At 38.9% G+C, this 57,671-nt stretch carries 48 protein-coding genes, 2 tRNA genes and 1 pseudogene (1 of these 51 running past the window's edge); 26 read left to right on the top strand and 25 right to left on the bottom strand.

The features are described from left to right. The 5 genes from BM130_RS12080 to BM130_RS15695 all read right to left on the bottom strand — a co-directional run. Positions 1-678 carry the start of an ATP-binding cassette domain-containing protein gene (locus BM130_RS12080; protein ID WP_010526580.1) on the bottom strand. 810 nt of this gene lie to the left of the window's left edge, so only the first 678 of its 1,488 coding nucleotides appear in the window; its start codon is at positions 676-678; the stop codon falls past the left edge of the window. A gap of 81 nt (positions 679-759) precedes the next feature. Further along, positions 760-1,521 (bottom strand): phosphatase PAP2 family protein, encoded by a 762-nt coding sequence (locus BM130_RS12075; protein ID WP_074964389.1) that lies wholly within the window; start codon positions 1,519-1,521, stop codon positions 760-762. 354 nt (positions 1,522-1,875) lie between these two features. Then, a complete protein-coding gene (locus BM130_RS15475; protein ID WP_157998095.1) occupies positions 1,876-2,019 on the bottom strand; it encodes a hypothetical protein in 144 nt (47 codons plus the stop codon). A gap of 126 nt (positions 2,020-2,145) precedes the next feature. Then, complete coding sequence (locus BM130_RS15700) at positions 2,146-2,316, bottom strand: GIY-YIG nuclease family protein (protein ID WP_254771985.1); 171 nt, start codon at positions 2,314-2,316, stop codon at positions 2,146-2,148. Beyond that, the gene (locus BM130_RS15695; protein WP_237706084.1) at positions 2,306-2,443 is read right to left on the bottom strand and encodes a GIY-YIG nuclease family protein; all 138 of its coding nucleotides are present in this window, start codon (positions 2,441-2,443) and stop codon (positions 2,306-2,308) included. The genes BM130_RS15700 and BM130_RS15695 overlap by 11 nt, the downstream gene beginning before the upstream one ends. A gap of 257 nt (positions 2,444-2,700) precedes the next feature. Between BM130_RS15695 and BM130_RS12065 the strand changes: the two genes are divergently transcribed. Continuing rightward, positions 2,701-3,447 (top strand): DUF434 domain-containing protein, encoded by a 747-nt coding sequence (locus tag BM130_RS12065; RefSeq protein WP_010526578.1) that lies wholly within the window; start codon positions 2,701-2,703, stop codon positions 3,445-3,447. Positions 3,448-3,564: 117 nt separating this feature from the next. Here BM130_RS12065 and BM130_RS12060 read toward each other — a convergent pair whose 3' ends face one another. From BM130_RS12060 to bcp, 3 genes are all read right to left on the bottom strand, one after another. Further along, entirely contained in the window at positions 3,565-6,501 is a 2,937-nt protein-coding gene (locus BM130_RS12060) for an FAD-binding and (Fe-S)-binding domain-containing protein (protein WP_010526577.1), read from the bottom strand. Between the two features lie 94 nt (positions 6,502-6,595). Then, entirely contained in the window at positions 6,596-7,651 is a 1,056-nt protein-coding gene (recA, locus tag BM130_RS12055) for a recombinase RecA (RefSeq protein WP_010526576.1), read from the bottom strand. A 454-nt stretch (positions 7,652-8,105) separates the two neighbouring features. Next, on the bottom strand, positions 8,106-8,570 hold the full coding sequence (gene bcp / locus BM130_RS12050; protein WP_010526575.1) for a thioredoxin-dependent thiol peroxidase: 465 nt from the start codon (positions 8,568-8,570) through the stop codon (positions 8,106-8,108). A gap of 337 nt (positions 8,571-8,907) precedes the next feature. Here bcp and BM130_RS12045 point away from each other — a divergent pair, with 337 nt between their 5' ends. The 17 genes from BM130_RS12045 (at position 8,908) to BM130_RS11965 (ending at position 28,777) form a co-directional block, all read left to right on the top strand. Beyond that, positions 8,908-11,484, top strand: a complete 2,577-nt coding sequence (locus BM130_RS12045; protein WP_010526574.1) for a tetratricopeptide repeat protein — start codon at positions 8,908-8,910, stop codon at positions 11,482-11,484. A gap of 183 nt (positions 11,485-11,667) precedes the next feature. Beyond that, complete coding sequence (locus BM130_RS12040) at positions 11,668-11,958, top strand: ATP-dependent Clp protease adaptor ClpS (protein WP_010526573.1); 291 nt, start codon at positions 11,668-11,670, stop codon at positions 11,956-11,958. 362 nt (positions 11,959-12,320) lie between these two features. Continuing rightward, on the top strand, positions 12,321-12,779 hold the full coding sequence (locus BM130_RS12035; protein WP_010526572.1) for an NfeD family protein: 459 nt from the start codon (positions 12,321-12,323) through the stop codon (positions 12,777-12,779). 5 nt (positions 12,780-12,784) lie between these two features. Then, a complete protein-coding gene (gene floA / locus BM130_RS12030; RefSeq protein ID WP_010526571.1) occupies positions 12,785-13,798 on the top strand; it encodes a flotillin-like protein FloA in 1,014 nt (337 codons plus the stop codon). 189 nt (positions 13,799-13,987) lie between these two features. Next, positions 13,988-15,922 carry a sialate O-acetylesterase gene (locus tag BM130_RS12025; RefSeq protein WP_237706083.1) on the top strand — a complete coding sequence of 645 codons (1,935 nt, stop codon included), beginning with the start codon at positions 13,988-13,990 and terminating at the stop codon, positions 15,920-15,922. Between the two features lie 159 nt (positions 15,923-16,081). Then, positions 16,082-16,170 (top strand) — tRNA-Ser (locus BM130_RS12020). Positions 16,171-16,188: 18 nt separating this feature from the next. Next, positions 16,189-16,263 (top strand) — tRNA-Pro (locus tag BM130_RS12015). 880 nt (positions 16,264-17,143) lie between these two features. Next, the gene (locus BM130_RS12010; protein ID WP_010526569.1) at positions 17,144-19,432 is read left to right on the top strand and encodes a TonB-dependent receptor domain-containing protein; all 2,289 of its coding nucleotides are present in this window, start codon (positions 17,144-17,146) and stop codon (positions 19,430-19,432) included. Positions 19,433-19,443: 11 nt separating this feature from the next. Beyond that, positions 19,444-19,953: a hypothetical protein gene (locus tag BM130_RS12005; protein ID WP_010526568.1), complete on the top strand. Its 510-nt coding sequence runs from the start codon at positions 19,444-19,446 to the stop codon at positions 19,951-19,953. A 379-nt stretch (positions 19,954-20,332) separates the two neighbouring features. Beyond that, a complete protein-coding gene (locus BM130_RS12000) occupies positions 20,333-22,681 on the top strand; it encodes a GH92 family glycosyl hydrolase (RefSeq protein WP_010526567.1) in 2,349 nt (782 codons plus the stop codon). A gap of 136 nt (positions 22,682-22,817) precedes the next feature. After that, on the top strand, positions 22,818-23,540 hold the full coding sequence (locus BM130_RS11995) for an HU family DNA-binding protein (protein WP_010526566.1): 723 nt from the start codon (positions 22,818-22,820) through the stop codon (positions 23,538-23,540). Positions 23,541-23,988: 448 nt separating this feature from the next. Next, positions 23,989-24,201 carry a 4Fe-4S dicluster domain-containing protein gene (locus BM130_RS11990; protein WP_010526565.1) on the top strand — a complete coding sequence of 71 codons (213 nt, stop codon included), beginning with the start codon at positions 23,989-23,991 and terminating at the stop codon, positions 24,199-24,201. A 5-nt stretch (positions 24,202-24,206) separates the two neighbouring features. Next, the gene (locus tag BM130_RS11985; RefSeq protein WP_157998093.1) at positions 24,207-24,869 is read left to right on the top strand and encodes a ferric reductase-like transmembrane domain-containing protein; all 663 of its coding nucleotides are present in this window, start codon (positions 24,207-24,209) and stop codon (positions 24,867-24,869) included. 77 nt (positions 24,870-24,946) lie between these two features. Continuing rightward, positions 24,947-25,462: an FAD-dependent oxidoreductase gene (locus BM130_RS11980; RefSeq protein ID WP_010526563.1), complete on the top strand. Its 516-nt coding sequence runs from the start codon at positions 24,947-24,949 to the stop codon at positions 25,460-25,462. An 11-nt stretch (positions 25,463-25,473) separates the two neighbouring features. Then, the gene (locus BM130_RS11975; RefSeq protein WP_010526562.1) at positions 25,474-26,490 is read left to right on the top strand and encodes a CotH kinase family protein; all 1,017 of its coding nucleotides are present in this window, start codon (positions 25,474-25,476) and stop codon (positions 26,488-26,490) included. A 476-nt stretch (positions 26,491-26,966) separates the two neighbouring features. Continuing rightward, on the top strand, positions 26,967-28,064 hold the full coding sequence (locus tag BM130_RS11970; RefSeq protein WP_010526561.1) for a sensor histidine kinase: 1,098 nt from the start codon (positions 26,967-26,969) through the stop codon (positions 28,062-28,064). Then, entirely contained in the window at positions 28,061-28,777 is a 717-nt protein-coding gene (locus BM130_RS11965) for a LytR/AlgR family response regulator transcription factor (protein WP_010526560.1), read from the top strand. The genes BM130_RS11970 and BM130_RS11965 overlap by 4 nt, the downstream gene beginning before the upstream one ends. A gap of 175 nt (positions 28,778-28,952) precedes the next feature. Here BM130_RS11965 and BM130_RS11960 read toward each other — a convergent pair whose 3' ends face one another. Further along, positions 28,953-29,552, bottom strand: coding sequence for a thioredoxin family protein (locus BM130_RS11960; protein WP_029626479.1), 600 nt, complete (start codon positions 29,550-29,552; stop codon positions 28,953-28,955). A gap of 2 nt (positions 29,553-29,554) precedes the next feature. Beyond that, positions 29,555-30,028: a TlpA family protein disulfide reductase gene (locus BM130_RS11955; protein WP_010526558.1), complete on the bottom strand. Its 474-nt coding sequence runs from the start codon at positions 30,026-30,028 to the stop codon at positions 29,555-29,557. Positions 30,029-30,392: 364 nt separating this feature from the next. On the opposite strand from BM130_RS11955, the gene nhaC reads away from it, so the two are divergent. Together nhaC and BM130_RS11945 are read left to right on the top strand one after the other, a co-directional pair. Further along, complete coding sequence (nhaC, locus tag BM130_RS11950; RefSeq protein WP_010526557.1) at positions 30,393-31,853, top strand: Na+/H+ antiporter NhaC; 1,461 nt, start codon at positions 30,393-30,395, stop codon at positions 31,851-31,853. A 4-nt stretch (positions 31,854-31,857) separates the two neighbouring features. Next, positions 31,858-32,787: an SMP-30/gluconolactonase/LRE family protein gene (locus tag BM130_RS11945; RefSeq protein WP_010526556.1), complete on the top strand. Its 930-nt coding sequence runs from the start codon at positions 31,858-31,860 to the stop codon at positions 32,785-32,787. A gap of 209 nt (positions 32,788-32,996) precedes the next feature. On the opposite strand, the gene BM130_RS11940 is transcribed toward BM130_RS11945, so the two are convergent. Both BM130_RS11940 and BM130_RS11935 read right to left on the bottom strand, forming a co-directional pair. Next, on the bottom strand, positions 32,997-33,941 hold the full coding sequence (locus BM130_RS11940; protein ID WP_010526555.1) for an aldo/keto reductase: 945 nt from the start codon (positions 33,939-33,941) through the stop codon (positions 32,997-32,999). Positions 33,942-34,277: 336 nt separating this feature from the next. Further along, a complete protein-coding gene (locus BM130_RS11935) occupies positions 34,278-35,273 on the bottom strand; it encodes a YhdH/YhfP family quinone oxidoreductase (RefSeq protein ID WP_010526554.1) in 996 nt (331 codons plus the stop codon). A gap of 232 nt (positions 35,274-35,505) precedes the next feature. Here BM130_RS11935 and BM130_RS11930 point away from each other — a divergent pair, with 232 nt between their 5' ends. Further along, positions 35,506-38,001 carry a TonB-dependent receptor gene (locus tag BM130_RS11930; protein WP_010526553.1) on the top strand — a complete coding sequence of 832 codons (2,496 nt, stop codon included), beginning with the start codon at positions 35,506-35,508 and terminating at the stop codon, positions 37,999-38,001. Between the two features lie 100 nt (positions 38,002-38,101). On the opposite strand, the gene BM130_RS15470 is transcribed toward BM130_RS11930, so the two are convergent. Then, complete coding sequence (locus BM130_RS15470; RefSeq protein ID WP_010526552.1) at positions 38,102-38,275, bottom strand: hypothetical protein; 174 nt, start codon at positions 38,273-38,275, stop codon at positions 38,102-38,104. 299 nt (positions 38,276-38,574) lie between these two features. On the opposite strand from BM130_RS15470, the gene BM130_RS11925 reads away from it, so the two are divergent. After that, on the top strand, positions 38,575-39,528 hold the full coding sequence (locus BM130_RS11925) for an NAD(P)-dependent alcohol dehydrogenase (RefSeq protein WP_010526551.1): 954 nt from the start codon (positions 38,575-38,577) through the stop codon (positions 39,526-39,528). A 141-nt stretch (positions 39,529-39,669) separates the two neighbouring features. On the opposite strand, the gene trxB is transcribed toward BM130_RS11925, so the two are convergent. Continuing rightward, positions 39,670-40,593, bottom strand: a complete 924-nt coding sequence (gene trxB / locus BM130_RS11920; RefSeq protein ID WP_010526550.1) for a thioredoxin-disulfide reductase — start codon at positions 40,591-40,593, stop codon at positions 39,670-39,672. A gap of 155 nt (positions 40,594-40,748) precedes the next feature. After that, complete coding sequence (locus tag BM130_RS11915; protein ID WP_081474935.1) at positions 40,749-41,096, bottom strand: thioredoxin domain-containing protein; 348 nt, start codon at positions 41,094-41,096, stop codon at positions 40,749-40,751. Positions 41,097-41,340: 244 nt separating this feature from the next. Here BM130_RS11915 and BM130_RS11910 point away from each other — a divergent pair, with 244 nt between their 5' ends. Further along, positions 41,341-42,030, top strand: coding sequence for a Crp/Fnr family transcriptional regulator (locus tag BM130_RS11910; protein ID WP_010526548.1), 690 nt, complete (start codon positions 41,341-41,343; stop codon positions 42,028-42,030). A gap of 286 nt (positions 42,031-42,316) precedes the next feature. Here the strand turns inward: BM130_RS11910 and BM130_RS11905 are convergent, their stop codons facing one another. The 7 genes from BM130_RS11905 to BM130_RS11875 form a co-directional block, all read right to left on the bottom strand. After that, the gene (locus BM130_RS11905) at positions 42,317-43,819 is read right to left on the bottom strand and encodes a Gfo/Idh/MocA family protein (protein ID WP_010526547.1); all 1,503 of its coding nucleotides are present in this window, start codon (positions 43,817-43,819) and stop codon (positions 42,317-42,319) included. A gap of 25 nt (positions 43,820-43,844) precedes the next feature. Then, a complete protein-coding gene (locus tag BM130_RS11900) occupies positions 43,845-44,321 on the bottom strand; it encodes a DoxX family protein (protein WP_010526546.1) in 477 nt (158 codons plus the stop codon). A 360-nt stretch (positions 44,322-44,681) separates the two neighbouring features. After that, positions 44,682-45,386 carry a 3-keto-disaccharide hydrolase gene (locus BM130_RS11895; protein WP_237706082.1) on the bottom strand — a complete coding sequence of 235 codons (705 nt, stop codon included), beginning with the start codon at positions 45,384-45,386 and terminating at the stop codon, positions 44,682-44,684. Between the two features lie 194 nt (positions 45,387-45,580). Next, the gene (locus tag BM130_RS11890; protein ID WP_010526544.1) at positions 45,581-47,053 is read right to left on the bottom strand and encodes a glycoside 3-dehydrogenase; all 1,473 of its coding nucleotides are present in this window, start codon (positions 47,051-47,053) and stop codon (positions 45,581-45,583) included. Between the two features lie 46 nt (positions 47,054-47,099). Further along, a complete protein-coding gene (locus BM130_RS11885; protein ID WP_010526543.1) occupies positions 47,100-48,650 on the bottom strand; it encodes a RagB/SusD family nutrient uptake outer membrane protein in 1,551 nt (516 codons plus the stop codon). Positions 48,651-48,794: 144 nt separating this feature from the next. Next, on the bottom strand, positions 48,795-52,100 hold the full coding sequence (locus tag BM130_RS11880; protein WP_010526542.1) for a TonB-dependent receptor: 3,306 nt from the start codon (positions 52,098-52,100) through the stop codon (positions 48,795-48,797). A gap of 87 nt (positions 52,101-52,187) precedes the next feature. After that, positions 52,188-53,171 carry a FecR family protein gene (locus tag BM130_RS11875; protein WP_010526541.1) on the bottom strand — a complete coding sequence of 328 codons (984 nt, stop codon included), beginning with the start codon at positions 53,169-53,171 and terminating at the stop codon, positions 52,188-52,190. A 191-nt stretch (positions 53,172-53,362) separates the two neighbouring features. On the opposite strand from BM130_RS11875, the gene BM130_RS11870 reads away from it, so the two are divergent. Continuing rightward, positions 53,363-53,950 (top strand): RNA polymerase sigma factor, encoded by a 588-nt coding sequence (locus BM130_RS11870; RefSeq protein ID WP_010526540.1) that lies wholly within the window; start codon positions 53,363-53,365, stop codon positions 53,948-53,950. Positions 53,951-53,990: 40 nt separating this feature from the next. On the opposite strand, the pseudogene BM130_RS11865 reads toward BM130_RS11870, so the two are convergent. The 3 genes and pseudogenes from BM130_RS11865 to BM130_RS11855 all read right to left on the bottom strand — a co-directional run. After that, a pseudogene (locus BM130_RS11865) lies at positions 53,991-54,404 on the bottom strand (DDE-type integrase/transposase/recombinase); the annotation flags it as partial. 82 nt (positions 54,405-54,486) lie between these two features. Beyond that, positions 54,487-54,879 carry a hypothetical protein gene (locus BM130_RS11860; protein ID WP_139217724.1) on the bottom strand — a complete coding sequence of 131 codons (393 nt, stop codon included), beginning with the start codon at positions 54,877-54,879 and terminating at the stop codon, positions 54,487-54,489. Between the two features lie 22 nt (positions 54,880-54,901). Beyond that, positions 54,902-55,243 carry a transposase gene (locus BM130_RS11855; RefSeq protein WP_175560426.1) on the bottom strand — a complete coding sequence of 114 codons (342 nt, stop codon included), beginning with the start codon at positions 55,241-55,243 and terminating at the stop codon, positions 54,902-54,904. 293 nt (positions 55,244-55,536) lie between these two features. Here BM130_RS11855 and BM130_RS11850 point away from each other — a divergent pair, with 293 nt between their 5' ends. Next, on the top strand, positions 55,537-57,279 hold the full coding sequence (locus BM130_RS11850; RefSeq protein ID WP_010526535.1) for a hypothetical protein: 1,743 nt from the start codon (positions 55,537-55,539) through the stop codon (positions 57,277-57,279). Between the two features lie 9 nt (positions 57,280-57,288). After that, positions 57,289-57,519: a pectinesterase family protein gene (locus BM130_RS15835; protein ID WP_083399210.1), complete on the top strand. Its 231-nt coding sequence runs from the start codon at positions 57,289-57,291 to the stop codon at positions 57,517-57,519. The last annotated feature ends 152 nt before the right edge of the window (positions 57,520-57,671 follow it).

The raw sequence follows: 57,671 nt of genomic DNA, 5'->3' as shown, positions 1-57,671 counted from the left end.
AGTCACCACCTTGGGAATATGACGAGGCGAGGTGACCATAACAAGCGTAATTCCGCTTTGGGCCATTTTTTTAAACAACTCATCAAATTTACGGCGGCTTACCCTATCGAGACCTATAAGGGGATTATCGAGCAGTAGCAATCGCGGATTCTTCAGTAGCGCTGCCGCCAGGCACAACCGTTTGGTTTCACCGTTCGAAAGCATGATCAGTCGCTTTCGCAGTAGTGGCTCCAGGTCAAACTCTCCGATTACACGTTCCAGATTCCAGGGACTCTGTACCATGGCCTTCTGAAACTGCTCAGTAAGATATTCTTCCACGGTAGGTGCCTCTTCGGCATAGGTGGCATTGAAACGTTGCTGATAGAAAAAATCGCGGGTGTGACTAAGATTGGTAAAATCATGCCTTACATCCAAATATCCTATCAGGTGCCGAGGCGAGAACAAAGGATCGGAAATCTGATGTTCCGCCCGATATCGTTGATAATAATGATGCTCTATCTTTCCGTCAGCCACAAAAAAATCACCGGCAATGGTTTTGAGCAAGGCCGTTTTACCGGCACCGGCTGGTCCAACAAGAGCCCAGTGCTCTCCATGCCGGATGCTGAAATTGAGGTTTTCAAAAAGTATCCAACTCCTGAATTTGATACAGGAATTATGTATGGTGAGGATTTCGTTCATATCAGATTATACATTAATGTAAGAAATACGCCAATGGTCAAACCACTAAAACACCACCTATCCAATCAGATAAAGTTTATTTTAAAATCTTAATGCGAAACACACACACCATTGCTCACCATTATAATATGGGTAGAGAATCGATGCAGATTGCTTATTTCTATTTGGAAAGAGTTTTTTACTAATATATGGATTTACCCAATACGCAATTTTAGTGCTTAGGATTCCGATACCTGCCCCCGTCGTAACGTCCGTTAACCAATGTCTGTCGTTATACATTCTAAAAAAACCCGTTCCTGTCGCAATGACATAACCTGTAATTCCATACCAAGCAGAAACATCTTTATATTCTTGCCATAGAAATTCTGCTCCCATAAATGCCGTGGAAGTATGACCTGATGGGAACGAGTTATTAGAACTACCATCCGGTCTGGTTATATTAGTTGTTAATTTCAGGCTGGAGACAGTTGCTGTCATAATGAGAAATGATGTCGCTAAAATTGTTGTCCTTTTTCTAAAGTTATTTTTCCCTTTTATTCCCAATGAATTCAGCGCATAAACAGTCAAAGTTGGTGCGTATTGAGAAAAATCATCAATGGTTAGTTTTTCATCAATATTTTCGTTTAATTCTTCTTTTATTTCTGCATTCAAATTCTTCAGTCCATCACTTTCAATTCCAACCGTTCCATATCCAATTAATACAGTTGGGATAATTAACAATGAGTATTTAAATTCCAACTTTTTATCCGATGAAATAGTATCAGAGGAAAATTCTTGTCCAAAAATTTTAAATGAAAATGGTAATGACACCAAAATCATTATCAAAACTTTTCTGCCTGTCATAAAATAAACTATTATAATTTTGCTTTAAATGTTATGACTGTAGCTTTGAGCACTTCAGACCGATTCTCTGCCATGCCGCTTCAATTTTTATCCGCACCTTGAGAGTTAACCCTACTTGCCCCATAGTTAATGCTCTTTGTTTGAATCCTGCATTAGCAACAATACATCAACTCCCGAAATTTCAGATAGCAGCTAAAAATACAAAACTTTTTCAAGTACCACGGAATTTGGATGAAATTTTATTAGAAGGTGCTAATTCTATCAAGCTCAAGAATGACGCCTTCATCCAAGGCTAATCGGGTTTACTTTGACAAACATTACAAAGTAACCTAGCAGTAAGCTATTTCACCACAATTATACAACACGTTTTATAAACTTTTTTATCTGCTTTTCCCTGTTCGACATATACCATGATTGCAAAGCAAACCTGAGAATAATTTGCCCGGTATATTGAGTTAAACCGGTTTTGTAACCGCGAATGATTGCGTCCTTCAACATACTCAGGCATAAGATTTAAAAAAGTTCAGGCAACAATCATTGGGCAGGTTCTGAAAACTTTTTTCATCCACTCCACACTATTTCTACACATTAGTTGAGCCCAATGAAACCACCGTTCCACTACTCTTATCGTCGTGGATATTGGGTATAGTTTCTAAATAGGTCAGGCAGTTTTTCGTGAAAACCATCTATTAATGCCTCTTTCTTTTTTCTGCTCCTCCCCTGTACTTGTTTTTCTCTGTAAAAGGCCTCATCTATTCGCTGAAATTCTTCAAAATAAACCAGCTTAAAGGGCAATCTTTTTTTTTGTAAAGTTGGCACCTTTCCCTGCCTGATGTTGCGCCAAACGCCTTACCAGATTTCTGGTACTGCCGATATAATAGCTGCCATCAACACATTTTAAAATGTACTTGTAGGGTTTCATTAGTATAAAATTTATATTTGACAAACACCAAATAATTATTAATTAACAACATCATGTGATTAAAATTAACGACACCATGTAATAGGTTAATACACACACATTGTAGTAGGTTAGTATATATATACTAATTGCTGATTAAATTGAAAAATGCGATACAGTCGAAAGATGCCCAAACTCCCATCGGGGATGTATGAAACTTTTAAAACAATTCACTATCTTCAGGAATCGCAATATAACAACCACAAAGTACACAAGAAATGTCACCCGACAACCGAAAACATCGGGGACCAGGTCCCCGGGATCATCTTCTTTTTACAGAGGAACAAATAGAAATTATGTCCAAGGCAGCCAAGGATTATTGCTGGCTACTGGACAAGCACTATGCAGCCAAAGCAGCCTTGAAACTGGTGGGCGACCATTATAAACTGAGAGAACGACAACGCACGGCTTTGGATAAAGCCTGCCAACCCCGGGAACTGGTTGAGCGCGTTGCTGCCGGAGAGTTGACCTCGCCTGATATGCTAAAAAACCAACCTGTCATTATTGACGGATTCAATCTGCTAATTATTATGGAAGCAATTCTAAGTGGTGCTCCGGTATTCAAAGGAAGAGACGGACTAATACGCGACATTTCAGGACTTCACGGCTCCTACCGAAAAATTAGTGAAACCCCTGTTGCCATTGCATTAATTGCTCAATTTTTCAGGCAATACAATGCTCACTCCGTGTTATGGGTATTCGACAAGCCTGTGAGTAATTCCGGGCGTCTGGCCAAATTGGTGGAAGAGGTGGGATGTCAAAATAACATACAATGGCAAACAAGGCTGGCTGACCAAACCGATAATAAAGTTGCCGAAGCCAACAAAATTGTCATATCCTCCGACTCTCAGATACTGGCTCGGTGCAATCAATGGTTCAATCTCATCTCTTTCTTCCTCGAGAATCGTGTTATCAAAGTCCCTTGGCTAATCGATATTTGGAATCATGACAGAGCCGAACGTTAGCATTCTTTATAAAAGAAAAATCTCTGACATCCCCAATTTTCCCACACCCTTTCACTATCTTTCAATTAGAATATCTACATTTTCTCTATTCAGAACCCCATGCACCAAAGTCTCGGCCTATTTTTCTCTCAACGCATCGTACAATATTTCTACCGGATGATATGCCCTCTCCCCTGTTCCATCTTTAATCTGATGCCGACAGCTGGTTCCGGGGGCAGCCACCAAGGTCTCGGCCTCTTTTTTCCTAATGGTGGGAAATAACACCAATTCACCTATTTTCATGGATACTTCATAGTGCTCTTTTTCATAGCCGAAAGAACCGGCCATTCCGCAACATCCTGAGGGAATAACTTCCACTTTATAATTTTCCGGCAAACTAAGCATCTTAACAGTAGGCTCTACTGATGCCAGCGATTTCTGATGACAATGGCCATGCAGCAATATCTTTCGATGTTCTTTAACAAAGAGTTCGGACGAAACATTTCCTTTTTTTACTTCTCGCAATAAAAATTCCTCAAAAAGAAGAGCGTTTCGGGCTATATTGCGAGCCAATGGCTTCATCTCATCCGGCACCAAATCGATATATTCATCACGAAAGGTCAGCAATGCTGATGGTTCCAGACCTACCAACGGAACCTCTTCCGATACCCATTGACTAAGTTGGTTTATATTTTCGATGGCTATGTTACGAGCTTTTTTCAACAAGCCTTTTGATAAACAGGCACGTCCACTTTCCACATGAGGCGGAATAATCACTTCATACCCAAGCTTGTTGAGCAATAAAACAGCCTTCCGCCCTATCTCCGCATCATTGTAGTTGGTAAACTCATCATTAAAGAACAATACTTTCCCTTTTGATGAAGAAGGCCTCGCCAGCATCCTTTTTTCCTTCCGGTACCATCGACTAAGGGTGGTACTGTTTAGCAACGGCAACGAACGCTTAGACGCAAAGCCTGCCAAATGCTTCAATACTTTCGTTGTAAAAGAATTGGTCACTACAAAATTATAAAGCGCCGGGGCTAACGATGCCAAAGCATTCAAACGCGAAATATTGGCAATTAACCGGGTACGAAAAGGAACACCATTGGCTTCATAATAATGTTGCAGAAACTCTGCTTTTAGCTTGGTAACATCCACCCCTGAAGGACACTCCGACTTACAGGCCTTACAGGAAAGACATAGGTCCATAACCCGGTATATCTCATAATGATTGAAGCGGTTTTTCACATATGGCTTCCTGAGATACTCCCGCAAAATATTGGCCCGTGCCCTGGTGGTGTGCATTTCGTCACGCGTAGCCATGTAGCTGGGACACATTGTTCCACCCGACAAATGTGTCTTGCGGCAGTCGCCCGAACCATTGCAAAATTCGGCAGCACGGATATAACCTCTTTCGCGAGAAAAGTCAAAGATGGTCTCTATCTCAGGGGTCTCCGTTGAGGCATTGTAACGAAGCGAGGTATCCATAGGCGGGGTTTCCACTATTTTCCCGGGATTGAAAATATGATTAGGGTCCCATGTTCTTTTAAGTTCTTTGAAGAATGAATAGATTTCATCCCCTACCATATATCGGATAAATTCTCCTCTGAGCCTTCCGTCACCATGCTCGCCGCTCAGTGAGCCCCGGTATTTTTTCACCAGTTTGGCAGTATCTTCCGCTATTTTTCTGAAAAGCTTATGTCCCTCCCCGGTTTTCAAATTGATTAACGGGCGCAGGTGCAGTTCGCCTGTGCCGGCATGACCATAAAAAACACAAGTGGTATTTAGCGACTGTAGCATTTTCTTTATATCGGTCACATAATTCGGCAAATCCTCCGCCGCCACCGATGTATCCTCAATAACAGCAACGGGTTTGGCATCACCGGGGGTAGTAAAAAGAACGCCCAGTGCAGCTTTGCGTAACGACCACACCCGTTTAATATCGGTGCCTGTCACAAGTGGATAATGATAACCCAAACCTGCCTTTTTTAACTCATCGGTCAATAAATGAGCGGCCGCTTCAATTTCTTCTTTTGTGGGTTTGGTAAATTCAACCACCAATAAAGCCTTCGGGTCTCCGTCAATGAAAAAACGATTTTTGTTTTGTTCAGGATTGTTTTTTGTACAGTTGAGGATAAAATCATCCATCAGCTCACTGGCTGTAGGACGATGACGCAGTGCTGCCAAATTGGCTTTTAAAGCCTCCTCTACCGAATGAAAGTGAATACAAAGTACCCCTTTCTCTTTAGGTGGCAATGAGTGACATTTAAGCTTAATTTCGGTAATGAACATCAAGGTTCCTTCCGAACCGGCAATCAATTGGGCAAGATTTATATTGGGGCCGCCAGACTTGAACGGAGCCGAACGCGCAAGAACATCTAAAGCATAACCTGTATTTCGACGATGAACAGAAGATTTTGGGAAGGATTGTTCAATTTTTTTTTGATTCACCGGATTACTTAACATCCCATTAATTTGCCGATAGATGGCGGCTTCCAACGAATCATCGGAAGAAAGGGATTTTTCGGCAAACTCATCAACGGTCAGTTCTTTAAAAACAACTTTAGACCCATCACTCAAGAAACCTGTCACCTCAAGAATATTATCACGAGTACTGCCATAAACCAAAGAATTAGCTCCACAAGAATTGTTCCCTACCATTCCACCAATCATGGCACGATTAGAAGTAGAAGTCTCCGGACCAAAGAAAAGTCCATATTCTGCCAGGTAAAGATTTAACTCATCCCGCACCACGCCGGGTTGTACCCTTACCCACGATTCAGCGGTATTTACCTCAAGAATTCGGGTAAAGGTACGGGAAACATCCACCACAATGCCGTTCCCAACAACTTGGCCAGCCAGTGAGGTTCCCGCCGTTCGAGGAATCAATGCCACTTTGTTTTCTCGGGCAAAGAGGATTAATTGCCGGATGTCCTCTTCGTCTTGCGGGAACACAACAGCCAGAGGCATCTCCCGATATACCGAGGCATCGGTGGCATATAAGGCACGAATCAACTCATCGGTGAATACCTTGCCTTTAATACGAAGGGAAAGAATATCTGCTAATGGTTTCATTAATTCCCCATCTTAAAAGGAAGGGCAACCCATTCAGAGCTGCCCTTTACATGAATTTCATATGAGTGCTTAATTGCACGCTTCGAGTTCAAATTTAATTATTTTTTTCCGCATCTAAAGCTTCAATAATTTTTTTCTCCAATTCATCGGCCAGTTCCGGATTATCACGTATCACCTCTTTCACCGCTTCACGTCCTTGGCCTAACTTGGTTTCTCCGTAACTAAACCATGAACCGCTCTTCTTAATGATACCATGTTCAACACCCAAATCAATGATTTCTCCTACTTTGGATATCCCCTCACCATACATGATATCAAATTCGGCTTTACGGAATGGCGGCGCCACTTTGTTTTTAACCACCTTGACGCGAGTATGGCTACCAATCACTTCCTCACCGTTTTTTATTTGACTAACCCTTCGAATATCGAGGCGCACAGATGCATAAAACTTAAGAGCGTTACCACCGGTGGTGGTTTCAGGGTTACCAAACATCACACCAATTTTTTCCCGCAACTGATTGATAAAAATACAACAGGTATTGGTCTTACTGATATTGGAAGTCAGTTTTCGTAAGGCCTGAGACATAAGCCGCGCCTGCAAGCCCATCTTATTATCGCCCATCTCACCTTCAATTTCAGCCTTCGGGGTTAACGCTGCCACAGAGTCAACCACCACCAAGTCGATGGCCGAAGAACGAATCAATTGGTCAGCAATTTCCAGGGCTTGCTCCCCGTTATCAGGCTGAGAAATGAGTAAGTTTTCCACATCCACCCCGAGCTTTTCGGCGTAAAAGCGGTCAAAAGCATGTTCCGCATCAATGATGGCGGCTATACCACCCAACTTCTGCACTTCGGCCATGGCATGAATGGCCAGTGTTGTCTTTCCTGATGACTCAGGTCCGTATATTTCAATAACCCGCCCACGGGGATATCCGCCTACTCCTAAGGCTCTATCAAGAGCAATAGAACCCGACGAAAAAGAGGGTACATTCTCAGCTACCGACTCCCCCATCCGCATAATGGCACCCTTACCATAGGTTTTATCTATTTTGTCTATGGTCAGCTGAAGGGCTTTTAATTTCTCCGCACTAATTTTTTTTGCTTCTTGTTCTTTTTTTTGATCTTTCTTTTCTTGTTGTTTTTCGGCCATAATGAATTTATAAAAATATGTTATTTCCTGAGAACTATGTTTTTATATATACATAAACCCTAAAAACGAATGAAAATTTACTTATTTTATTGAAATATTGGCTCTTAAAAGTAGTCATTAGTGGTTAGTCGTTAGTCATTTGTACATTAACACCAATGACTATTTACTAATGACTGTTGACTAATGACTATTCACTAATGACTATTGCCTTCTTCTGCCTTCTGCCTGTGCACTTCTGCCTTTGTCGTTTATACATGTCCTTTTGTGGCAAAAGCCGCCATGCTCGTTTCATCCATTTAAAGGTTATCCATAAAAATATAAAATTTGCTTTTACGAAGATAAAACAATCTCGTCAAACGAGCTCTTAAAACAAACAATATTTTGAGGCCGATCCGATAATTCCCTGACCGAAAATTAAAAACTCATCCAATGATTATTCAATCTCCATCATTAATTACAGCTTCAATTCCTGAAAGATCTGCTCAGAATGCTCTTTCGTTTTAACTTTATCAAAAATTTTTATAATCACTCCATTTTCATCAATAATAAAAGTTGTACGGACAACCCCCATATAAGTCCTTCCATACATTTTTTTCTCAGCCCATACACCGTATTTCTGAAGAATTTCTTTTTCAGTATCTGCAATAAGGTCAAATTTTAGTCCATATTTTTCCCGAAACTTCCGGTGAGATGCCTCACTATCAGGACTTACACCTATAATCTTAAAACCCTTTTCGGCAAACTGTTCCAGATTGTCATTCAAATTACAGGCTTCAGCAGTACAACCCGAGGTATTATCTTTGGGATAAAAATATAATACCACTTTTTGACCTTTAAAGTCGTCAAGGGAAATCTCTTTCCCGTCTTGATTTTTTCCGCTAAATGCGGGGGCCTTTTGCCCTACTTCCAATTTATTCATAATTGCATCTTTTTAGGTTCTCTTAGAAAACAGAAATAGGATTATTTGGTTTAAAATATAATATAAATAGTTGTTGTTAAATCACATCTTAAAACTCTATCCCAACAATAAAACACATTAATAATTTATGGACCTCAAATTTCTTATCTAATTATCAAATTTCAGTTAAAATAAAACAATATAATCTAGGCAAAATAGAATAAAACAACTTTTACAAGAACTTTTGCATTATGTCAGGTAGTTTTTTTTCGTCCTGAATGATTAAATTTGATGCGCCTAACAACAAACAAACATACCAATTATTGAGATGAAGCAACCAAAAAAATATTGCATACATATGAAATCAATTGTTGTGACCTTGTTTATTATTTTCCTTATCAATTTTCCAATTATTGGTCAGGAAAAACCAATTTCACCTGACCCTGACCTTGCATTGGCTCTTTTTGAACAAGGAAATTATCGGGAAGCTCTACCTCTTTACCAAATACTTTTTGAACGCTATGAGCGTGATGCAAAAATCAACTATTATCTGGGTGTTTGTTTGGTAGAACAACAACAAAATTTTGATGAGGCTATTAACCATTTAAAGTATGCCTTAACCAAACGAGTCAACAAAGATGCAAATTATTATTTGGGACGAGCATATCAACATACATATCAATATGATATGGCGATAAAATCTTATGAAAATTTTTTAAGATATGCTGCCAACAACGATCCGAGACGAGAACTTACCAAAAGAGCCATCCAAGACTGTGAATCAGGCAAACAATTAATTAACAAATATTTCACCATTAAAGTTCTTCGAAAAGATACCGTTGATGAAGCTCAATTTATTGAAGCCTATCAATTTCCTCAAGAATGTGGAACCCTCGCCCGTAATGAATCATTCTTCAAAACGGGTGTGCCCCCTAAAGAAATTTTGTATCGTACCGAAAAAGGCAATGAGGTTTATTTTGTGCTGGAAGAATCAGGAGATTCCATACATGACATTTATAAAATGGAAAAACTCCTGGACCAATGGAGTAGCAGTAAAAATTTAGGTATACCGGTCAATTCTGATTTTGATGACAAGTATCCTTTTCTGATGGTTGACGGTACTACATTCTTTTTTTCATCTGATCGCCCCGGCGGAATGGGAGGTCTTGATATCTATCGCTCTATATATGATCCGGAAAGCAACACATTTTCTGAACCCGAAAATGTAGGTCCTCCGTTCAATTCTCCGGCCGATGATTATCTTTTTGCGGCAGATCCGTTTGGGAAACAAGCCTGGTTTACCACCAACCGGGGTGTTGAACCCGGCAAAGCCGTTGTCGTAAAAATTGTGTGGGACCATCAGGTAATAAAAAATCTTGCTGAAAGTGCCGGTCAAATTCGGGAATTGGCAAGTCTCCCTCTGGCATCCGGAAATTTGTGGACAAAAAAACAAACCCAACAGCCTATTCGCCTTGATGAAAAGGTTTCTTCGGTAAAAGAGTTCGTTTTTCATATCAATGATACCATTGTTTACACCAATTATCAACAATTTCGCAGTGACGTTGCCAGGGCAGAATTTAAACGGGGGCAACAAGCAGAACTGGAAAAAGACAGTTTAACACAGCTTCTTCGCATCAAAAGAAAACAATATGCAGAAAGCTATAACCAGGAGGAATTGACTCGACTAATGGATGAAATTCTTAATCTGGAACAAAAAGTATATGGACAAGATGACCGTGCTAAACGCCATCTTATTAGGGCTCGGCAATTAGAGATTGAAAAAATTTCTCAGCTAATTAAGGATGGAAAATATATTCCGCCAATAAAGAAGGATAACGACCACTCAACCAGCTCGAGAATTAAGTTTCAACCTAAGGAAATGACTTTTTATTCGGACGAGGAATTCATTCAAAGGAAGAAAAAAATGACCCCGGTCTATAATAAACTGTTCTCGCCAGCACAAATTAAAATTTTACAAAATACCGATAGCATTTATACCTGGGCCAATATTTTGAAGCTTGAAGCTGCCAAGCTTATGGAAAAGTCAGTGAATAACCAAGAAGATGAGCCCAAATCCAATTCATTTTTTGAGAAAATTAAGAAAACGGATACCCAGGATAATGACCAATCTTCTATCGACACTGAGCAATTAATAAAAAAGGCCAAAGAGTTACAAAAAACATCTCTGGATCTCTACCACGAAGCTCTTGATAAAAAATATAGCATTTATCGACCTAAACTGGAATTATTGTCCCAAAATCCTGATTATCCTCAGTTTCAAACAACTTTCAGAAAAGCCCATAGTTATTTCGAAGATGCCAATAATCAATTGACTCAAATGGCCATCTGGAATCCCGAAAAATACGAATATCTTGCTGCCATGAAAAGGGAAGCAGTTGAAATGATCGAAGATGAATTTTTAGACTATACCTCTAAACACGGTTTTCACCTTCCAGATAAAACTAATACAGCCGTGAATAACGGCCCTAAATCAACACATATTCAACCTAACTACCAAACTATTCAAAACAGTCGTAGCGTTGTTACCGACAATTCTAAAGATATTAAAACAAACAATGCCGAGGAGATTATTAAGTCAGCCTTTTCCAAAGCCAGCACTACAGATGAAAAAAATAACCCCGCAACCGAAAATAGTGAAAAAAATGAAAGACCTATTTTTAAAATCCAAATAGGTGTTTTCAGAAATAATCCGGATCCGAATTTATTGGCCGAGCTACCTGATGTCTCTTCTGAACCAATTGCCGGGAAAAACCTCACAAAATATTTTGCAGGTAATTATTCGACCTACGAAGAGGCTTTTAAGCAAATAAATACCATACAACAAAAGGGATTCACAGGTGCTTTCATAGTAGCATTTTTCAACGGCAAACAAATTCCTGTCAGTGAAGCACAACAAAAGATAAAATCAAATTAATGATATAATAAATAAATCTGATTGACTAAAAAACATTTAATCATAAAAACATGGATGTGAATAAGATTGTCAAAATATAACGAAGGTCCATTTTCGGGAAAAGTAAAATTTGCCTGGGCAAAATATCCATAGCTCTTGTACCAATGGAATTATTTTCATAATTTACAGCAAATTTTACGATTTATGGCATCTTATGATAAAAAAGACAAAAAGCGTCGTCAAGATAGCGAAAACGGGCATGACCATGTTCTTATTCTTCACAACGACGATGTAAATACCTTTGACAATGTTATCGACGCTTTAGTAACCTTTTGTGACCACGACAATATACAGGCTGAACAATGTGCTACCCTTGCTCATTATCTTGGTTCTTGTGAAATAAAACGAGGAACATTACCTGACCTGTTGGAAATTCATAAAATGCTAACAGCGCAATCACTTAAAGTAAGTATTCATCAGTTAATTGGGCCTTAATCCCCTAAATTCAACACAAAATTCATGATAAAAAAATTATTGAAACGAGCATGGCGGCTTTCGTCACAAAAGTACATGTATAAAAACTTAGAGGCAGAAGTGCACAGGCAGAAGGCAGAAGAAGTCAATAGTCATTAGTGTTTAGTCAATAGTCAACAGTCATTAGTGACTAGTGTTGATAAACTTATTACTAATGACTAATCACTAACCACTAATGACTATTTTTAAGGAACAATATATCAACGAAGTAAGTAAAATTTATACGAATGAAGAGGATATCGATTTTATTTGGCCACAGATAATATATTGTTTTATAAAACCGTTGAAAAATAAACATTGTTAAGGAACAAATAATATTAAGTATGGGAATTATCATATTGCTAATCCTTACCGGTCTATTGTTGCTTATTCTCGAGTTTTTTGTGGTTCCAGGCATCACAATAGCAGGCTTAGGCGGCTTTGGCATGATAGTAATGGCCATAATTATGGCTTATGATATTAACGCCTCAACCGGGAATATTACCTTAGGAGTAACGCTTTTGGCCACTATCACAATATTATTTTTTGTTTTAAGGACTAAAACATGGAAAAAATTCATGCTCCAATCCTCCATCGACAGTCGAGTCGATGTGGTCGAACAAAGTACAATAAAACCTGGCGATAGAGGAATTACCACCACCCGACTAAATCCGATTGGGAAAGCACGAATAAACGACCAAGAGATAGAAGCCCGGTGTCCGGGGCAATTCCTTGATCCCAAAACCGAAATTGAAGTTATTGAAGTACATCAAACATACATCATTGTTAAACCTGTAAATTAACTATTATGGAAATTTTCGGGACATTTGGCCTAATAGCGGTCCTTATTGTTTTATTTTTTATTATTCTCTACTATGTGCCGGTAATACTCTGGTTTTCAGCTCTTGTTTCCGGCGTAAGAATATCACTTTTACAATTAGCGCTTATGCGCATCCGTAAAGTGCCGCCTACTATTATCGTTAGAGCTATGATAGAAGCACATAAGGCGGGACTGCAAAACATCAAACGTGATGAATTAGAGGCCCATTACCTGGCCGGTGGAAATGTCAATAATGTTGTACATGCTCTCGTTTCGGCCTCAAAAGCCAACATTGATCTCTCCTTCCAGATGGGTACCGCCATCGATTTGGCAGGACGGGATGTTTTCGAAGCAGTACAAATGTCAGTCAACCCTAAAGTTATCGACACACCACCGGTGGCTGCCGTTGCTAAAGATGGCATACAGTTGATTACTAAGGCTCGTGTAACGGTTCGTGCCAACATCAAACAATTGGTTGGAGGTGCCGGCGAAGAAACAGTTTTAGCCCGTGTTGGTGAGGGTATCGTTTCATCCATCGGTTCTTCCAGCTCTCATAAAGCTGTATTGGAAAATCCCGATTCTATATCCAAAGTAGTATTGAGTAAAGGGCTGGATGCCGGTACTGCCTTCGAAATTCTTTCCATCGACATCGCCGATATTGATATAGGCAAAAACATAGGTGCCGAACTTCAAATGGACCAGGCTGAAGCAGATAAAAATATTGCCCAGGCTAAAGCAGAAGAACGTCGGGCCATGGCTGTAGCCCTCGAACAAGAAATGAAGGCCAAAGCGCAAGAAGCACGGGCCCACGTTATTGAAGCTGAAGCTGAAGTTCCCAAAGCAATTGCCGAAGCCTTCCGTTCAGGAAACCTCGGTGTAATGGATTATATGCGCTATAAAAACATAGATGCCGATACACAAATGAGGGATGCCATAGCAAAACCTCAACAAAGCAGACCATCTAAATCCAGTGACGATAAAAACAAGAATGACAAATCGTAAACATTAAGTTCCACTTAACTTAAAGACCGACATGATTATTCATGGTCGGTCTTTTTTCAAAAAATCAAAGCACTCATGAAAACATTACATTTTATCAAATTTACATGTTTCTTTGTATTTTTATCTCTACTTTACAGCTGTCAGCCCACGAAATCCAATTTAGAACTGCCTGCCCTATTTTCCGAAAATATGGTAATTCAACAAAACACGGATGCTATAATTTGGGGTAAAGCAACACCTGGAACCATTATTAATATTTCTGCTGATTGGGGAAGTAGCACCACTGCCAAAGCCATGGAAGACAGCACCTGGCAAGCAACACTTAAAACTATTGAAGCTGGTGGTCCTTACTCACTTACAATAGAGGCACCCGATACGACCATAAGCATCCGAAATGTTTTATTGGGTGAGGTATGGCTCGCATCCGGTCAATCTAATATGGAAATGCCGGTAGCAGGTTGGCCGCCCAGAGACACCATCCTTCATTCAGCCCAGGTTATAGCCAATTCGGAAAATCCGCAGATCAGAATGTTAACGGTGGAAAGAACAACTTCCATAACTCCTCTTACTGATGTGACAGGCTCATGGGAAATCTCTAATCCCCAAAACACAGGACATTTCAGTGCTACTGCTTATTTCTTTGCAGTCAAATTAAACAAGGAGCTGGGAGTCCCCATAGGGATTATTCACAGTAGCTGGGGTGGAACCCCAATTGAAGCCTGGATAAGTAATGAAAAATTATCAACCCATGAAGATTTTCAAACCATCGCTAATAAGCTAAAGCAAATTATCCCTCAGGAAAAAGCCTACCACCAATGGCTTCATTCCATGAACTGGATTTCGGTCGAAAAAACAGATATAAACCAGGAACCTTACAAAAATCTGGATATTTTTGACCATTATTGCAGTAACCCCGAAACCAATACAGATAACTGGAATAGCATACAACTACCGGGAGAAATTGAAAATTCTGAAGCAGGAGATTTAGACGGTGTCTTTTGGTACAGAAAGACTTTTGAAATACCCGACAAATGGGAAGGAAAAAACTTGGTTATTTCTCTAGGCCCCATTGATGACATGGATGTAACCTATCTCAATGGGGAAAGAATAGGAGGCTATGAAACGGAAGGTAATTGGCTGGTCGAAAGAACCTATACTGTTCCTGCAGAAAAGATTAAAACAGGAAAAGCCGTTTTGGCAATTAAAGTAATAGATATTATGGGCGCCGGAGGCATTAACGGAAAACCAGAACTTTTAACCGTGTATCCGCAAAACAACCCTCATGATGCCATATCCCTTGCCGGAGAATGGAAATATAAGGTAGTGGCGCAGCTTTTTGAGAAAAAATTGTATCTGTTTGATCCTGCTACCGATACCTTCGAGAAACGACCAAAAAGACCAATAGTTCTTAATTCTCACACGCCTACCACGCTTTATAACGGAATGATTGCTCCCCTAACACCATATTCAATAAAAGGCACTATTTGGTACCAGGGTGAAGCCAATGTTGGAAGAGCAAAACAATATCTTGAGCTAATGGGATTACTAATAAATGACTGGCGTGATAAATTCGAGAACGAGAAAATGCCTTTCTACTATGTACAACTGGCTCCCTGGCACTATAATGATGTAAAAGGCACTTCTTCTGCTTCGTTAAGAGAGGCCCAGAGAAGAGCACTTAACATTCCGAATACGGGAATGGCTGTTACATTGGATATTGGCGACATTAACACCATTCACCCTGCCAATAAAGCCGATGTAGGCGAAAGGCTTGCCCTATGGGCTCTTGCCAACGATTACGGGAAAAACATGGATTATTCGGGTCCTCTTCCATCAAAGATTGAAAGGCAAAGCAACAAAATTGTAATATACTTCAAACATGCCACAGAAGGATTAATAATTCGAAAGGATGTAGTTAACCAATTCGAAATTGCTGGTAAAGATGGGAAGTTTGTACCTGCACAGGTTAAGGTATTGGAAGATAAAATTGAAGTATTCGCTCCAGGAATATCCTCACCTGCCGAAGTGCGCTATGCGTTCCATAATGGCGCTGAGGCATCGCTATTTAACGGTGCAGGATTACCCGCACCCTCATTCACCACAGAAGAGAATTTCGAAAAATAGTTATTTTTTTCACATAAAGTAAAGGGGAAAATTTGGGAGTTTAGAGACGAATTAATACATTTGCAACCGCAATCAGAAACGACATAAGATGTGAAAAAGTTTAACATCATTGATTGCAATAACGATGATTAATTCCATATAAGTTTTCTCTATTCCCCTGGAGAGATGGGTGAGTGGCTGAAACCACCGGTTTGCTAAACCGGCGTACGGGTAATACCGTACCGGGGGTTCGAATCCCCCTCTCTCCGCATATATTAAAAAATATTCGGGGTATAGCACAGCCCGGTTAGTGTGCCTGCTTTGGGAGCAGGAGGTCGCAGGTTCGAATCCTGCTACCCCGACAATTTAAAAAGCTGCTTGATAACAGGCAGCTTTTTAAGTTTAATTCCATATTTATAACTTCCTTTTCATTCGTATAAAATTTACTTATATAATTAGTTTAAAGTCCATTTTGGCCATCCCTCACCCCTTAATCCCCTAAAGGGGAAATTTCCCAACCCGCAATCATAAAATCGATAAATCTCACTTCTGCCTTCTGCCTGTGCACTTCTGCCTATATCATTTTATACATGCTCTTTTGTGGCAAAAGTCGCCATGCTCGTTTCATCCGCATAAAATTTATTTATTTAATTGAACTATTGGTGCTTAAAATTAGTCATTAGTGGTTTGTCGTTAGTCACTAGTCCATTAACACTAATGACTGTTCAATTAATGACTATTGACTTCTTCTGCCTTCTGCCTGTGCACTTCTGCCTCTAAGTTTTTATACATGTTCTTTTGTGACGAAAGCCGCCATGCTCGTTTCATTCTTATAAATTTCATCAGTATTAAAATTTATTTAAGCTATCGGGGTGATGGAACTCGCATTTATATAATTAATTCAAACCTCTGAACACTAACAATCTTATTCCCTTTATTATTTTTTATAATTCAAATTAAATTATTTTTGCAAACTATAAACAGCGGAATTACATATTCTAGAGGGTTTTATTTTAATACCAATTTATTATAAACAATGAAACGAGCATGACCAGGAACGCTTGTCACAACAAGAACATGTATAAACTTAAGGTCATGCGAGTTCCATCCAACCAATAACTTAAGTAAAATTTATACGGATGAAACGAGCATGACAATGAGAGATTTTCACAAAAGAGAATGTATAAAATTCTTTGTCATGCGAGTTCCATTCGGCCAATGAGTTAAATAAATTATATACGAATGAAAGATATCATCGAAATGCTAAAAACAGGTAAATACACCTGTGTCATAAAAAACAACAATCAAATCAGAACGTTTACTCAACGAGGGGTTAGAGATTTATATGAATTATTGAACAATGATCCGGATTTTTTAAAAGGAGCTTTTGTAGCCGATAAAGTGGTGGGAAAAGCATCGGCTGCATTGATGATTGCCGGAGGGGTTAAAAAATTTTACACCCACATGATTAGCAAACAGGCATTAAATTTACTGAAAGATAAAGATATTGAAGTGGAATATGAAAAAGAGGTGCCGGTAATCATCAACAGAGACCAAACAGACTGGTGCCCTATGGAAAAAATGTGTCAAAAGGAAAACTCTATTGAAAACATTCTGAAATTGGTCCGGGATTTTTTAAACCAATCAAAACTAAAGACACTTGCACTATTCATCCTTGGCATGACCCTTTCACTTGGTTCAAAAGGACAAGAAAAAACAGACTCCCTGAAAAATAAAAAAACAATATCTCTTGATGAAGTCACAGTCACCGGAACACGATTTGAAACTGACATTCGTCATTTGCCTTTAAGCATCTCCATTATAACTACTGACCAAATCAAAAACAGTCAACAACCATCCCTGTTACCCATTCTGAACGAACAGGTACCCGGCCTTTTCATCACCAGTCGCGGCATTATGGGTTATGGTGTGGCCAACGGTGCCGCCGGTACTATGAATCTTCGGGGCATTGGAGGACAACCTACCACGGGCTTGCTGGTACTCATCGACGGCGAACCACAATATATGGGGTTAATGGGTCATCCAATGGCCGACGCCTATCAAACTATGCTGGCCGAAAGAGTAGAAGTGATACGTGGACCGGCATCTGTACTCTATGGTTCCAATGCCATGGGCGGAGTTATCAATATTGTCACTCCGCAAATTAAACAGGACACGGTAACCTACCACGCCAGAGTGGGCTATGGCTCCTATAACACTTTGCAGTCCTCGGTTTCCAACACTTTCCGTAAAAAAGGGTTCAGCAGAAAATTGGCGTTTTCATACAACCGTACCGACGGTCACCGCCCCAACATGGAGTTCGACCAGTGGAATGGCTTTACCAAATTGGCTTATGAGATAGCCAACCAATGGAATATCTCTTTTGATCTCAACCTATCACATTTCAACTCATCCAATCCGGGAACGGAAAATGAACCCATTATCGATAACGATGCCCAAATTACCAGAGGAATGACTTCGTTGGCGTTAGAAAATAAATTTCATCAAACTTCCGGAGCTATTAAATTCTATTATAACTGGGGACAACACAAAATAAACGATGGCTATCCCATTGATGGGGAGCCGCTGGATTATCGTTTTCGCTCTAACGATAAAATGACAGGTATATCGTGGTATCAGTCTGCCTCCTTGTTCCCTAACAATCGGTTAACCGTAGGTGTCGATTATCAATATTTTGGAGGTGAAGCCCGGAACCAATTTATAGATAATGCTGAAAATGTTACATTGGCCGACACCTCTTTAAACGAGACTGCAGCGTATGTAAGCATCCGCCAATACCTGGGAAATCGCCTAACCTTCGATGCCGGATTGCGTTACGACAAACATTCAAAAACCGGAACACAATGGATTCCACAGGCTGGCATTGCTTTACATTTACCAAATACATTGGTCGTTAAAGCCAATGCCGCAAAAGGATTTCGCAATCCAACCATCCGTGAACTTTTTATGTTCCCCCCTCAAAACCCTGATTTGAATCCGGAAAGCGTTATGAATTATGAAGTTTCCGTTTCCCAACAACTCTTTAGTAACAGCTTTCAATATAATTTAAACCTCTTTTATCTGGAAGGAGACAACATAATTCAAACCGTATTTAGCGATGGACGACCTTTAAATATTAATACCGGCAAGATAAAAAATCATGGCATAGAAGCTTCCATTACCTATAAAATAAATCAGTGGTGGACCACTCATGCCAACTACAGCTGGCTGAATATGAAATATCCTGTGGTAGCAACACCACAACATAAGGCATTTACAGATGTCACCTTTTCTAAAAAAAAGTTTAGAATATCCTCAGGATTTCAATATATTAACGGTCTTTTTACATCGGTGGAAGACGACGAACAAGAAAATTTCCTGTTATGGAATGTAAAAGCCAATTATCGATTAAACCCTTTGATAAGATTTTTTGTCAATGGAGAGAATCTTTTGGCTCAAAAATATGAAATCAATGAAGGATATCCCATGCCAAAAGCTACCTTTATGACCGGAATAAATTTCAACTTTTAATCATATCGACTATGGAAGCTACAACAGTCAAACTTTACTCTCTGGAGTATAAAGATGCCAAAACCTATTGGGTAACTTCTCTTTTTGTTGCCGGGAATATAATTTTCCCCCAGGTTTGCCACCTGGTTAATCTGGGCCCGGTCCTTTTACCCATTTATTTTTTCACCCTCATTGGCGCCTATAAATACGGCTGGAAAGCAGGAGTATTAACTGCCCTTTTATCGCCGGCCATTAACTCGCTATTGTTTGGAATGCCACTGACAGCCGCACTGCCGGCCATCATGATGAAATCAGTACTTTTGGCCATTTCTGCCGGATTTGCAGCCTATTACTTTAAAAAAGTTTCGGTTCCGATATTGTTGGGTGTCGTATTCATATCACAAATGATTGGGACATTGTTTGAATGGGCTATGATAAAAGACTTTTTCCTGGCGATTCAGGATTTCCGACTAGGTATTCCTGGGATGGCTTTTCAAATATTTGGTGGATTCTTGATGATTCGGTTCATCCTCCAAAAATAAGGTTTAGGAGACTACAGAGATTATAAATTAACGTTTCGAGCGATAAGTAGAAACAAACTTTCTTGGTCATGCTCGTTTCATTCGTATATAATTTATTTAACTCATTGGCCGAATGGAACTCGCATGGCTTAACTAAATTTATACATGTCCTTTTGTGGCAAAAGTCGCCATGCTCGTTTCATCCGTATAAAATTTTTCTAATTTCTTGGCCGGTGGAACTTGCATGGCTTTTTATGTGCATTTACTTATTATGAAAAGGCATCTTGCCACCCTAGTATCATTAGTATAAAGGTTTTCCGATATATTGAGCCATAAAACGGTTTTCCAAATAGAACAATTCATTCCTTAGTGAACAACCACACTAATTGCCACTTATTTTATGAAAATAAGCAAAACGAAAATTTTCATTGTTTTTATAATTATCCTAGTACTTCAAGACTGCCAAAGTAAAAACGATCAGTATCACTCCCCTCTGAAATTCACCCACAACGTATATCCCCTATTGGATACCGAAAATTCAAGATGGTTTTACTTTACGTCTGCTTCCCGACCTTTTGGAATGGTAAATCTGAGTCCCGACACAGAAGTACATGGAACCTGGGGAAGCGGTTACCGATACAAAATCGATACAGTAAAAGGTTTTAGTCATATACATGCCTGGCAATTATCAGGGCCATCGGTTATGCCTGTCACATTGCAGTCAACAAATAACTCAATTTTTAAAGATTATTATTCCAAGTTCAACCATAAAACTGAAATCATTACCCCGGGCTATCATCAATTATTTCTTGACAGGTATCAAATAAAAGCGGAATTGACATCAACCAAAAGAGTTGGATTTCATCGGTACTACTTTAACAAAAAATCTTCATCCCCTGCCATATTATTTAACTTAAATGGTCAGCTCGGACCCAGTAAAATGGCGAAAGGTTACATTCAACTTTCAGATAATCCAGCTAAAATTCTAGGTAAAGTCACGAATTTACCTACCCGCAGAAGACCCAAGAGTTGCACCGTATTTTTCTCTGCTCATTTTAACGCACCCATCAAGGATGTCGTAAAAGATTCAATAACGGGAAATTACCTTATAATATTTAAAGATATTCCAAATGATGAGCTTCTCCTTAAGTTGGCGGTTTCATATACATCTGAAAACAATGCAGAAATAAATCTACAACATGAGTTGCCACACTGGAATTTCGACAAGATAGTAACGGAAGCTCAAGAAGAGTGGAATCAATTACTCGGACGCATAGAAGTGGAAGGCGGAACAGCGGAACAACAAAGAAGATTTTACACCGATCTTTGGCATTCACTCCAAGGTCGAAGAATTATTAATGACATTAACGGCGCCTATCCCGATAATACGGGCGATGAATTTAAAATAGGTCAACTACCGCTTGACAAAAACGGTGTTCCGTTGTTCAACCATTACAATTCAGACTCTTTTTGGGGTGCGCAATGGACACTTAATACGCTGTGGGGATTGGTTTATCCGGAATATATGTATGAATTTTCAATGTCATTATTACAATATTACAAAGATGGCGGAATCATTCCCCGTGGTCCTTCGGGTGGCAACTATACCTACGTTATGACCGGAGCATCATCTACCCCTTTTATAATAAGCGCTATACAAAAAAATATAATAAAAGAAAATCTTGATTTTATTTATCAGGCACTCAAAAAAAATCACATGCCAGGCGGCATAATGGGAAAGGCTGGTTACGAACATAATACGAACATCGGTGGAGGGTTATCATATTACCTTAAAAATGGATATGTTCCTTATCCTTTCCCGGAACCATGCAATGCCTTCCATTTGGACGGGGCAGGACAAACTTTGGAGTATGCCTATCAAGATTGGACACTTGCCCAGCTAGCTACTAAACTCAATATTTCTGACGAGGCAGGTTATTTTTTCAATCGCAGTAAAAACTACGTAAATCTGTTTGATTCCATTTCAGGATGGATGAGACCCAAAGACCTAACAGGTAAATGGATGGAAGATTTCGACCCATTTAAATTCAAGGAAGGGTTTGTAGAGGCCAACGCCGCTCAGGCTACATGGTTTGTACCTCATGATTTAGATGGATTAGCAAATCTTATGGGAGGAAAAGAAAATGCTGCCTCTAAATTAAATAACCAATTTCAGGAAGCAGAAAACTGGGGTTTTACTTCCGGAACTTCCCACGATTTGGAAACGCATCCTGAATATCGCAGAATTCCTATTAATTACGGCAATCAACCCTCAATCCAAACGGCTTATATTTTTAATTACTTAAACAAACCCTGGTTAACTCAATACTGGTCAAGAAAAGTTGCTTCCGCTGTTTATGAGGGTATTAGCACGAACAGAGGATACAAAGGAGACGAAGACCAGGGATTAATGGGATCACTGGCCGTTTTAATGAAAATTGGTCTTTTCTCAATGAAAGGTGGATGTTCCACAGAGCCTTATTATGAAATAGGCAGCCCTATATTTGATAAAATTACAGTCCATCTTAACCAAAAATTTTATCCGGGAGATAAGTTTGTCATTTCTTCTAAAAATAATGGACCCAATCATTATTATATCCAATCTGCCACGCTAAATGGGGAAAAATTAAATAGTTGGAAAATTTTTCACGCAGACATAATTAAAGGAGGTGAGTTGATACTGCAAATGGACAGCATTCCAAATAAAAAGTGGGGTGTTTCAGTAAATACTGACAGTTCATCACAATAACACAGACCCAACAAATTCCGAAAATTATTTTTGGATATTTTTTCTGACATGTGGAACAAGCTCCGGTGACAATTGGAAAAATTTGTATAATTTTATTACCGGTCATACATTAATTAGGATGTAAAGATTAGTTGTTATGGCTTTTTATTATCGGTTAATCCAAAATCGGATGAAAGGCAATAAAAATAACTATTTTGCCAAAATTTACAACCCGAGCACCATCACCGAAAAGGAAATAATGGAGCACATGGTTAATCAGGGCGCTACCATCACCATGGCTGATGTGCTGGCAGTACTAAAAGCGTTGGAAAAAGCCCTGTTGTATTTTTTCACTCAAGGGGTAAACATTCGAACGCGTTTATTTAATTTCCAATTATCCATCCGGGGCACGTTCCAGTCGGAAGACGACTACTTCAACCCTAACCGTCATAAATTGCACGTAGTATGCAGGCCTACCAAACTGCTAAAAAAAACGCTGACAAAAGTAAAGCTTCAAAAGATAAATGTTCCGGCCACCACTCCCGTTATTGAACGAATAACAGACTTAAACACCAACACAGTTAACACTCAAATTACGGCGAATAATGTCATTCTTATCGAAGGCTCAAAACTCAAAATTGACCTTAACGATCCCCGACAGGGAATATTTTTTATCGATGAAAATAAAAATGAAATTCGCCCGCAACAAATATTTACCAACACCTCTTCCCGCCTACTTCTAAGTCTGCCACCCGACATTGCAGGTCCTGTTGAAGTGGAAATCAGAGTTCCCGCCTTTAAGGACCGCGACATAAAATTCTTTCGTTTCCCTCATAAACTGAAAGTAAGGAAGCCTGACAGCCAAACATCAAGTCCCTGAACGGCCAAGCCTCTTATTTTGCCGGCTGAGAACCGTGCGCGGCACGCCTCTCAAGATTTGATTTCCCAATCCACAAACAATATAAAACTCATTACTTAATGCTTTTAAAAGTTATTTAAGCAATACGGCTTTTATAAATTAAGCCGTTTTGCTTTTTTCTTAACAGCCGAACGAATTTTTATTGAAAAGCCGTGCGGCTATTTAATCTTTAGCCATCCGGCTTTATTTTCTGATATAAGGTTTTTATTACCTCTCCCAAAGGTGGTCAACATATGGTTATAGACGAAATTATTAACCACTATGAGAGGTGCAATACTTCATGTTACTAATTCTTGCCATGAAAATACATCTGTTGGTCGATACATCTGTTGCATCTGTCGACTTCATTTGATCATCAATTCATTAACAAGCATTTTTGTTTCAGTTAGAACCACCAAAAAACACAACCATGCCTATAAGTAGTATCAACGGATGTATCGGATGCGGCGAATGCGTAAAAAGCTGTCCTACCGATGTAATTCGCTTAAACAGCAAAGGAAAGGCAGAAATAAAGTATCCGGACGATTGTCAAATCTGTCATTTATGTCGATTGAATTGTCCGGTGGATGCCATCACCATTACACCGGAAAAATCTATTCCAGTTATTGTTTCATGGGGGTAAAAGTTATGAGTAAAAAAGTTTTACAATTGTTCTTAGTCATCGCCTTATTTTTAGGTTTACCTGGTCTGTTTTATGCCTATAGCGGAGTTCCGCAACGAACCTGGTTAAAAGAAACCTTTTCGATAATTACCGTTATCGCATTTTTGGACATGATTTTCCAGTTCTATTTGTCACGTGCCAATGATAAATTCTGGGAGGGCTGGAAAAAAAGCCGCCTCATAAAATGGCATAAAATTATGGGTTACATATTCATTGGCATATTACTGGTTCATCCCTTTTTAATTGTGATTCCCCGCTATTTTGAGTCGGGCGTAGAGCCGGTCGATGCCTTTATGCTGATACTCAAATCTTATAAAATGCCGGGTATTTTTATGGGCATAACAGCCTGGCTTTTGATGTTGATTTTAGGACTCACCTCAATGCTGAGAAATAAATTACCATGGTCATATAAAACATGGAAAATATTTCATGGTATTTTGTCCATAGCCTTTATCTGCAGTGCTACCTATCATGTTATTGATACCGGACGACACATTACAACCGAAATGGGATGGTTCATTGCCATATTGACCGGTGTGGGAGTCCTTTTATTACTTAGATCTTACGTAATTAAACCATTTACCCGCAAAAAACAAAACACCTTATTGAACCCGACAAAAAAGGATTAAATAATACCAACTCTATATTATCAAAAAATATTTAGGCAAACAATTGCCCTTTAGCACAACTCACAAAAAATCCCGGTATGCAAAATATTTCACGACGACAATTTATAGAAAGAGCAGCAGCAACAGCAGGGTTTGCTGCCTTGGCTTCAATGGGGATGGGTTGGGGTACAAATAAACCATCCGTCCAATCAAAAGAGATGCAACAACAAAAGATGAAGACCGATGTTCTGGTCATTGGTGGCGGAATGGCAGGACTGTTTGCGGCAGTCAAAGCACACGATTCCGGTGCCAAAGTTATGTTGGTATCTAAAGGTCGGTTAGGCTCATCAGGCTCTACCCCTTTTGCCAAAGGTCTTTTCGAATTTGACCCGGCAACCTCCAAATATTCTTTAGACGAGTTTGTAGAAGCCGTAGGCCGGTCGGCTCTGGGTACCAACAATCCGGTTTATACACGTCAGATGGCAGAACATTCAAAAGATCGCATCGATGAACTGAGAGAATGGGGATTTTTCGATTCTGCTATCTATCACAAGAGTTTTAGTAAACCAATAAACGACAGAAAAATTTCTGTTTATTCTAATTCATTTAACTAAAACACTTTAATATGAACAAGCTCAACTATTTTATTGCAGTCCTTTTTATAGGTCTCATACCACTCAGCTCTTGTTCGGATGATGAAGATGACCTTACTACAACAGATACCGAACAAGAAGAAAGTTCTGATGATTCTGTGGTTTCAGACGACGAAGATTATGCCGACTGGACTGAAGCGACACACAGCAACGACGCCGAACTTAACTACGATGTAGTCTTTGACCAATCACAGGTGTTGCGGTTTGATATTGAAATCAGCAGCGATGATTGGCAAACCATGCAAAACGATTTAGCTGAAAACCTGGGATATAGTGGAGGCAATCGTCCCGGCGGTGGTGGAATTGCCTCATCCAGTGATTTTGATCCCGTTTGGGTACCTTGCTTATTTAAATTTAACGATACGGAGTGGTATCATGTGGGCATTCGGTTTAAGGGCAATTCCAGTTTACAGGCTGCCTATCAGTCGGGTAACAATAAATTATCTTTTAAACTCGATTTTGATGAATTCGAAGACGATTATCCTGCCATTAAAAACCAGCGATTCTATGGTTTTAAACAACTCAATTTGAACAACAATTACGATGATGCTTCCTTAATGCGCGAAAAAGTGGCAGCCGACTTGTTTCGAAGTTTTGGTGTACCCGCTTCTCAAACCACTTTCTGCGTCGTTTATGTTGACCATGGTAACGGACCTCAATATTACGGTGTTTATACCCTGGTCGAAGAAGTAGACGACACAGTGATTGAAACTCAATTCATCGATGACTCAGGAAATCTCTATAAACCCGATGGCGATGCCGCATCATTTGCTTATGGCACATTCGACACCGATGAGTTTTTCCCTAAAACGAATGAAGATGAAACCGATTTTTCTGATCTAAGAAGTTTATATGACGTTTTGCACAGTTCCGAAAGAACAACAGACATTGAAACCTGGAAAAATAATTTGGAAGCTGTTTTTAACGTCGATGCATTTCTGAAATGGCTTGCTGCAAATACTGTTATGCAAAACTGGGATACATACTAGTGAAGTGACCGGTTATTCCTATTTAAGAAGTGACTCAGAATTTGACTGGGCTGTAGAGGAATTAAAATCACATGTTACCGAACGCAATAACGCTGTTATATCTTATCTGCAGCAATAATTCAGGGTTAACATAATGGGCATGATACAAATAGTTTGTTACAGAAAATATATAAACTTTGAGTAATGCCAGAACCGGTAAACCCATGAATGAAACCCACATGACGATTTGAGGTCACAAAAGAACATCTTTAAAAAGACAAAGGCAGAAATGCACAGGCAGAAGGCAGAAAAAGTTTTTAGTGATTAGTGAACAGTCATTGGTGTGGTTGCACTAATAACTATTGACCAATCACTAAAAACTAATTTTAAGTTTTAGCCTGCCAATAACTTAAACAAACTTTACACGGATAAAATAAAGACTACAGTATGGCTGTCTTCCGAAATCGTAATAAATATATCATTATCTTTACCACAAAATGAGAAGAATATTAAAAAAACAAACCGAAATAAAGGAAGGCAGCCTTCCGGTATTATTAACCGCAGCGGTTTGGCTGTTGATGTTTGTAATCCCTTTGCTTTTTGGGGATTTTTCAAATGGCATCAATTGGACCCATATATTTAGGATATGGAAGGAGTATAGTGTTCTTTTTCTCATCTTTTTAATTAATCGTTTTTTGCTAATGCCACGATTGTTTTTTAGGGGGAAAAGAATACTCTATTTTGTTTCCATTATTGGTTTAATAGTAGTTATATCCACAGTTCTGTTTTTAGTGGAGCAACATTCCACACCCCGTGATTTACACCCCATCTTAGCTATTCCCCCTCGCGGACCAATGCCTCTCAAGCAACCATTACCTATACCCCCTGAAGCTATCCCCCCTTTTGCAAACCTGTTTATCATGAGCATTCTGGTGATAGGGTTTGATTCCGGCATCCTGTTCTTTAGTAAATGGACGCATGCCGAACGCAATAAATTAAAAGCGGAAAAAGAGAGCATTCAAAATAAAATGGCTTTTCTCCAAAACCAGATCAGTCCTCACTTTTTTATGAATACTTTAAATAACATCCATGCGCTGATCGATATTGATACCGAAGAAGCCAAAGAAGCTGTCATAAAACTCTCTCAAATGATGGATTACATGCTGTATGAATCACAAACCTCTAAAATATCACTAATAAAAGAATTAGATTTTATCCGTAGTTACGTCGATTTAATGAAACTACGCTTTACCGATGATGTGGATATCGTCATTAACCAACCGCAGGTGGTGCCACAGGTAAAAATACCCCCGCTTTTAACCATTTCTTTCATTGAAAATGCCTTCAAATATGGTATTAGCTATCAATCTCATTCTTTTATTCACATTGATATTGTTACAAATGAAAAACAGTTGTTGTTTAAAGTCAAAAATAGTGTTCCTAATACTCTCCCCGGAAATAAAAGAGGTTCCGGAATAGGTATTGAGAACGCCCGTAATCGTTTAAATTTGATTTATGGCAATCAATACCACTTAACTATACAACAAGACGATAAAGAACATACCTTTAATGTAGAATTAAAAATCCCGTTATGATAACCTGTGTATCAATAGATGACGAGCCTTTGGCCCTGAAGCAGATTAATGGATATATCGAAAAAATTCCTTATTTACAACTCCTTGAGGGGTTCACCAGTGCTATTAAAGCGCTCGATTTTCTGCAGCACAATGAGGTGGATTTGATGTTTGTTGATATCAACATGCCGGATCTATCAGGCATGGACTTTGTTAAATCTTTGTCCAACCCTCCCAAAGTCATATTTACAACCGCCTACAGAGAATATGCGGCCGAAGGTTTTCAGGTGGATGCCGCCGACTATCTGGTAAAACCCATATCCTTTACTGCTTTTGCGAAAGCTGTTGACAAAACACGAAATCGTTATTTTCAGAATTCGAAGCCACAAGAGAGTATTCAAAACAATGACCAATTTCTTTTTATTAAATCAGAATATAAAATCATTCGAATCAACCTGGATGATATCAAATATATTGAAGGGATGCGCGATTATGTTAGAATTCATCTGGATAACGAAAAACCCATCATGGCCCTGTTGGGAATGAAAAATATTCAACAGCACCTGCCATCCGACAAATTCATGAGGGTTCACAGATCATACATCGTTAATTTAAATAAAATACATATTATTGAACGCAACAGAATTGTATTCAACCCTGATGTATATATTCCTGTGAGTGATCAATATAAAGAAGAGTTTCAAAAGTATCTGGACCATAATTTCTTAAAATAAAACCGAGGCTTCACCTGCACTGCATCCGTGGAAAATACCATTTTTATAGGCTAATCGGAAATAATACAGAAAACAATTCCCACATACATAGGCGAAGCTTCGGCTTACCAAAAATCTTTTACTTTTTAAGGTGAAAGACAGAATTTAAATAAGATATATTAAACCTGTTAAATTATTATTTTTTCCATTTAATACTGCAACCTATAGCTTTGGTTTCCTGAACTTTTACAGGTCTACCCGCTTCCAAATCAGCAATGGCATTGGCCACATACTTTTCTTTAACCGCGGAAGCATCTTGATAATTATCATCAATGGCGCCAATATATTTTACAATGTATTTTCCACCCTCTTTTTTCAACAAAAACACGTGGGGTGTACGAGTAGCACCATAGGTTTTGGCAATCTCCTGAGTTTCATCGAAAAGATAAGGAAAGGTAAACCCTTTTTCTTTAGCCCGAATCTTCATGTTATCGAACGAATCTTCAGGAAAGGCTTTGGGATCGTTGGGGTTAATGGCAATAACAGGATATCCTTTAGGTTTGAAGGTTTTATCCAGCTCAATCATACGATCTTCATAAGCCACCACATAAGGACAGTGGTTGGTTGAAAAAATCACTATAAAACCTTTAGCATCCGGGAAATCAGCCAATGACACCATTTTGTCATCTACATTTTTCAAACGAAAATCAATGGCTTCATCGCCCGGTTTATATCCCTGACCAAAAATGGTCATCGTCAGCGCCATCATCACGGCTGATAACATTAACTTTTTCATAACTATTTCGATTTAATAATGGTTATTAATTCATCATAAGAAAGAGATCCTTCATGAAATCTTTTATTCTTCCCCTTATATATTAACGTGGCAGGTATAGCCCCCGACCATTGGGGATCCACCTTGGGTATCCATTGATTACTGGCAGGATCATTCAAAAGAATGACTTGTTCATTCATTGCGTGTTCCTCTATGAAAGGTAGCAGTCGACTCTCTTTTTGCGTGGGGAAATCGAGACTAACAAAAATAAACTTCACTTTTTCGTTCTTCAGGTCGGCAGCGGCCTTCAGAAACCCTGGCAACTCTTCTACACAAGGCTTACACCAGGTGGCCCAAAAATTAATCACATATGTGGTATCATTGTTTTTTTTCAACCAGGGTTCAAACTGCGAAAAATTAACCTCAGGTACAGTCTGTCCGGTCACAGGTAACCATCCCAATAAAAAAAACAATAATATTATTTTAAATCTATTCATACTTTGTTGTTTTATAAATTCGTAATAATTACTTCAAAAAAACAATCCTTAACCTTCAATTTTGCATCCACAAAATGATAACCTAATAACTTCAATTTTTCGGGTTTCCTCCGCCAACGTTCATTTAAACAATCTGGATGCCAAAGAAGTTCATGTTAATGCTCTTATTAACATGTTTTTAATAGCTTTACAAAACATATCCACTGAAAACCATTTTTCGTGAATGTTTCAAAAACCAAATTTTATTCCGTAATTTGAACTTTACAGTCCATAAAATTATTTTTTATAGGAGTATGAGCCCTAAAAACAATTTCAAAATAATTGAATTATTATTTAGACTCAACTTTCGAAATTTAAAATAATAATGACGACCAACAAACGCTCACCCTCTCTTTTCGAAGCATTAATTCCCATCCTTTGTCTTGTCGTTTTACTAACAATTAATGTATTTGTTTTTGACGATACGCTGGCAGGAGCAAATCAGGCAGCCCTGCTTCTGGCGGCAACCATTGGCGGTATAATAGTTCAGCGTCAGGGCATGGGCTGGTCACATACCAGCGATCAAATAATAAAAACCATCGGTTCTGCAATGCCCTCAATGCTGATTCTCCTACTTATTGGATCACTTGCAGGCACATGGATGATAAGCGGTATTGTTCCCGCCATGATTTATTATGGTATGGACCTGGTCAATCCGCATGTTTTTCTGGTTACCGCAGTAATTGTCTGTTCGGTGGTATCGGTCGCAACAGGCAGTTCATGGTCGACCATTGCCACCATAGGTGTTGCCCTGCTAGGCATTGGCAAAACCATGGGCATCGATGACCCTATCGTGGCAGGCGCCATCATTTCGGGTGCATATTTCGGTGATAAAATTTCCCCGCTAAGCGATACCACAAACCTGGCACCCGCCATGGCCGGAACCGATATCTTTACCCATATTCGTTATATGTTTTATACTACCATACCCAGCATGGGCTTAACGCTGATCATCTTTATTGTACTGGGTTTTAAAACTGACTTTAGCACATCCATTGTTGAAACAACTGCCGTAAAAAATGCCATCAACAACGCATTCAATATAACGCCCTGGCTATTCATCGTTCCCATCATACTATTAACCCTCATCCTGAAAAAAGTACCGGCTATTCCTTCCCTTATGGCCGGAACACTTCTGGGAGGTGTCTTTGCAGTGATTTTTCAACCCGATATCATTAAGGAGACAGGTGGGGAAGGAATTAGTTACCTGAAGGCCTCTTACATCAGCATTATGCAGGCCATCTTTGGCGATACAACAATTGACACATCCCATAGCAGCATCAACGAGTTATTGAGCACTTCAGGCATGCGGGGAATGCTTAATACCGTTTGGCTCATATTATCGGCTATGGTATTCGGGGGAGTAATGGAAGCAGGTGGGTTGCTCACAAGAATTACCCGTCCAATCATGATGCGGGCACGCTCTTCCGGGGCTTTGGTCAGCTCAACAGTGGGAACATGCCTTTTCTTTAATGCAACAGCCTCCGACCAGTACATTGCCATTGTTGTACCGGGACGAATGTTTAAAAAAGCCTACGAAGAAATGAATTTAAAACCGGAAGTATTAAGCCGTACCCTCGAAGATTCGGGTACCATGACTTCCGTCCTGATTCCATGGAATACCTGTGGTGCAACCCAGTCAAGAATACTGGGTGTGGCAACTCTCGATTACGTGCCCTATTGTTTTTTTAATATTATCAGTCCTTTTATTAGTATCTTGTTTGCTTATCTAAATATTAAGATCCGACGAATAGAACCAATTACTAAACATAAAACACACAACTAAAAAAATGAGAACAACCATCTTTTTTTCAACCCTGCTTATTCTGGCATCCTGTCAAAAAACAAAAGTAGAGCCGGTGAAGGATACCCCGACAGCAGAACTGGGCGAAGGCGCAATCTGGCATCCGGCAGAAAACGCACTGTTATGGGTGGATATTACAGAGGGAAAACTATTCATGTATCACCCGCAAAAGGGTATGATACATAATATTTCCCTTGAAAGTATGGTGGGTACGGTGGTCCCTGCATCCGATAAATATTTGGCGGTGGTAGCTCAAGAAACCGGTATTTTTGGCGTTACACACGATGAACGTTTACAATTGTTAGCACCTTTCCCCTCTGATGCAAAAAACAATGTTCGTTTTAATGATGGTAAATGTGACCCTATGGGCCGCTTTTGGGTGGGTACCATGTCGAAATCGGGTGAAGCGAATGCCGGAAATTTATATATGCTCAATGGCGACAGCCTTATTGTGAAACAATCGGCTGTAACCATTTCCAATGGCATTGTTTGGGATACCAACAAAAATCTGATGTATTATATCGACACCCCTACTCAAAGAGTGTTTGCTTATGATTATGTGCCTAAAACCGGAGAAATATCTCACCGTAGAGAAGTAGTTAAAATCCCTATGGGGTTGGGTAGTCCTGACGGAATGACCATCGATGCTGAAGGCAAACTATGGATCGCTCATTGGGGTGGATATGGCGTCTATCGGTGGGACCCGGAAAACGGACAATTGCTGGAAAAAATTGAGGTGCCGGCACCTAATGTGACTTCCTGTGCTTTCGGCGGAGAAGATCTTAGTACTCTCTACATCACCACCGCTCGGGAAGGATTAACCGAGGAAGAACTTAAACAGTACCCGTTAAGTGGTTCTTTGTTTTCCGTAAAGACTAATGTTAAGGGACTGCCGGCTTACCTCTTTTCAGATTAGACAGTTGTCCTTTAATATTATAGTCAGGAATAAAGGATTATTGAATTTATGCCCTGATATACAGCACTTCACTTTTTTACCATTTCATAGCCATTTTAACCTTTACCCTGCCGATTGCACCCGATAATTGGAGTTAAATAAATTGATTAAACAAAAACAAATCACGGGGTATCCTCTGTTTAGAGACATACCCCGTTATTGTCATATTATCAGTAAGAGACCCTATCCAAAAGGGCCAAATCATCTTCATCCAAACCAATTTTTGGGGCTTCAATCATAGCTTCCAATTGACTTATTCGTGTGGCACTCACTATGGGAGCAACGATGAAAGGTTTTGTCAACAACCAGGCCAAAGCTATTGTGGCAGGTTGACACTTATATTTTTCTGCCACCTTTTCCAAAGCCTCAACAACAGCCAAACCTTTCTCATTCAAATATTTTCGGACACCTTGTCCGCGTACGCTTTTCCCCAAGTCTGCTTCAGAATGATATTTGCCGGTTAAGAATCCTGCCGCCAGCGACCAATAAGGCATCACACCCAACCCATATTTTTTTACCAAAGGGGCATATTTTGTTTCATACCCTTCTCTTTCTACCAGGTTATAGTGTGGTTGCAAGGCTACATATTCGGGGAAACCATTTTCCCTGGCCACATCAAATGATTCAACAAGTCGTTCGGGAGAAACATTTGAAGCTGCTACATACCGTACTTTTCCGGCTCGGACAATTTCATTATACGCCGACAACGTTTCTTCAACAGGCGTTTTGTTGTCATCGAAATGTGTAAAGTACAAGTCTATATAATCGGTTTGCAGCCGTTGTAATGATTCATCCACCGATTTCAGAATATGCTTTTTGCTAATATCAAAAGGGTGTTCCCTGGTCTCGGAACCCACCTTGGTGGCAATAACTAATTTATCACGGTTACCTCTGGCCTTCATCCACTTACCAATTATGGTTTCAGACTGTCCGCCCGTTCCGTTTACCCACCAGGCATAGGTATCGGCCGTATCAATAAAATTGAAGCCTGCAGCAACAAAAGCATCCAGTATCTTAAACGATTGTTGCTCATCCAATGTCCAGCCAAACACATTGCCGCCAAAACATATTCTGGAGACTTCCAACTCGCTTTTTCCTATTTTTACTTTTTCCATTTCCTAATTTTTTATTTCTCATGCTGTAATTGTTATTCCCTTTTCATCCTTATAAAATTCACTTATTTTATTGATATACTGTCTCCTAAAGTTAGTGATTAGTCAATTGTGCTTAGAGGTTAGTCAATTGTCTATTTAGTTCATCAATCTCATCAATCTCACCAATCTCTTCAATCCACTCAATCTCATCATCTAACGACCTAATGGCCTATTGACCTGGTGGCCTTTCCAGCCTGTGCACTTCTGCCTCTAAGTTTTTATACATGCTCTTTTGTGGCAAAAGCCACCATGCTCGTTTCATTAAAAACCCACGAAGAAAAAGTGACTGGCCCGGACTTATTTTGCCAGGTTTAAAACCGTACGCCCCTTTAACTGTCCCTTAAGTATTAAATCTATTTTATGATCCAACTCACTAAGAGAAATCTCGGAGGCCATTTCTTCTAAAGAATCAGGCTTCCATTCGAGAGACAATTTGTTCCATACTTTTTCGCGGTATGACATGGGATAGTTCTGAGAATCAATACCAATAAGTGATACCCCTCTGAGGATAAAAGGGAAAACTGTCAGGTTAAGCTTGGGTGAAGCCACGTTGCCGCAGCAAGTTACTACTCCCATTGGTTTTGTTGACTTAATAATATTTTCAAGAATTACCCCGCCAACGGTATCAATAGCACCTGCAAAAGAAGATTTCAAAAGAGGGCGGTCTTCCAAACCTTCAATATCTTTTCTAAGAATAATTTCTTTTGCACCAAGATCTTTAAGAAAAGTGAATTCTGTGGCTTTACCTGTAATCGCTGTCACCTCATATCCCATTTTATTTAATATGGAAATACTAAGCGAACCAACACCGCCGGTAGCACCCGACACAATAATTGGTCCATCACCTGGCTTCACCAACTCGCTAAGTCGCAAAACCGATATTCCGGCAGTTAAACCGGCCGTACCAATGACCATAGCTTCTTTCATCGTCAACCCATCGGGCAATGGAACTGCCCAACCTTCCGGAACCCTTATATATTGTGCAAATCCACCATCGGTATTCATGCCTAAATCATAACTGGTGACTATAACTTTATCACCTGCCTTAAAGCGATTACTGCGCGATGATACCACTTCTCCCACCGCATCGATACCCGGAGTATGAGGATAATTTTTCGTTACACCCTTATTACCAATGGCTGACAACGCGTCCTTGTAATTCAAAGAAGAATAATATACTTTGATTAGTAAATCACCATCCGGGAGCTCATCTATCGATTTTAATTTCACCGACCTTTTATATATCCCATCCGTCTCTTCCACTACATACGCTAAAAATTCCTTTTCTTTCATGTGTTTCACTACTTTTTAATTTATGTTTTTTCAACAGAGGGGCAAAGTTAGCCCGGATATATAAATTAACACCCAAGAGTAAGAAAGGTTATTGAAAATCCACATTTTTCAACAAAAAGGCGGAATTAAAGAAAACATTAACACATATTAACGAGCCAGGATATTAAACTATTTAAGGACAAAGACATCTAATTTTGCAGTGTTCAACATTTAACTATTGATTAATTTGGTTATGAAGAAGTTCCGGAATTTTGGAGTCGTTTATTCGATACTAACTTTAGTTTTTAATTCAGGATTACTTGCCCAGCCGGCACCTCCGGCCGAAAAAGGAAAGCTTACCGGTAGAGTAATAGATGCCGAAGAAAATGTTCCTATGGAGTTTGCCACCGTTTCTATCTTCACGTTGGATTCCACGTTGGTCGACGGGGGTATTACCAACCAAAACGGGGAATTTAGCTTTGACCTTAAACCGGGAAATTACTATGTGGAAATTCAATTTGTAGCGTATCAAAAAGAAACATTCAATAATATTAAAATAGACAACAAGAGTACTGTGGACCTTGGGTCAATACGCTTAAAGCCTTCCACTACAAGTCTTAGTGAAGTCACTGTAACGGGCGAAAAAAGTGAAATGGTTATAGGGGTCGACCGAAAAATTTTCAATGTAGGAAAAGACCTTACCAACACCGGTAATTCTGCAGCTGAAATATTGGACAACATTCCTACGGTATCAGTCGATGATGATGGTAACGTATCGCTTCGCGGTAGTGGCGGAGTGCGTATGCTGATTAACGGCAAACCATCCGGATTGGTTAATTCAGGAACGGCTGACGCTTTGAGATCACTTCCCGGAAACATGATTGAACGGGTAGAAGTCATTACCAATCCCAGTGCCCGTTACGAAGCAGAAGGAATGGTCGGTATCATCAACATAGTACTAAAGAAAGACCAGCGACGAGGGGTGAACGGGTCTTTTGAGGGATCAATCGCCACACCAGAAAGATATCAGTTTGGTGCTAACATCAATTTTCGACGCGAAAAAATTAATTACTTCTTTAACTATGGAATCCGCTATGGGGAACGGGAAGGTGAAGGATTCTCAGACCAATATTTCCCGCTTGCCGATACACCTTTTCATACGCGTCTTGACCGTAACAGAAACCGTTCAGGATGGTCACACAACCTACGAGGTGGCGCAGATGTTTATCTAAACAATACTACCACCCTGACGGCCGCCGGAATGTTTAGCTATGACGATGAAACCAACAAATCGGATGTGTTGTATCAAGATTTTCTGGACAACAATGGACAGGCGGGCGATATGTTTGAAAAAACGACCCGTTTTGACGAAGAACAAGAGACCGAATGGAATGTGGATTTCTCATTGAACCTGGAAAAGATTTTTGACCCGGACAATGAAGAACACAAACTGAACATTTATGCTCAATACATGCTTGATGATGAAACAGAAGATTCTGATATAGAAGAAAAAGTCTATTCATCTTCGCCATTCAACCTTGCCAATGACTCAGCCTACCAAACAGTTTACAACAATGAGCGTGAAGAGAACTATCTGATACAGGCTGATTATGTTTATCCGTTCAGTGCCAACGGACGCTTTGAAGCAGGCGTTCGCGGAGAATTTAGAGATATCTCAAACCCTTATGAAGTAGAAAATCTCGATGAAAATGGGGACTGGACAACAGACCCCAATTACACCAACGATTTTAGCTACGATGAAAACGTAGCCGCAGTATATCTTCAGGCCGCCAATAAATGGGGTCCCATAAGTGTTCAGGCGGGATTAAGAGGAGAATATACAGGAATTAAAACACATCTCAAAGAAACCGGCGAAGAGAATGAGCGCTCCTATTTCGACCTCTTCCCCACTGTTCATACCACTTATCACTTCAACCAATACAACGCCTGGCAAATCAGTTACAGCCGAAGGATTGACCGCCCAAGTTTCTGGAACCTCAATCCGTTTTTCGGGCTTACCGATTCCAGAAACATCAGAAGAGGAAATCCCGACCTGGAACCTGAATTCACCGATGCCTTTGAAAGTGGTTATGTATATACTCCGGGTAAATCATCCTATTATGCCGGCATCTATTATCGATACACCTCCGGCGTGGAGGAACGAATCAGTTATGTTACACAGGATGGGATAACCATTACCGAACCCCGTAACCTGGCAGAAAGAAAAGCTTATGGAGCCGAAACCAATATTTCTATCGAACCTTTAAAATGGTGGAACCTCTCGGCCAACTTCAACTTCTATCGCAGGCAAACCGAAGGAACATTTATTCCGGACGAAGGCGAAGTACAAGACTTAAGCAGCGACACCTGGTCATGGGATACACGCATCAATTCCAGAATGCAGTGGGATAATAACCTAAGTTTTCAAACCACATTCTTTTACCGAGGAGAACAGGAAACCACGCAGGGCATCCGAAAACCATTTTATATGATGTTTATGTCAATCAGTAAGGATGTTCTGAAACGTAACGGAACCATATCCCTTAACATTAGAGATGTCTTAAATAGTCGGAAATTCAGATATGAACTGGACCAGCCGGATATTATCTCTACCAACGAATTCAAATGGAGTTCGCGAGAAATCAGATTGTCGTTTATTTATCGTCTGAATCAGAAGAACCGTCCTGCCAGAAATGGAAGCCGTGAAGGAGGAGGGATGGATGCAGGAGGAGATGATATGGAGTTTTAAGACTGGTAAATGGGAAAAAGGTTGAAGGGTATAAAGCAGGAAAACAAGATTTAACGACTTTTGATCCGGCAAGCCAATAAGTTGTTTGGCGGATAGACTATTAGAAAAAAGCGAATGGCTTACCCGCCACCCGGTGCCAAATGGTATCATCCCAATCCACCGGTACTTCACGAATAAACCGAAAAGCAGGTTGATCCACATAATTTTCTGGTAAATCAGCCGCCATTTGCAAAGGACTATAAGTAAGTGAGCTGACCTTTCCTGAGTGCAGCATTTCTGGCTCTTAAATTAAGAACCTGATTATATTCCAACTTATAATCAGGATTTCATTAATTCTCTTCTGTCAACTTTTAAGAAAAGGTAATAGAAGTTTTCAATGTTCGAGGATACAAAACTCAGGTTGAAAATGCTTTTAATTCAGGAGAAAGTCAATAAACATTTCGCAAATTGTGGTACCTTTAGACCGAAACAAAATTTAATCTAAGGCTAAACAGTTTAAAACTAAAGCACATTGAGATGCCTAAATACATTTTATCATAACCGTCAGGTTCCGAAAAACCCAAAAACAAAAATATGAAGGCCGCCATTCGAAGAAAATATGGTTTACCCCATAAAATAATCGTTGAGTCGATTGAAAAACCCGTTCCGCAGGACGATGAGGTGTTAGTCAAAGTCATGGCAACGACTGTAAACAGAACAGATTGTGCCAATTTAACGGCCCAACCATTCATTATGAGATTTGTTTTAGGTTTACTGAAACCCCGAATAATAATATTGGGGACAGATTTTGCAGGCATAATAGAATCAAAAGGGGAAAAAGTTAAATCGTTGAATATTGGTGATAAAGTATTTGGATTTACTGATACCGGCTCCAGGTCACAGGCAGAATATCTCACTACAACCGAAGAAAATCTCTTTCCCATCCCCCCAAACATAGACTTTAAACAAGCCGCAGCAAGTCTGGAAGGGGCTCACTATGCTTACACCTTTATTCATAAAGCAAATATCCAATCCGGACAACGAATTCTAATTAATGGGGCCACCGGAGGTATCGGCTCTGCCCTACTCCAATTTGCCCGTCAATATGACATCAAAATAACAGCTACTAGTGACACCAAAAACATCGAATTAATAAAATCTTTGGGAGCCGACAAAATTTATGATTATACCAAAGATGATTTCACCAATGATAAAGATAAATATGACTATATATTTGATGCCGTTGGTAAAAGTACATTTGGAAAGTGTAAACCATTACTTAAAGAAAAAGGCATTTATATATCGTCCGAGTTAGGGCCCTTTGCTCAAAATCTATTTTTTTCGTTTGTGGCTTCATTCACTCATAAGAAGGTAATATTTCCGGTACCCTACAATAAACAGAAAACAATACCATATATTATCCAGTATTTAGAGGCAGAAAAGTTCATGCCGGTAATTGACAGAGAATATACTTTAGAGGATATTTCTTTAGCGTATGATTATGTCATTCAAGGACAGAAAACTGGGAACGTCATAATCAATGTATAAAAAGGGATCGCCAATCCTAACATGATCGTTCCGAAAGAATTAGATATACGCACAGCGCCATCAAACATTAAAAAGCCCGGACAAAGGCCATGGCCAATCCGGGCTTTTATCATCTTAGGCATTAAGGCCAATTCAAAAAAACTACATCTGTCTAAGGTAGTCAGAAGCACTTAGGGCAGCAATAGTACCCTCGGCTGTAGCAGTAGTTATCTGCCGGTATTTTTTATTAATGCAATCCCCGGCAGCAAAGACACCGGAAATACTGGTTTTCATATCCCTGTCTACTACAATTTCATCTCTTTCATTGAGTTCCAGCAACCCCTTAAAAGGTTCTGTATTTGGAAGATAACCAACAAAAATAAAAGTTCCTTCCACCTTCAGATTCTTACGTTCGCCCGTGGGCAGATGTTCAATGGTCATGGATTGCAGACGCCCGTTCCCGCTAAAAGCGCGAGGTTCCGATTCCATTATAAATTCAATCTTAGGATTCTTTTTAGCTTCTTCAACTGCATGTTCAAATGCTTGAAAACGGTCGAACTGATGGATAATGGTCACCTTCGAAGCATAGTTCGTTAATGTCACAGCTTCTTCTAATGCCGAATTTCCACCACCTATAACTGCTATTTCTTTATCCCTGAAAAAATCACCATCACAGGTAGCGCAATAAGAGATACCACTTCCTTTAAAAGTCTCTTCACCCGGAATATTCAATGAGCGAGGACGTCCCCCCGGAGCTAAAATGACCGACCGCCCCTTAAAGGAGCGACCATCTTCCAGAGCCACCTCTTTTACAAGCCCTTCCAACTGATAACTTGCTATCTTCACATTCGATTTAATCTTACAACCGAATGACTTGGCCTGCATTTTCATTGTATTGGCCAACACATATCCATTGGTTGTTTCAACACCGGGATAATTAGCTACCTCGTTGGTCAATACCATTTGCCCCCCTACCGCCCCTTCATTCAATATTAGCGTATTTAAACGGGCACGAGAGGTATAAATTCCTGCCGTAAGACCTGCAGCTCCTGCTCCAATTATTATTACATCATAAATATCATTCATAAGTTTTGGGCTGATAAATAATGAAAAGTCAACACATTACAAAAAACAAAGATGCCGTTTAATTTGCAACATCCAATTGTTAAGTATAGTCAATACTCCTCTGGCAAATTATGATAATTAATTTTGCTAATATAAATGTACAGGAGCATCCGTCCTTATTTTAACTTTTCATCCAAAATAGCTGTAATTTGTTCCATGCTTTGGATACTGCTGGTAGCATGAACCACTTTCCCGTTTTTGTAGTACATGGTAAATGGCAATCCCATGAACCCTTGTGTTTCGGGAGCATTACGTATAACATGCGCTTCCGGATTGTCGAAGGCCATGCTGTAAAATTTAACATCATCACGCTCCTCTTCCAGCTCTTCCATAGCTTCGTATACGGGAATGCACATGGGCCCCATTCGTCCACAACATACCATTACCTTTTCATTTTCCGAAATGATCTTCTGCAACTCTTCGGCTGTTTCTATCTCATGCAAACCTGTTTGTAACATTTTCATATTTCCTCGACTTTTAAAATTATTGTTGATGCAAAAGTAGAAGGAGCCTGCAGAGCTACCAATCTTTTTAATACGGAAGATGTCAAATTTAAAACTGAAATATTTCATTCTTTTTTATGGCATTTGACATATACCATAAAACAAAAACCTACCAATAACGTAAATATCAATTACAATCACAAAATTTACATTTTCCATATATCTTGAATTCCTTAACTTTATCCCACGCCTAAAGAAAAAAAGAATGAAGGATAATACAAATCATATCCCATCAATATTCGACTCGGCATCTTGTTTTCAGGGGCTTTATCCCGATGAGCTGGAAAAGATTAAAAATCATAAAACCAGAGTGCAATATCTAAAAGGAGAAACCATTTTTAAGCAGGGTGCTTTTTCGCCGCATGTCACGTATGTCCTCGAAGGACTGGTGCGCGTATATCTCCAAACCGGACACAACCGGCAGCTTAACATCAGATTGGCAGCCCCAGGCGATTTCCTCTCATTCTCGTCAGTGTTCGGTGAAAACACTTATCAATATTCAGCCATGGCCATAAAAGACGCATGGGTCTGCATGATTGAAAAAGAGGCCTTAACTAACCTTTTACAAACCAATGCCGATTTTGCCTTACGTATTGTATCACGAAACTGCCGAAACGAAACACAATTGCTGCAGGTCATCGCAAACTTATCCTACAAACAGATGCGCGGAAAGCTCGCATCTGCTCTACTCTATCTCTCCTCTGATCCATTCCTCAAAGAAAAGGTTTTCCATTTCTTAACCCGTCAGGACATTGCCGACTTTGCCGCCATCTCAACCGAAAGCACAATTAAATTCCTGAAAGAATTTGAAACGGAAAACATCATTGAACTTAAAGGTAAAGATATCCTAATTAAAGACCGTAATAAATTGGAATTGATTAGTAGAAATAGTTAGTTGGAAAAGTAAACTGCACAATAACAACATTAAAACCAATAATAAGGTATTAGGTGATTATTTTCAGAGATTAGTGGGCAATTTATATCTTACATTTTACCCCATTTATCCAATCCATGAACTATTAATATAAATGCTGATTGCTGAAAAAGAAAAATGTCAATTTTAGAGTGATTCTTTTAAAGGGGAGGTTTTGGGTGTAGCCTTCCCCCTAAACCGGACAGCTTAAAATAAGACAAAATATTGATTTTAAGCTGTCGGGATTTCAGGGGAAGCTACAAGTGGGTTAAATAACTTTTTTACCATCCCACCGGACAACCCTACCTTCTCTATAAGCAATTGTAGCCATCATAGCCGTGATACCTTCTTCAAAAGCTTCATCAATACCACAACTTACGGGAGTACCACGTCTAATACCATTCAACCACTCGGCAATATGTAAATGAGTGGTATCTACAATTTTACCATCATGAGAAGTATATAATAACCCCCTGGAAGCAAAATATTTCTCTGTTGCAGAACTAATAGCATCTATCTGTGCTTGATAATCATTTGTAATCACTACTGGTTGATTGGGAATAACATCTTTGTTTTTAATGTAATCCTTGTATATTTTAGAACTTGGTTCTACAAATAAATTAAGCGTAGATCCGAATTCTAATGCCGCTTCGTTCCCCATCACCTTTTTAGGCCGGAAAATACTGCTAGCCAATGAAGCCGAATATATTAACGAGAAATGACGGGAAGGATATTCCATCACAGTTTGCTGAACATCCGGCACTTCCCTTTTATCTTTCCAATGATAAATACCACCTGTAGTGGTAACTATTTCGGGAATACCCATCCTTAACATCTGATTGATGCTGTCAAATTCGTGAGTCATCAGGTCTCCATTCAATCCTGTACCATAGTCCCAAAATAGACGCCATCTAAAAAAATGTTCTTTATTAAACGGTATATTGGTATCCCTAAGGAAATTTTTCCAATCCACATTATGCGGACCAGCCTCTTCAGGAATATGATACACCCATGCGCCATTTGGAGAATTTCGATTAGTGGTAGTTTCCACAAGATTAATATTTCCAAGCAATCCTGCTTGAATTACTTTCGCCGCAATCACATTATTTTCTGCCTGTCGGTTTTGATGCCCCAACTGAAACACAACACGGTTGGTCTTCACCGCATCCCTAACTTTATAAACATCCTCCAGACTGTGAGTGAGAGCTTTCTCACAGTATACATGCTTCCCGGCATTGGCAGCCTCTATGGTAATGGGAGCATGCCAATGGTCACTAGTGGCTATCACCACCGCATCAACATCAGGAGAGGTAACCAAGTCGCGATAATGCCTATACATTTTTACTGGTCGTTCGGAAAAACCGGAGATTCCTTTGCGTTCTATGTTCGCAGCAGCTCTGGCAGCCTCTTCCAGACGCGGTTGATACAAGTCACACACACCAGTAATTTCAACATTTAAATCTGGCTGTTCCAGAAAAACCTTCCGAGCTTTATCGGAAAGCTGATCTACCTCTTCAGGTGTCATAAAACCCATTGATTTCATAAGATACTTACCTCTAATTCCATACCCAACTACTCCTACCCTTAATTTTTTATCGGTAAATATAGCTTTATCTGTAGTGCCAGATATATTTATCTTTGAACTAATAAACTTTTGAAAATTATTTAATTCAGTTCTTTTTTCATTAATAACTTTTCGAGAAAAAAAATAAGCATAAGTTCCTAAAATAGGTAATCCTGCTAACCCTTTAAGTAAATCTCGTCTGTTCATGCATTCAAAATTTAATACCTAGTATTCAAGAATTACTTCTGTTATTAAAAACAATTTTATTTAGTCCTATCCATTGCCCCGGTCGAAGAATTGAAATCACCCAAAGAGATAATAAAATGATTATATTTTTATCAATTATTAAGTAATTTCCTTCGGCTAGCATACTGCTAGGACCCCCGAATGGTGGATATGCTAAATAAAAAAACAACAACAGAACCATGCCCATTGTAGCAGCTAATCGTTCCCAAATACCTAATACTAAAAAAATACCAATAAGAATTAGTAAAAAAATAACCCCTTTATTTGTCAGAGTTAAAAAAAATTCATTTTGAAGAATTATCTGAAAAAAACCCTGTAAAGGTCCTTTTGATTGTGCAAGAAAATATTGTGCGGTCCAACCACGGGTAAACAACTTGTAAAATCCTTCATGTAAAAATAGCCATCCAATAGCCGTACGTAAAATAAACAAAGGAATAACCGCTCTAAAGTTTTTTAATTCCATTTTTATTTTATTTTTTCACTTATATAAAACATTTATTTTTAATAAGCCACATATTCTAATCTAATTTTAAAATGGAACATACAATAAAAAAATTAAGGTAAGTCCCTAGCAATCATTTCATCCTTTAAAAATATTCTCGATAGCCTATACCATTTTAACCTAGAACAAATGAATGTATAAAAATATAGACACTTCCTTTCATTTATAATTTCTGCATAGCCCAAAGCGTTTATATCAACACCCAAATACAATAACTTAACAAATTAAAATTAAGTCATTCTTTTTTGTTGAAATCTAATCAAAGGAAAGCCCGCCCCGTCAAGAAAAGGCAGGCTTAAATATCAGTATTAAGAAAAATGTTTAATCAAGCACTTTCAATTTTATGTTTCGGAACCAAACATCATCACCATGATCCTGTAAACCAATGTACCCCATACGTTCCTCGCCCCCGGCATTAATCATCTCAGCCCATCCTTTAAATTTGCTGTTTTCAATCATTTCTTCCCATTCAGGGGTCCATAAATGATATTCTAATACAACTTCCCCGTTTTGCTTATGAATTACAGTTCCCTTATAAACTATGATCGAACCTGTGTTCCATTCGCCCCAAGGTTTGCTGTTTTGCGGTTTTGCAGGGATTAGATCGTACAGTGAGGCCGACTGACGATTACCATCTTTCCCTAACTGTGCATCCAAATGATTTTCATTATCCAATATTTGATACTCTGGTGCCGACCTCCAAATTGGTAAATCACTAAACTCTCGTGCCAGATAAAATACCCCACTATTACCACCCTTCGATACTTTCCATTCAAATTTCAACTCAAAGTTTTTAAATTTCTCATCATAAATAATATCTCCTCCATCATGGGATCCTGCCTCTCCTTCTCCGGATCCATTGATCTTTATTGCATTGTCCTCAATTGTCCATGCACTAGGAACTTTATCCTTATTATATCCTCGCCAGCCAGTAAAATCTTTTCCGTTAAAGAGTAATCGCCACCCTTCCGCCTTCTCTTCGTCTGTCAAAGTATTTAATTCTTCCACCTTACTTGATTTTTTCATTTTCATGTCTGTTCTTTCTTGAGACTGTTTTGGATTTCCTGTCCCACAAGCTGTCAAAATTATCATACACGATAATAATCCAGTTAGTTTTCTTTTGGTTATCATATTTTTCTCTCCTTTATTTTTTGGATATAATATTAAATGTCCAGATTAAAAAAAAGATACTAAAATTTCATACCATGAATTTGATTTATCTAAGGCATGTCAGGAAGACTCCAACCTTCACGATAGGTATGCCGGATTAATTCACTTGCAAAATCCTTGGCACTCACAGGATCGGTCCATGTTTTATTGAAGATTGGATGACCGTCATGGATTTCAAAACCATCTTTTATAACAGTGCGAATCGTTTCATGCTCTCCTATATTTGTAAATTCCATCTTCTCGCCATCCCATTCCAATTCCTTATTCAACCCTTGTAGCCGTACAGCCAATACCCCCATTACTACCATCTCATTGAATGGACCTGCTTCTTTAAATGGCGAGGAAGGTTCTAATCGGTTTTCCGGACTCTCTTTACATGCTCTAACCCAATCCATTTCGTGACTTAACGTAATTCTTCGTTCAGTCTTTGGAACAATAGGTTTTCTTCCTGATAACAACCAAGGGTCTTTACCATAACAACCTGCAACTAATACATCTTTTGTCCCATGGAATAATACGCCTCCTCCAGAATCGTTCATATCCTTTCCTGCAGGCCATCCCTCAGGTTTCATTGGTTGAAGGCCACCATCATACCAATACACTTCAACTTCAGGCAATTTCATCTTTCCTTTCCTGCCTCTGGCCGGGAAAGTCATCCTTACTCGCTGAGCTACCGGTGCCGAATCTGTTAATAACAAGGTAGAACTTCCCTGTACCTTAGTCGGATAACCCAAATCCAGGCCTTTAAACACCGGATGCAATATATGACAGGCCATATCACCTAAAGCACCTGTTCCAAAGTCCCACCATCCTCTGAAATTCCAGGGCGTATAAATCTCATTATAAGGTCGCATCTTTGCCGGGCCAATAAATAAATCCCAATTTAAAGTGTCCGGTACCCATTGCCCTTGTTCCGGTCTATTTAGTCCCTGAGGCCATATAGGGCGGTCGGTAAATGCCTCTACTTTGGTAACCTCACCAATTTCATTATTTTGTAACCACTCTACTATTTGAGCTACTCCTTCACCAGAAGCTCCTTGATTGCCCATTTGAGTTGCGACCTTATACTTTTCAGCGAGCTTGGTCAATAGGCGTGACTCATAAACCGTATGGGTCAATGGCTTCTCCAGATAAACATGTTTCCCCAAGGTAATCGCATGGGCAGCAATAATAGCATGCGTATGATCTGCTGTCGCAATCACTAGAGCATCTATGCTGTCTCCCATTTCATCAAACATTCGTCGCCAATCCCAATACCTTTTAGCTTTTGGAAAATGATCAAACGCCTTTTTCGCATACTTCCAGTCAACATCACATAACGCAACGATGTTTTCACTTTCCAAACCTTTTAAAACAGCGAAACCACGACCACCTACTCCTACACCTGCAATGTTCAGTTTATCACTTGGGGCTTTGTGTCCCAGTACACCACCCATAGCCACATTCGGAATTATAGTTACGCCGGCAGCCAGAGCAGCACTTCTTTGAAGAAATTCTCTTCTGTGAATATTTTTTTTCCCCATAAACCATTAAATTAATTTGTTAAACATTGTAATATACCACCTTTATTCAGTATCCTGGATTCTGTTTCAGATTCTCATTTACATCAAGAGCAGAAGTTGGAAGAGGAAAAAGGGTTTTAGTCTCTTCGGTAACCGGTTTCTCCTGCCAGGCATCTGTAAATTTTCCGAATCGGATTAAATCCTGTCTACGATAACCTTCCCAATACAACTCATATCCTCTTTCCCTAAGTATATCATTCAAAGTGAGTGACTCAAGCAAAGGAAGAATTTTTCCTTCAGCGCTGCGGTGAGACCTAATATAATTTATATCAGCAAGCGCTGCGGTCTCGTCACCCTTCCTCAAATACGCCTCAGCACGAGCCAAATAAATGTCTGATATTCGAAGAATAGGAACATCATTCGGAGAAGAAAACTGCCTTTCCGTATCAGGATTTGGGGCAAATTTAACAACGCGAATACCGTAATTTTCAGGAGAATCTTCTAGAACTACATCTGGAACAAAAATAAGAGGCTCTCCACCTCTAGTCTGCAAAGGCTCTCCATCAATGCCATATTGCTGCCCAACCAAAAATCCTTGATTAAAACCTGTCTCGTGTATTATCCGATCGTCAAAAAAGCGAACATCATTTTCCTGATCCCATGTATTAAAGAATGTAGATGTAGTAGTTCCACCGTTCCAAAGACTTGTAAAGTTACCAAATGTCTGATTGTAATGCAATGTAAAATTAACCCAAACACTACCTCCACCCATTTCATATTCATCACTCATGGGAACAGTTAAGATAAATTCGGGGTGGTCACCAGTTACATCATACTGAAACATCGACCAATAGTCACTTGTTACTTCATATTCTCCAGAATTGATAACTGCATTACAATACGTAATAACCTCATCCCATTTTTGTTCTCCTCCATATACTTCATAATTGAGGTAAAGCTTAGCAAGTAAAGCATTGGCTGCTCCTTGTGTTACTCTTTCAGTTCCCAATTCAGAACGTGTTTTAAGATTTGGAAGAACTGCTTTTATTTCTTCAATAATAAAATCAACCGCTTCTTTCCCCTCCAAAACATCTGGCGTAATGGAAAAATCAAGCTGGTCGGCAGGTCGGAACGGAACTTTCCCCCATAAATCAAGAATTATATACATATAGTAAGCCCTCAGAAAGCGGGCTTCATTAATATATAGTTCTGTAGTTTCGTTTTGAGGAAACTGACCAATGTAATAAATAGCGGTATTGGCACGGGAAAGACCAGTACTCATAGCATCCCATACATTCTTTAGCCGAATATGGTCTGGGGTCCAAGTATGTAGATGCAATTGTTGCCAAGCACCGTTATCGAACCAGTCTGTACCTCTCGTCGGGAAAATGGTTTCATCGGTAGTAATTTGCTGTAAACCCCAATAGTCATACCATTCAATAAGACGACGTAAACTACCATAAGGAGGATTAATTAGGGCTTGAACATTATTTGGATTTTCTATTAAATCACCACCAAGTTGTTCATCAATCACATTTTCTTCTAAATCGGTACAATTCCAAAGAGAAAAAGTTAAAATAAGTACCGAAAGTGGAAATATAATATTAATAGATTTCATATGCTTAAATTTTTTTGAGATTTCGAAAAATGAAACAAGCATGACTTAAAATTACCCATCTTTAACATGCAATTCTTCTAGTCATAATTGCTTCATTCGAATGATTTTTAACCAATTGAACATTCTCTAAAGGCAAAAAAATTGTTAAAATCTTAAGTTAATACCAAGAGTAAAAGTTCTTGGCTTGGGATATGATGTATAATCTATTCCCATGGAAGGAACACCATTTTCACTTGCATCCACACTTACTTCCGGGTCGAATCCGGTATAGTCGGTAAAAAGAGCCAGGTTATTACCTGTCACATAAATTCTGGCTTTATTTAACCAATCAATTCCTTTTGTATTAAAAGTATAACCAATAGTCAAATTGGAAAATCGTAAAAAGGACCCATCCTCAACAAAACGCGAAGAAAAAGCATTGGAGTTAGCTGGAGATTCATTTGATTCATAAACAGATTTGGTTACATTTGAACCGCGATCCAAAGTCCCCTTAACAAAGATAGCATTGGCTGTGTTATTATAAACTTTATTACCTTCTGACCCATACCAGAACATACTCAGGTCAAATCCTTTGTATGTAAAAGAAGTGTTGAAACTATAAGTAAAATCAGGCAGTGCTGAACCAAGCGGTTCTAAAACATCGTTACCTTCTTCATCCTTTTTATATTGACTAATGCCGTTTTCATCAAACCCTTGAAATACGCGACCATAAAATGTTCCAATTGGTTCTCCGTTGGTAATAATTTGAACTCTAGTGCCACTAAGTCCTTGCCCTGAAGCATTTCCTGTTTCAATTAGTTTTACAGGCAGATCCTTTACTTCATTATTTACTTTTGAAAAGTTTAATCCAAGGTTCCATGAAAAATCTGAAGAATTAACCAATATCCCATCCAGTCCGATTTCAAAACCTTTATTTACTATTTCCATATCCGGAACATTCTGCCACTGAGTTTGAGTCGCTGCAGGTGCTTTTGCAGGGATCTCGAGTAAAACATCCTTTGTTCGTTTGTGGAAGACATCAACTGTCCCTATTAACCGATTGTTCCATAAACCAAAATCAAGGCCAAAATTTGTTTGGTAAGTTGTTTCCCACTGAATATCAGGATTCGGTGTTCTGAGAAAAGTTATCCCTGGTGTCAGTTCGCCATTGAAAAAACCGTTTGCTGAAGATGTTGTTCCAACAGATAACAAAGAAATTTTATCAGGAATTTCCTGATTCCCTGTTGCACCCCATCCTAACCTAAATTTCAAATTACTGATAACTTCCACATTTTCTAAGAAGGGTTCTTCCGAAATTCGCCACGCTAAAGCTACAGATGGAAAAAATCCATATTTTTTATTCTCACCAAATTTTGATGAGCCATCAGTTCGGGCTGTCAAAGTCATCAAGTATTTATGGTCAAAAGAATAATTGATCCTTCCAAAAAATGATTGTAATTCCCTCTCATAAGCATAGGAACCTGCTTCAGCAGATGAGGAGTTTCCATAGCCTAAATTATTGGTGTAAAGAATATCATCAACTTCAAATCCAAATACCCGCAGACTGGTTCCTGATACTTTGAAATATTGGTAAGCATGGCCAGCCAAGGCATGAATACTGTGTTGATTGATACGAGTGTTGTATGTAATAAAATTCTCTATAATCTTGTTATTGGCTGTAATTGAATTAACATTTGCCTCACCTTTATTGGTCAGATAATTAAGCTCATAACCTTGATTAACTTTCCTTTCGGCCACAGTACGGTCAAGTCCAAAATTAAGTTTGTATTTCAAATTGCTAATAAGTTCGAGCTCTGTTGAAATATTTGCCAGGACCCTGTCTGTTTGGGTAACATCATCAGTCAGATTCATCATTGCAACAGGATTCCGCTGGTCAATAGAATGCTGGTAGTAGCTACCGTCTTCTTCATAAATTGGGAAGGTTGGATTAAGTTTGAGTGCAGTAAGAATAAGATCTCCTTCAAAACCTCCTGTTTCCCCAATAGGCGCCCGGTTATCTTTTATATGTGAAGCTATCAGAGTCCCTTGGAGATTTAGCCGTCCATTAAACGACGTTTGGTTTACCTTTATATTTCCATTAATCTTCTCCAACCCGGTGGTGCCAATAATTCCCTCTTGATCCAGATAACCAACGGATGCCCTGTACATCAAATTATCGGTTCCACCACCATAAGAAAGGTTATGACTTTGAGCGGTAGCTGTCCTGAAAATTTCGTCTTGCCAATCTGTACTTGCGCCAAGGTCAAGAAGTTTTGACCCATCTTCCTTGGTATACTGCCGGAACTGATCAGCAGACAAAACATCTATTTTTTCTCTAATTTGAGAAACCCCATAATAGCCATCATATGTTATAGTCCCCTTACCTTTGGTACCATTTTTGGTAGTAATAAGAATAACTCCGTTAGCACCACGCGCCCCATATATTGCAGTAGCAGATGCATCTTTGAGGATATCTATCGATTCAATATCTTCAGGATTTAGAAAACTAATTGGATTTTTATTGGAAGATTGATTAATCCCAGCCGGGGTAGCACCATCTGGAGTAATATCGGCATTATCTAAAGGAACACCATCAACAACGTATAGGGGATCCTGACCTGACCTGATTGAATTAGTCCCTCTCACCCTTACGGACATTCCTGAGCCAGGTTCTCCGTTATTCTGCATAATATTAACACCAGGGACCCTTCCCTGTATCATCTCAATTGGGGAAATTGCTACACTTTTATTCATTTTATCTTCTGTTAATCTATTGGTGGCACCGGTCAAATCCGATTTTCTCATAACACCATAACCTATTGCCACCACTTCTTCTAACCCAATGGTTGCCTCCTCCAGTGTAACATTAATTTCGGTACGACCGTTGACCTCAACTTTCACCTCTTTCATGCCAACAAATGAAAATTGAAGAACTGCTCCTTGAGGAACATTAGTCAAAACATATCCGCCTTTATTATTAGTAATTGTCCCGTTCATAGTACCAGCAACAACCACAGAGACGCCTGGTATAGCATTACCATCCTCATCTGTTACGGTACCATGAACAGTTATTTTCTCCTGCTGTGATAAATCGGCATCAAGATATTTAGGCACAATAACGATGCTCTGGTCAATCACCTTATAGGTGACATTTTGGCCAGCCAAGACAGTAGCCAAAACTTCATTAATATCGCCATCATTTACTGACACAGAAACAATCTTTTGGTCGTCCAGAACATCCTTTTTGTAAAACAATGAATAATGCGTTTGAGCCTCAATTTCATCAAAAACCTTTGACAACTTTGCATCTTTAAGGTGAAGAGTCACTTTTTCTTCCTGGGAAAAAGAGTTACTGGCGGCAGATGCAAACATAATTGAGAACAAAAACAAAGCCGACATTTTCATGGCTAACAAAATTTTAGGTGGTCGTTTTTTTAAATTCAAACCACTTCTTTGTGCATTTTTTTTCATAAATTTGTTACGTTTAAGCGTTAGTAAATGCCCTTTTTAAAGGGTGTTATTTCAAATTTCAGGAACCGGCCCCCACCGGTTCCTGAGTTATTTTTTTAGTATTATTCTGTTTCCTGAAATAACATATTGTATTCCCGTTGAAAACTTCAACTTTTCAAGTGTCTTCAATATTGAATTTCTAAGACTTATGGAACCTCTATATCGAAAATTCATCAGGTCGGGTGTCTCAAAAACAAATTCCACTTCATATATTTTTTCCAATTGATAAGTTATATTAATTAATCGTTCATCTTTAAACACCAACTCGCCAGAATGCCATGAAGTATACAATTCTGTATCAACATATTGGCTAACCATTTTATCTTTTTCAATGATTGCCTGCATTCCTGGTGTTAGCTCCATCTCTTCCTCGTTACGATTAATAATTATTCGACCAGTACTAAGAGTTACCATGATTGGCCTATCATCTTCGTAAGCATCAATATTAAAAGAGGTACCTAATGCCTTTACTTTTACATCGCCCACATTAACGATAAAAGGAAGATTTTTCGATTTAGCTACAACAAAAAAGCCTTCACCTGTTAATCTCAAATCCCGGTTTTCAATCCCATATTTGGAAGAATAAACAATTGTACTGGAGCCATGGAGCCAAACTCTTGAGCCATCTGGCAAAGTAACTTCAGAGGATTGCCCCCTTAAGGATGATACCGTATAATAAACTTCTTTTTGAAAAATACCTGTTTTGCCTGCATACCAAACACCTATCGAGGACATTAAAATTACAATTACGGTAGCCGCTATTCTTGTTAAACTGAAAAACCGATTTAGTAGTGAATCACTAACTTTATTATCTTCAGATTCTTTTAAATTAATGGTATGGTGGATTCGGTTCAAAATCCCTTCAAAATCAACACTTGGTTCCAATTTATAATCCTCCAGTTGATACCAGTATCTCTTGAGAAAAGAAAGAAGTTCCACTGGAGGAACCTTAGCTCCCAATTTTTTTAATACCTGCTGGCGCTCTTCGTAATTACACTTTCCTTCTATATATTTTTTATAAAGATTACTCATCTGTCTTTTTTAAATAAAACGCATAACCAACAAATTACCCCTGATTTTTAATTTATTTTTTTTAAAACTCAACAATGAATCTTTTAAGAAACAAGCAGTCAACCGCACATAGATTCATATAATCAATGCACTACAAAATAAATATTTTTGTTTATTTTTGTATAACTTTGTAAACCTAAATAAAAAAATCAATGACAGCTATTAAAGACGAAAAAATTATATCAGGATTAAAAAATGGAGATAAAGCTATTATTGATTATTTATATGCGAAATACCATAAGCGAATCTATGCTTTTGCTTATTCTCTTCTAAAAGTTGAGGAAGATTCTATGGATGTTGTACATGAAGTATTTATAAAATTATGGGAAAAAAGAAAAGAGTTGAATAAAAATAGTCGTATTGAACATCTGTTTTTCACTATAACTCGAAATACTGTTCTTTCCATGTTTCGGAAAATGGCAAGTGAAAGAAAATATCAAAAAAATATACTCAATATTGTATCTTCTAACAATGTAGAAGCTAGTACTGAAAACTTAGTAGATTATTACCTGCTGAAAGAAAAATTAGATGAGATCGTAGCAAAGCTACCTAACAAAAGTAGACTAGTTTATATCTTAAGTCGCGAAAAAGGATATTCGAATAAAGAAATTTCTGTACAACTAAACATAGCAGAAAAAACCGTTGAAGATCACCTTACAAGGGCCTTAAAGTTCATTCGGCAAAACATGAAAAAAGCAGGTATAGCTGGCTTACTTTTTTGGCATTTATTTGTTATCTAAATTATTAGTGGTTATTAAAAGTAAACTGTAAACTTACCCATTATAGGAAAACCCAAAAATAGACGTTTCTTTTTTTTGAAACCAAAATTCTAAAGGCATATTCAGTGAGCAAGATGGTTCTGTCAAGGGCAGTTGAGCAGCTGACTTGATGTAATTCACGATACAGATAAGCAGCCAAAATATCTTCTCTGAACAAACGGTTAAATCTTTCTATGTAGGCATTCTGCGTTGGACTGCCAGGTTGTATATACTTCAATTCAATTTCATTCTTTTGCGCCCAATTTTTAAGGGCTTTTGATATAAATTCAGGACCATTATCTACTCGTATTTTTTTAGGCTTTCGTCGACTATATATAACCTCATTTAATATTTGTTTTACGCGCTCTCCGGACATTGAAAAATCAACCTCTATGGCCAAGGCTTCTCGATTATAATCATCGATAACATTCATCAGAATAAGATAAATTTAAGTTTTTGGTCTGATGGAACTCGCATGACAAGATGTTTTATACATTTTTTGTGACTACCCTATGTTGTCATGCTCGTTTCAATACCCGAAATTTTCGTCCAAAAACCAAACTGTCGCTCATAAAATCCATTGACCAGGTATTATTTATCTCTTGTGGCCGGCTTAACGATCCTTTTTCGCGAGCCGGCAATCTTCGTATTCGCTTTCGTCTTAGATTTAAATTCATTAAGCGATAGACTCTTAATACCCGTTTGCGATTCCACTTCAGCCCTTCATTTCGAATACGGCCATAATATTCATCAAATCCTCTGGTGGGATATTTTTCACTCAGTTCATTGAGCTTATCAATTACTTCCCCATCATCCCGCTGACTTTCATAATACCACATAGAGCGATGCAAATCCGTTATTCGGCATGCCCTGCCAATGCTAATACAATAGGTCTTCTGCAAGTATTCCACTCTTTCTTTTTCTGGCAGGGCTTTAAAACTTTTTTCCCAATAAATCTTTTAACATCTTATTATCCAGACTCGCCTCAGCATACATTTGTTTTAGCTTCCGGTTTTCTTCTTCCAATTCTTTTAATCGTTTAAGCTGAGAGACTTCCATCCCCGAATACTTCTTGCGCCAATTATAAAAGGTAGCTCGGGATATGCCATATTCACGACATAAACTTTGGGCATCAATTCCACTTTCATTCTCCTTGAGTATCTTTACAATCTGACTCTCTGTAAATCTTGACTTTTTTATAACTATTTTTTGACCGCTTAAAATTAATATTTTGTCTAATTTTAAGCTGTCCGGTTTGTGGGGAAGGCTACGCACTATTTATTGCTGCTCCATATTTTCAATCCCTGCTGTTTCCGAGATTACTTGTGTATTAAATTCTGTATCACAAATCCTTCTTGTTTTTATGATCTCAATTATAAATTCAAATTAGTACTGATAACTTATCTTTTTTTGGGGGATATTTTCACAACAGCCTTGATATAAAGCAATATAGACTCAATAAAAAAATTAAACACTGCAACAATTTATCCACATAAAAAAATAATTTTTATAAGTCAAAGATTGCCAATAGAAGTAAATTAAGAAGGATCATTTTAAACATCTGAATTATGAAAAAGAAAATTTTATTGTTATCAACATTTTTTCTTATTATTTCATTTGGATTTAGTCAGGAACATTTTTATCCTGCCAATGCCCAATGGCCCATATCGGATCCTGATGTAGGAGGAACTGGTATTGAACCCGTTACCGAGGGATATATAAATGCTTCGGCAATTACTTTCAACGGATTGGAATACACCAATTACGGTGGCCCCGAAAAAAGTTTAAAAATTAGAATTGAAGGTAATGCATGGCCGGCCAACCAAACTACCAGAATTGAAGATGCATATTTGGAAGTAGCCGTATCACCCAACAAAAACAGTAATTTTTATATCGATTCACTTTCTTTTTCGGCATGTATTCTATCTATAAATGCAATGAAAGTAGAAGTTTATTACTCAACGGATCCTTCTTTTTCCAATGCCACCATGGCTGAATTTTCAACCGGAAATTCAAACAATTATTTAAATCGTGATGTTCTGACCAGATTCAACATTCTTTTAAATAGCGAAAAAATTAACGACGGCGACACTTTATATGTGAGATTTTATCCCTGGGTTGAGGATCCTACAATAAGAACAGGTAAATATATTTGCTTAAGGGATATCGGTATTTTCGGACATGTTGAATCGATTGCAACCCTTTCGACGGTAGAATGGTTTATTAATGGCAACGCGGAACCTGCGATTTCAGGCAACCTCTTGTCAGGGACAACGGTAATTAGCGATTCGCTCAATCTGTTAACTACAACAAAAGCAATTAAATCCGACACTGGTGAAGAGTCAATGGTTTGTGCTTTAATAAACAAAGTATCAGACAGGTGGATTGCGGAAACTGCTCCAAACAACGATCTATTCATCGAAGTTTCTGCCGGTCCCAAAACAGGAGGTACCTTATACGCCGATTCACTGGTATTCTTTGCCGGAGGAGATAATACTTCCGATTTGAAATTGTCGTTATTATATTCAATAAATTCCGACTTTTCAGATAACACTACCCTTATTTCCAATATTTCATTACCCGAAAATCGGGTTACAAAAATAGTTGTCTCATTAGATATCGTTTTAAACACAGGGCAAAATATATATTTGCGTTTCATGCCTTACAGTTCATCGGCAATTTCCTTAAATAAAAATCTGGCAATAGCATCAGTTCAACTATACGGCAGGTTAAAAGGAATAACTTATGATCCGCCAACGGTAACAACAACTGATTACTCGTATTTATCAACCACCCATGTTCTGACAGGCGGCAATGTAACCCTTGACGGAGGATCGATTGTAACACAAAAAGGTGTTGTTTGGAATACAACCGGCAACCCAACCATAGAAGACAATAAAACAATTGACGGAAGCGGTTCGGGAACTTTCGTTAGTCATGTTACAGGATTAGCACCGGCAACTACATATTTTTTAAGGGCTTACGCAATTAATGATGCAGGTATAAGCTATGGAAACGAAATTAACTTTACAACGCTAAACGAAATATTGCCACCAAGTGTAACCACAGAAAACATTACCGATATACTTGTTTCCACGGCCAATGGTTTGGGAAAGGTTACCGCCTGGGGTGGCGATACAGTCAAAATTAGAGGTTTTTGCTGGAATAAAACAGGCAATCCAATGATCAACGATTCTCACGTAGAGAGTGGACAAGGATTGGGTAGTTTTAATACTACTTTATATCCATTAGAAGCAAATACAACCTACTACGTCAGAGCATTTGCCATTAATTCGGCAGGAGAAGGATAGGGAAATGAAATAACCTTTACTACGCAATCACCGGCGCCGGATATAACGAAAGTAGTTGCAAAAGATGGAAGTGGCGATTATACTACCATTCAAGCTGCTTTCGATGCCGTTCCGGACTATTACACCGGAAAATATACCATATATGTCAAACCCGGCATATACAAAGAAAAAGTTGTACTTGCAAAAAACAAGGTTAACGTTATATTAGGCAATTTCAGAAGTAAGAAAAAATTAGAATAAAACACAGAAGCCGGGATTGAAATTCCGGCTTTTTTATTTACATAAGTTTTTCAAGATAGTTATATGTTAATTAAAATTGTTGTTATAGGTGCTTTAAGAGCATACCATCCCCATTGGTAAGTCCGTTAGAATTCATAGTATTGCTAAAATGA

Origin of the sequence: Thermophagus xiamenensis (assembly GCF_900112795.1) — a bacterium.
GTDB classification, from domain to species: domain Bacteria; phylum Bacteroidota; class Bacteroidia; order Bacteroidales; family Marinilabiliaceae; genus Thermophagus; species Thermophagus xiamenensis.
This window is presented reverse-complemented; position numbering and strand designations above follow the sequence as displayed.

Excerpts from the sequence above, each read along its gene's own strand:
- BM130_RS12075 (WP_074964389.1), bottom strand. The coding sequence starts at position 1,521 with ATGACAGGCAGAAAAGTTTTGATAATGATTTTGGTGTCATTACCATTT.
- BM130_RS15475 (WP_157998095.1), bottom strand. The coding sequence starts at position 2,019 with ATGTTGAAGGACGCAATCATTCGCGGTTACAAAACCGGTTTAACTCAA.
- BM130_RS15695 (WP_237706084.1), bottom strand. The coding sequence starts at position 2,443 with ATGAAACCCTACAAGTACATTTTAAAATGTGTTGATGGCAGCTATTAT.
- BM130_RS12065 (WP_010526578.1), top strand. The coding sequence starts at position 2,701 with ATGTCACCCGACAACCGAAAACATCGGGGACCAGGTCCCCGGGATCAT.
- BM130_RS12060 (WP_010526577.1), bottom strand. The coding sequence starts at position 6,501 with ATGAAACCATTAGCAGATATTCTTTCCCTTCGTATTAAAGGCAAGGTA.
- recA (WP_010526576.1), bottom strand. The coding sequence starts at position 7,651 with ATGGCCGAAAAACAACAAGAAAAGAAAGATCAAAAAAAAGAACAAGAA.
- bcp (WP_010526575.1), bottom strand. The coding sequence starts at position 8,570 with ATGAATAAATTGGAAGTAGGGCAAAAGGCCCCCGCATTTAGCGGAAAA.
- BM130_RS12045 (WP_010526574.1), top strand. The coding sequence starts at position 8,908 with ATGAAATCAATTGTTGTGACCTTGTTTATTATTTTCCTTATCAATTTT.
- BM130_RS12040 (WP_010526573.1), top strand. The coding sequence starts at position 11,668 with ATGGCATCTTATGATAAAAAAGACAAAAAGCGTCGTCAAGATAGCGAA.
- BM130_RS12035 (WP_010526572.1), top strand. The coding sequence starts at position 12,321 with ATGGGAATTATCATATTGCTAATCCTTACCGGTCTATTGTTGCTTATT.
- floA (WP_010526571.1), top strand. The coding sequence starts at position 12,785 with ATGGAAATTTTCGGGACATTTGGCCTAATAGCGGTCCTTATTGTTTTA.
- BM130_RS12025 (WP_237706083.1), top strand. The coding sequence starts at position 13,988 with ATGGTAATTCAACAAAACACGGATGCTATAATTTGGGGTAAAGCAACA.
- BM130_RS12010 (WP_010526569.1), top strand. The coding sequence starts at position 17,144 with ATGAAAGATATCATCGAAATGCTAAAAACAGGTAAATACACCTGTGTC.
- BM130_RS12005 (WP_010526568.1), top strand. The coding sequence starts at position 19,444 with ATGGAAGCTACAACAGTCAAACTTTACTCTCTGGAGTATAAAGATGCC.
- BM130_RS12000 (WP_010526567.1), top strand. The coding sequence starts at position 20,333 with ATGAAAATAAGCAAAACGAAAATTTTCATTGTTTTTATAATTATCCTA.
- BM130_RS11995 (WP_010526566.1), top strand. The coding sequence starts at position 22,818 with ATGGCTTTTTATTATCGGTTAATCCAAAATCGGATGAAAGGCAATAAA.
- BM130_RS11990 (WP_010526565.1), top strand. The coding sequence starts at position 23,989 with ATGCCTATAAGTAGTATCAACGGATGTATCGGATGCGGCGAATGCGTA.
- BM130_RS11985 (WP_157998093.1), top strand. The coding sequence starts at position 24,207 with ATGAGTAAAAAAGTTTTACAATTGTTCTTAGTCATCGCCTTATTTTTA.
- BM130_RS11980 (WP_010526563.1), top strand. The coding sequence starts at position 24,947 with ATGCAAAATATTTCACGACGACAATTTATAGAAAGAGCAGCAGCAACA.
- BM130_RS11975 (WP_010526562.1), top strand. The coding sequence starts at position 25,474 with ATGAACAAGCTCAACTATTTTATTGCAGTCCTTTTTATAGGTCTCATA.
- BM130_RS11970 (WP_010526561.1), top strand. The coding sequence starts at position 26,967 with ATGAGAAGAATATTAAAAAAACAAACCGAAATAAAGGAAGGCAGCCTT.
- BM130_RS11965 (WP_010526560.1), top strand. The coding sequence starts at position 28,061 with ATGATAACCTGTGTATCAATAGATGACGAGCCTTTGGCCCTGAAGCAG.
- BM130_RS11960 (WP_029626479.1), bottom strand. The coding sequence starts at position 29,552 with ATGAAAAAGTTAATGTTATCAGCCGTGATGATGGCGCTGACGATGACC.
- BM130_RS11955 (WP_010526558.1), bottom strand. The coding sequence starts at position 30,028 with ATGAATAGATTTAAAATAATATTATTGTTTTTTTTATTGGGATGGTTA.
- nhaC (WP_010526557.1), top strand. The coding sequence starts at position 30,393 with ATGACGACCAACAAACGCTCACCCTCTCTTTTCGAAGCATTAATTCCC.
- BM130_RS11945 (WP_010526556.1), top strand. The coding sequence starts at position 31,858 with ATGAGAACAACCATCTTTTTTTCAACCCTGCTTATTCTGGCATCCTGT.
- BM130_RS11940 (WP_010526555.1), bottom strand. The coding sequence starts at position 33,941 with ATGGAAAAAGTAAAAATAGGAAAAAGCGAGTTGGAAGTCTCCAGAATA.
- BM130_RS11935 (WP_010526554.1), bottom strand. The coding sequence starts at position 35,273 with ATGAAAGAAAAGGAATTTTTAGCGTATGTAGTGGAAGAGACGGATGGG.
- BM130_RS11930 (WP_010526553.1), top strand. The coding sequence starts at position 35,506 with ATGAAGAAGTTCCGGAATTTTGGAGTCGTTTATTCGATACTAACTTTA.
- BM130_RS15470 (WP_010526552.1), bottom strand. The coding sequence starts at position 38,275 with ATGCTGCACTCAGGAAAGGTCAGCTCACTTACTTATAGTCCTTTGCAA.
- BM130_RS11925 (WP_010526551.1), top strand. The coding sequence starts at position 38,575 with ATGAAGGCCGCCATTCGAAGAAAATATGGTTTACCCCATAAAATAATC.
- trxB (WP_010526550.1), bottom strand. The coding sequence starts at position 40,593 with ATGAATGATATTTATGATGTAATAATAATTGGAGCAGGAGCTGCAGGT.
- BM130_RS11915 (WP_081474935.1), bottom strand. The coding sequence starts at position 41,096 with ATGAAAATGTTACAAACAGGTTTGCATGAGATAGAAACAGCCGAAGAG.
- BM130_RS11910 (WP_010526548.1), top strand. The coding sequence starts at position 41,341 with ATGAAGGATAATACAAATCATATCCCATCAATATTCGACTCGGCATCT.
- BM130_RS11905 (WP_010526547.1), bottom strand. The coding sequence starts at position 43,819 with ATGAACAGACGAGATTTACTTAAAGGGTTAGCAGGATTACCTATTTTA.
- BM130_RS11900 (WP_010526546.1), bottom strand. The coding sequence starts at position 44,321 with ATGGAATTAAAAAACTTTAGAGCGGTTATTCCTTTGTTTATTTTACGT.
- BM130_RS11895 (WP_237706082.1), bottom strand. The coding sequence starts at position 45,386 with ATGAAAAAATCAAGTAAGGTGGAAGAATTAAATACTTTGACAGACGAA.
- BM130_RS11890 (WP_010526544.1), bottom strand. The coding sequence starts at position 47,053 with ATGGGGAAAAAAAATATTCACAGAAGAGAATTTCTTCAAAGAAGTGCT.
- BM130_RS11885 (WP_010526543.1), bottom strand. The coding sequence starts at position 48,650 with ATGAAATCTATTAATATTATATTTCCACTTTCGGTACTTATTTTAACT.
- BM130_RS11880 (WP_010526542.1), bottom strand. The coding sequence starts at position 52,100 with ATGAAAAAAAATGCACAAAGAAGTGGTTTGAATTTAAAAAAACGACCA.
- BM130_RS11875 (WP_010526541.1), bottom strand. The coding sequence starts at position 53,171 with ATGAGTAATCTTTATAAAAAATATATAGAAGGAAAGTGTAATTACGAA.
- BM130_RS11870 (WP_010526540.1), top strand. The coding sequence starts at position 53,363 with ATGACAGCTATTAAAGACGAAAAAATTATATCAGGATTAAAAAATGGA.
- BM130_RS11850 (WP_010526535.1), top strand. The coding sequence starts at position 55,537 with ATGAAAAAGAAAATTTTATTGTTATCAACATTTTTTCTTATTATTTCA.